Here is a 57,671-nt window from a genome sequence, read left to right as displayed (position 1 = left end):
CACCTTGATCGTCAAAAAGCTCTAGGGTGGTAATGTTGCCATCTTTGGTCGGTTTGCGGACTAGCCAGGCTTCGGCAATATGGTCTTCGCGCAGGTGCAGATTAAAGCCGGGGTCGAGAACATTAATCCAGGGCCCCATATCCCTGATCTTTTCTACTGGGCCGGTATGAATCTGGATGCAGCCCTTGTTGCCAACAAAAACCATGATGGAAATCTTTTCGGATGCCGCCTGCTCAAGAACCTCTCGCAGGGCTGTGGGCATCAGTTTTTCTGCATAAGTGGTTCCGATTAAACGGAAAGATTGATGACGTTCACACTCAAATTGACGCAGCATGGCATGGAACTGATGGACGTCTTTCATTCCGGCCCAGGCTTCTCTCAACCCCTTGATGTCGATCGTTGCATCCGGTTTTGCAGCGGCTTTTTTTTCATAGGGTGTTATCGAAAGATCCGTTGTCTGATCCTTTGCTCTGTATTTGGCAACAAGAGCTTTATAGGCTGTGTGGTCAGATTTTTCGGTTAGAAATACCTTGTGAATAGCGGTACCTGCGGCATCAAAGAATTGAAGGCTGTGCCGCAGTCCTTTGCCGTTTTCGGTTTTCACAGCAAAGCCAAAAGTCCAGTGGCTCATGAACAGGCGCAGATCAATGTCATGATTGAGAACAATGCCCATTGGTCCGCGAACTGAAATTTTGTCGAAGGATCCAACCTTTTCATGTACCACATGGTCATTCCGGGTGAGAATCTTGACTTCACCCAGACTGCCCAGCTCTTGGATCAGGTTACCCCAGTCTCCTTCCAGCTTCTGGGCATTCTTGCCACAGCCCGCCGAAATCAGTTGTGCTTCACTGCTGTCTAGATCGCGTGCAAGATCGCGGGCGTAACGTCGTTCGCTCCCTTCGCTCAGGGCAACCCAAGCTGCGGTTAAGCTATCGTAGTGAGGGGTGTTCTCTGTGGCAGAAATTTGAGACATAGTATTAAATCCTGATGATCGCTATCGAAATAAAAATTAGTGAATGGCAAAGCGGATCGGGAATTCGACCCAGGCCGCTGTTCTGAGATTCCCTTGTCGGGCAGGCGTGAACTGCCAGCCCCACATAGCTTTCTCTGCGGCTTTATCGAGCAGATTATGACCTGAGGATTGCCAGACGATGATCCGCCGGACCAAACCTTGTTCATCGACCCTGGCTCGGAGCACAACTTCACCTTCAATCCGTTTTCTCTGAGCCCGTTTGGGATATTCCGGTGGCGAGGGAGGCTGAGAGAAAGAAGGCTCTGTCAAAAGAGGCAGATCTTCATAGGTCGGAGAGGTGACACTTGAGGAGGAAATTGCCGAAGTGTCTGCCGTTCCCTGGTTTGACCCAGTGGTTTCATTTTTTACTGGCTCTGGTGTCGCCTCAAGAGAAGCGAGTTGAGCTTCTTTTTGTGGTTGCTTTTCTGTCTCAGTTGCAGTTGCGGTATCTGTTTTTTGTACAGGAGTTTCTGAGGGTTTTGCTGCTGTATTGTTTTCAACCGTTCTTGTCGGAGGAGTTGGCTTTTTGGCCGGAGGCTGAGGTATAAGTTCAGTGTGTGACACTACGATCGAATCTATGGGGGGATCAGCTTCCAGGCTGGGGGTAGTATCTGGCAACAAGCTGGTTGTTTTATTGTCTGTTTCTTTTGTTGCAGGCGTTGGTGCCACTTGGACTTCAACGGCTTTCGAGGGAGTTGGAGAAACTGCCTTTGCCTCAGAAGAAGTACGGTCCTCTGCGGCTGCAGAGGACTGTACAAAAGTGACAGATAATTGTTGTCTGGCCGTAGCGGTAGCCATTGCCGGGGGAAGCACGTCACCAGAATAAATCCAGGCACCGATATGGAGAGCTAGGGTGAACAGGATGCTCACCGTCCATCTGGTTTTTGGCTTCCCAAACATGGTTTCCCCCTAGAACCTCAGGCTTGCAGTTACTTTGACGTTACGTCCTGGTTCGTCCAGAACAGCAGCGCCGCGGCGATAGGTCTTGTCGAGCAGGTTATCAACGGCAAAGTTGAGTTTCAGACCAGGGACGTAATCGTCTGCATCCCATCCGGCAAAGACATCGAAGGTGGCATAACCATCAATTTCAGAACTGCCGCTTGGCACGCGTTCCTGATCCCGCACAAACAGCCCACGCCCGCCAACATCCAGATCGATAGACGAGATATGGTATCCAATGGTGACAGCGGCCTTGTCCGCCGGAATTCCGGACAAAGCAGCAGCCGTGTCGGTGTTTTTACCCCGGATACGTGCAGCACCAATAGATCCGAATACACCACTGGAATCGTAGCTGATTTCGGCTTCAAATCCTTTGATCTCTGCTTTGGGAACATTAAAACTGGTCGTTGTACCGGCAGAGACATTGACGTTTTGTTCAATGAAATCATCGACACTGTTATGGAAATAGGCAGCTTTCGCCCGTACAGCATCATTGGATGTAAAGAGGCCATCGTGTTTGACGTTGAAACCTACTTCCCAATTTTGGGCTGTTTCTGGTTTTAAATCGGGATTTGGAACAAAGAAGTTGTTCGGGGTCGGGCCACCACCGGGAAAATGCAAACCACTGTTGTAAATTTCTGAGAGCGAAGGAGCGCGGAAAGCTTCAGAGTAGCTGGCATAGGGCTGTAGGAAGGGCAGGACTTGATAACTGACCATAACGCGTGGTGATAGCGCTGTTTCGTTTACGCCCTTCTGGGTGTCAGCCTGCAGATCGTATGAGTCAAAACGCAATCCAGCAGTAACTTCGAGATCTTCAAATAACGTCAGGGTGTTATCGATATAGACACCATAGATATCCATGTCCGCATCGGGGTAGAACTGGGTTGTTGGGGCCCCGTTACGCCGTCCTGTCTGGTCGTCGTTGAAGTATTCTCCCCCAAGGGTTACGGCGAGTTTGGCGTTTTCATCAAGTTCGAAACGGCTTGTGTTGTAAGCTTCGATCCCGAGGGTCTCGAGGTTACGTTCATCATGCCGGCCATCAGAGAACCTGACTTCGTCGATGTCCGAGTTGTTGTAGTATCCCTTTACGGAAGCATCGAACCACTTGTTTTCGGGGTTCTCATAATCATAATCAAGAACAATCCCGGTCTCGCGGCTTTCCCGATTGACGATAGAAGAAACGCTGGTGCCGTCTGCGGTTGCAGGCAGGCTATGGTCGTCTGTGTAGACCCGATAGGTCAACCCGACACGATGTGATTCTCCGATATCAATTCCGGTTTTTATCAAGCCGGATATAAGATCATCATCTGTATAGGGGCGCTTTTCCCCGTCGCCGGCTTCGTAATCATCTGTTTTACGGCGGCTGAGGCTGGCAAGGAAATCAATGTTCTCGAGCGGGCGGGCAAAGGCGGTCAGGTTTCCGTGGACAGCGTTGTCAACAGTACCAAAGCCGGATGTTACCTGACCACCAAAGGTTTCGCCGTCTTCAAGGAAATCATCTGCACTTTTGGTCTCGAAGGCGACAACGCCTCCGAGTGCACCCGTGCCGTGTATTGTCGAGGCCGGGCCACGGAGAACTTCGACCTGCTTGAGAATTGCCGGGTCAATAAAGAGTCCCCCCTTGTGCCCGACATTGAAGTTATGCCTGGCGCCGTCAATGCGGGTGACGACCCTGTCATCACCCAATCCGCGGATTGAAGGGGTCATGACGGTGTTTCGACTCCCGCCCGTCAGTTCTACGCCGGGAATATCCTTCAACATATCGTTGACGGTTTCAGGCTGTCGACGTTCGATCTCTTCTTCTGTGACAATGGAAATGGAGGCAGGGGTCTCAATGGCGAGTTTTTCCTCGCGGGAGGCCGTCACAGAGATTGTATCAAACTTGAAGACGGGTGTTGCTTTTTCCGCTATTTCTTCTTCATCCCCGCTGGTTGTAACAGAGGGTTGGGGAGCGGGAACTTCCTGGGCCTGAAGGGCAGCAGGAGTAATGGAAAAAGCGACGCCAGCGAGTAATAGGTATCTAAAACCAGTGTATTTCATGTGCCTGTGCACCTTGTTCTTGTACCGAGCCAGTAAATGTAAAAATCACATTGCTGGCTGGCTGGCTTGGTACAAGAAAGTACAATGGCGAGCTGGCTTGCAGTTCAGCGCTTTTGAAAGATCCGCGAATCTTGCCTAACGCAGGAGATCGTTATTTGGTCAGAATCAGTTTGTCGTTTGAGGTTATGCGCAACCGGTAGTCAAACCCATGGTACTCAATCACAATTTCACGAGCATTTTGCATGAGAGTTTCTGCAGAAATACGCGGAGGAGAGGCTGAGATTGCCCTGTCCCCAGGATGTGAATTTGTGTTTGATGTCATGTTATTTACCGATATTGCAAATCATTCGCAATACGAGTAGTGGATGACTTGATCTCTGTCAAGTCACTATAAGAATGATTCGCAGTTAATCTGCGGAACATTGGATAACTGACCGGGGCGCAGATCTCAGGTGACAAAATGATAAATGTAAGCGGATGGCCTTATTGGCGCTTTCGACGTGTACCGCTGTCAGGGGACGGGTTTTTGTCGCGCGGATTTTCAGCAAACAGCTCGGCCAGCTTTTCCATCATTATCCCGCCGAGTTGTTCAGCATCGCTGATTGTTACCGCACGTTTGTAATAGCGGGTAACGTCATGGCCAATACCAATGGCAAGGAGTTCGACAGGTGAGCGTTTTTCAATCAGGTCAATTGCTTCGCGCAGATGATCTTCCAGATAGCTGCCCGAGTTGACCGAGAGAGTAGAGTCATCAACAGGCGCGCCGTCGGAGATCACCATGAGGATACGGCGATGTTCTGTCCGGGCCTGAAGGCGACTGTGGGCCCAGAGCAGGGCTTCCCCGTCAATGTTTTCTTTCAGGATGCCCTCTCGAAGCATCAAGCCAAGATTTTTCCTCGCCCGGCGCATGGGGGCATCAGCTTTTTTGTAGATGATATGCCGCAGATCGTTCAGCCGCCCGGGGTTTGCCGGTTTTCCCTGCTCAATCCATTGTTCGCGTGACTGGCCGCCCTTCCACATTTTTGTCGTAAAGCCAAGGATTTCAACTTTCACACCACAGCGCTCGAGAGTGCGAGCCAGGATGTCAGCGCTCATGGCGGCAATGGTAATCGGGCGTCCGCGCATAGAGCCGGAATTATCGATCAGCAGAGTAACTGCCGTGTCTTTGAATTCGGTGTCGCTTTCCTGTTTGAAGCTCAGGGAATGTAAAGGGTTCGTAACAACCCGGGTCAGGCGCGCCGTATCAAGCAGACCTTCTTCGAGGTTAAACTCCCAGTTCCGGGTTTGTTGAGCCATCAGGCGACGCTGCAGCCGGTTGGCCAGTTTGGAAATGACGCCCTGCAAGTGCGAAAGTTGTTTGTCGAGCAGTTCACGCAGGCGCGTTAGCTCTTCATCGTCGCAGAGGTCCTGGGCTTCGATGGTTTCATCAAAACGGGTGGTAAAGGTCTTGTAGCCTGATATCTGGGAATAGTTATGGTCCGGATTGAATTCTGCCGAACGGTCAGGAGAGCCAGCGGTTTCCTGACCCTGGCCTTCCATCTGTTGGCCCTCATTTTCTCCGCTGTCATCAGGAGAACCTTCAGAGTCACCCTGTTCACCGCTTTCAGCCTCCATCGGGGCTGATTTTTCTGATGTTTGCTGTTTGCTATCCTGATCATCAGAATTTTCATCCTGTTGATCCTGATCGTCTTCCCGGTCGCTTTCTGATTCTTCGTCTTCCTCAAGGGAAAAATCCAGCTGACCGAGCAGATCTTGCAAGGTCCGGGCAAATCCAGCCTGATCGGAAAGATGTTGTCCGAGTTTATCAAGTGTCTGGAAAATTTCCGGCGGCAGGTTCGGGCGCCAGATCTCGGCAATTTTTCCGGCAACTCCTGTTGCTGTCCGGTTGGTCAGAGCCTGGCGGGCAAAAACCGACATGGCGTCATGCAGGGGAATATCTTCGGAAGTGACAGCATTCCCATATCCCTGTTGCGTGAAGGTATCTTCCTGAAGAAAGGCAAGGTTTTGTGCAACACCTTCCATCCGGTTGATGCCGAGTGCCTCACATCGTGCCTGTTCAACAGCATCAAAGATGGCTGCAGCCTGGCTATCGGAAGGTTTATGTTTCTGGTGGGCCTTGGCATCGTGATAGCGCAGGTTCAGAGCGGTCGCATCCGCCCGTCCCCTGATACGCTGGACATCTTCTTTCGGCAGGTTCTTGGCAGGCGTTGGCAGACGCAGCTCATCCCCACTGATCCCGCGTCCGTTTGTGGAAAAAACAACCGAAAGTTCGCTGTTTTTTGCCATGGCCCGGACCGTGGAGGAGGTCGCGCGTTTGAACTGTTCCAGAGGTGTTTCAGCCTTGCTCATGCCAATTACTTACCAATTATTCTTCAAAGAGGCTCAAGCCGCCGGTTTTACCGCGCCATCGTTCAGCTCACGACCAAAACAACGCTGGAAATATTCAGCAACCAGTGGTCGTTCCATTTCATCGCACTTGTTGAGGAAGGTCAGGCGGAAGGCAAAGTCTATATTGTTGAATATCTTCGCATTTTCAGCCCAAGACAGCACCGTCCTCGGGCTCATCAATGTAGAAATATCGCCGTTGATAAAGCCGCTACGTGTCAAATCAGCAAGGGAAACCATGTTGGAGATCAGATCCTGATCTTCGGGCTTGTTGTATTCCGGGTGCTTGGCCAGGACGATGTTCATTTCGTCCTGATGCGGCAGATAATTGAGTGTGGAGACAATATTCCAGCGGTCCATCTGACCCTGGTTGAGTTGCTGGGTTCCGTGATAGAGGCCAGTGGTATCGCCCAGACCAACGGTATTGGCTGTCGAGAACAGGCGGAAAGCCGAGTGAGGGGTGATCACCCGGTTCTGATCAAGCAGGGTCAGGCGCCCTTCCAGTTCCAGAATCCGCTGGATCACAAACATGACATCTGGGCGACCAGCGTCATATTCGTCAAAAACAAGAGCAACCGGGCGCTGGAGAGCCCAGGGCATCAGTCCTTCGCGGAACTCGGTGACCTGTTTCCCTTCCTTGAGGACGATAGCGTCTTTACCGACCAAATCAATACGGCTGATGTGGCTGTCGAGATTGATACGGATACAGGGCCAGTTGAGGCGGGAAGCAACCTGTTCAATATGAGTCGACTTTCCGGTTCCGTGATAACCCTGGATCATAACGCGGCGGTTAAAGGCAAAGCCTGCAAGCAAAGCCAGGGTCGTGTCGTGATCGAACTGATAAGTGGGGTCCTGGGTTGGCACATACTCATTGGCAACACTGAAAGCAGGAACCTGCATATCCGTGTCGATACCAAAAACTTCCCGTGCTGAGACCGTTGTATCCGGGCCGTTCATATTCATTTCGCCATGGCCAATTACTTTAGAAGACATCGTCTCATCCATACTGCTGTGATCATCATGAGGGTTTCTTGGACGCTACACTATGACGTCAGGTCCGTTTCTTGAAGCGTTTCTTTCACAAAATGACTGTTTTTCAGAAAACCATACGCCTGGTTCACTTTTTTCAGTCGTTCTTCTGCGCCCTTTTTCCCCCCGTTTATGTCAGGGTGGAGCTGTTTTGCCAGTTCGAGGTAGCGTTTTTTGATCATGGCCCAGGGCAGCAGGCTGGTGAGGCCGAGTTCAAGAAGGGCTTTCCGTTCAGGTTCGGGGACCGGGCGAGCTGCACAGCTGTTTTCTGCAGCTTGCTCGCCATAAAATTTTTGCCAGGCTTTGCCTAGATCATCAAGTTTCTGGGCATAGCCCTGGAACTTCTTTCCATTCATTGGCCAACTGGGTTTGCCCCATACCGCATCAGCTTTGCGGATGTTATCAACATCGGCGATGTCCATGTCCTTGCAGTAGTCCCATCCCGCGTTATAGGCGCGGACATGATCCAGGCAAAACCAGTAATAGCTGTTTAGTTCCAGTCGGGATCTTGGCGCCCGGTAATCTCCGGATTCATGACAATCGGGCGCATCGCAACAGCGTTGTCTTTTCGCCGAGTCCCATGGGGTTGCGAAACGATAGTCATGAAAAGGTTTGTTCATTTGTAAATTATGGGGCTGATAGGGCGACCTTACAAGATATTGCACGGCTGTAAGCGCCGAAATTATCGACTTGTCGCGGGGATGCAATCATGATGTGAGATTATTGAAAGGATTAGCCAGGCGGAAGGTTTCGGGGGAACTGTATCGCGTATCCCCCTGTTGTCGAAAGAAGAGACAACTTTTGCGTCAATTTCTTTTCGTGAATTCTGTTCGGCGGGGGGCGTTGGAAATGTAAGCATTTTCTTAAGAATGTGCTGATACGCTCGCTGGAATTTTTCACTGATTTTTGATAATTTTCTTTAAAGATGTTCCTCTTACAAGCAGTTAGCTGGTAAAATTGAAGTCTTTATGTACAATAGGGGCAAATGATCAGGCAGAGGGAAATTCAGCGAGAAAGCTGAAGCAGGCCTGAGTTAACATTACCGGGGATAGTATAGGTAAGCACTATGGGGATGGCGGATACAATAGAAATGAAGCTGCGGGCCGGCTTGAAACCTGCGGAATTGACAGTTGTTGATGAGTCCCATCATCACGTTGGTCATGCAGGATATCGGGAAGGGGGTGAAAGCCATTTCTCGGTTGAGATCGTATCCGAAAAATTTGAAGGCCTGAACAGGGTGAGCCGTCAACGGCTGGTGTTCGATCTCCTCAAACAGGAGATGGAAACCACGATTCACGCCCTGCAGATCAAGGCCCGGTCTCCGAGCGAGGCGAATGCTGCATGACGCGGAAGAAAGATAATATATCTTTTTTGTCGCAAAGCAGACAGGGCTTGCGGGAAGAAATGGGTCAACTGGCCGGGAAAAGCGGTTTGACGCTCAAAAATGTCGTCGTTTCGGGGCGAAGAACCTCATTACGGCTTGAGCCGATGATGTGGGATGCTTTGCTTGAGATTGGTGTGCGCGAGGGTTTGACGCTTAACGAGATCTGTTCCCTGGTTGAAGGACGCCGTGTTCAGTCCAGCCTGACGGCGGCTATTCGGGTTTTTACACTTTCCTATTTCAGGACTGCTGCACAGGAAAAGCAGGGATGGGCACCTTTTTCCTTGTCCGAATTCCCTTTGAATGTGAAGCCCAAAACATCCCCCTGAGTGGCTATGCTGGTGAGGGCCTATACCGGGTTTTTGCCGACGTAAAAATCAGGCCATTCTTCGCGAACTACATCCCCTTCTGCACTGTAGGCGTGGCAGCTATCAATGATTCCCGGCCGTTTTTTCTCACCTGGAGAAGAAGGTTTTTCCCGGGGAGCGGCGTTCTCTTGAGCTTCTTTTTGTTTTAACAATGCCGGGTAAAGAGTCTGGAATGTGACGGTAGCCATGGCCCCGAGCATCTCAACCAGGTGGGTGCAGCCTTCGGTTCCCCCAACAGCCCGACGGATTGCAGCTCGCCAGCCGGGGCCAACGCTCAAGCCAATGATCTTGCGAAAGTTTGGTGTAATCGCCGGACAGATGGCGTAGGGGCTTTCGTCAATAATTGCCTCGATGTCTTTGACGACGAAATCCAGACCCACGGTCAGCCTGATCGACATGTCATGCAAGGCCTCTCCTGCCTGGATCTCTACGCGAAACTTGTTGGGAAAGGCATAGGGTTTGACGTCTGTAATCCGCCCTTCAATATCCCAGAGACCATCATCGCGTTCATATCCCTGAAAATCGTACAGGCGTTGATGTTGCTGTTTGCGGGCAACAGGGGGTGAGAGAGGCACAGCAGATCTCCTTGTCAGGTCTTGTGGGTTATTCGGGCAAGGGCGAGACGCGGATGGAAATAATCTGATGCCGTTTGCGTTCGAGAATTTCGAAGCGCATGTTATGAAAAACAAATGCCTGTCCCACTTGGGGAATTTGTCGGGCCTCATAGAGAATAAGTCCCGCAATTGTCGAGGCCTCATCGTCGGGGAGCCGCCATTCAAACTGACGGTTAAGGTCTCTGATGGTGACGGTGCCGTTAACGATGTACTGGTCATCGCCAACAGACTGCACGCCTTCAATCTCGACGTCATGTTCATCGGAAATGTCACCGACAATCTCTTCAAGAATGTCCTCTAGCGTAACAATTCCCTGCATTTCTCCATATTCATCGACAACGATAGCAAAATGGGCATGGCGGTCACGGAAAGCATGGAGCTGAGACAGCAGGCTGGTGGATGCCGGAATGAACCAAGGTTCATTTGTAATCGAGAGGATTGTTTCCTGATCCAGTTCTCCCTCATGCGAGCGAACAGCCCGCAAAAGAGCCTTGGCATGGAGCACACCGACAATATTGTCCTGGCGATCTTTCCAGAGAGGAATACGGGTGTAGGGGCTTGAAAGAACGTCTTCGATGATCTTGGAAGGATTGTCATTGGCGTCGCAGGCATTGATATGCTGGCGATGGGTCATGATTTCTTCGACAGTGACATCGTCAAGATCAAGGATAGAGCGGAGCATGGCCCGTTCATGGCGGATCTCTTCTCCCTGTCCTTCGTGCAGATCAATGGCACCACGTAACTCTTCTTCGGCGACCTCGCTAACATCTACATTGATGTCCTTGCCGGTGAAAAGTGACAGCGTCGCGTGAACGATGGCTTCGACAGACAGGGCAATGGGGCCAAAGAGATAGACAATCGGACGTAAAATCGGGGCAGAGGCAAGAGCAGCCTTGTCGGCATAGCGCAGGGCATAAGTCTTGGGAAGAACCTCGGCAAAAATCAGAACCATCGCGGTCATGACCAGGGTGGCATAGACCACACCGGTTTCGCCAAAAAGACCTATCAGCGTTGAGGTGGCGATTGATGATGCAAGAATGTTTACAAGATTATTCCCGAGCAGAATAGAGCCGATCAGGCGTTCTTTAGCGCTCCAGAGATTGTTGACAATGCGGGCATTTTTGTCACCGCCTTGTTCCAGTGTATGCATGCGCGGCTTCGATGAAGCTGTCATGGAGGTTTCTGCACCAGAGAAGAAGGCAGACAGGATCAATAATACAATAATGATGCCGATTGAGAGGATTAACTCTGTTTCCATGGCCCTTTCAGGGGTTGCGAACAGTCGGAGCTACTATCGGGTTACGCGTTCCTCGAGGAAGCGGGTAACCGCAATCATATCTACCGTGCTGTCCAGATAGGCCTGACCGATGCCTTTTGTCATGACAAAAGTCAGGTGTCCGTCACTAGCTTTTTTATCCCGACTCATATGCTCGAGCAGTCGGGAGCTTTCAAGGGGTTTCCCTTTTAATGCGTTGGAAGAAACATAGGAAGCTTCTGTAGGCAAGCCAATCTTATCAAAATGGGATCTTACTGTCAGGGCGTCCTCTGGAGAACAAAGCCCAAGCTGCGCAGAAAGGTCGTGTGCCATCACCATACCAATGGAGATGGCTTCGCCGTGGAGCAGGGAGCCATTGTACCCTGCTTCGGCTTCCAGGGCGTGCCCAAAAGTATGCCCGAGATTGAGCAGTCCGCGCGCCCCGGATTCTCTTTCATCCATAGCGACAATTGATGCTTTGGCCTGACAGCTGGTGATAACGGCCCGGTTTTGTGCCTGAATGTCTCCTGCTACGACCTTTTGGCCATTCTCTTCCAGCCAATTGAAAAAGCCAGGATCATTGATCAGCCCGTATTTGACGACCTCTGCATACCCGGCGAGCAGCTCTCGGTGGGGGAGAGTCTGCAGTGTACTTGTGTCCGCAATGACCAGTCTGGGCTGGTGAAAGCTACCAACCAGATTTTTGCCGCGAGGTGTATTTATCCCTGTCTTTCCACCCACAGAACTGTCGACCTGAGACAGGAGTGTAGTCGGGATCTGAATGAAATCAATACCCCGCATGACGACAGCAGCAGCAAACCCGGCAAGGTCTCCGATTACGCCCCCGCCAAAGGCGATCAGGGTCGATTTTCTGTCAATCTTGTTCTCGAGCAGGAAATCAATGACACGTTCCAGTTGGGCAAAACTTTTTGTCTGCTCTCCTGATTCGAGAATCAGAGACTTGCAGGTTATCGCCTCAGCAGAAAAAGCGGCTTCAAGTTCCGCGAGGTGGTGCTTGGCTACATTTTCATCGGTAATGATAAAAGTCCGGTTTTGCCTCAGGAAAGGGCGGATCAGCTGCCCGGCAGAGCCGATCAGTCTTTCGCCGACCAGAATGTCATAGCTGCGTTCCCCAAGATCAACAGTTAGCCGGGCAATGGTGTTTTTATCAGTCATATATCAGATTACTCGATTTAGGCGGCATTCAGTCAGCCTGAGCCAGGGAAGAGCAGTTTTTTTGCTCAGGTAAGAGGGCGCAGTAATCCTTAAGAGCAGCAAGGACCCGCTGCAGGGTAATCTCGGCAGATCCTTCAGCTGAATCCGTTGTGATTTCGGCTTCGGCATAAACCGGATAACGCTCATCAATCAGGCGGGCTAAAATTTCCTTGTGATTACCATTTTGCAAGAGCGGTCGATGATTCCGTCTTGAGGTCCGTTCGACCAGTACGTCCAGATCAGCGCGGAGCCAAAGGGAGATGCCTTGCTCTTTTATCGTTTCCCGGGTGATGGCATCCATAAAGGCGCCGCCACCGGTTGAGAGGATCTGAACTGGACCAGCCAAAAGGCGTTGAATGACTCTTCGCTCTCCATCCCGGAAGTACGCTTCCCCGTGCTCTTCAAAAATTTCAGCTATACTGCAGCCCGCAGCTTTTTCAATTTCGACGTCTGCGTCGACGAATGGAAGATCCAGTTCCTGTGCCAGTTTTTTACCGATGCAGGTTTTCCCTGCCCCCATCAAGCCAACGAGAACAACAGTTTTAGGGATGGAAAAGCTCCCGTTTGTGGACATAGTACTTAATTACCGAATGACATAATAAACCTTGGCCTAGCCTATCGAATTCATAGCGGTGAAACAAAAGGAAAAACACCGGATTGTACAGGAACAGAACTTTTCTCCGGTCTTTTGTCATGAGGGACGATGTCGCGAGGATCAATGACGCCATCATCAATAAATCTGGATCGGGGATTTTGTTTCGGAAATCGGAAAAATTGCACAGTGATTCGCCTGAAAATCAATAAGCATACAAGGCAGAGAGAATTGAACTCGGAACCTGGGGAGAGTGATAATGGCGAGAGGGCAACATGAAGGCCGGCGAGTGCTGGTAACAGCTGGCGCAGCAGGAATAGGCAAGGCAGCAGCGGAGGTTTTTTTGCGTGAGGGTGCCCGGGTTCATATCTGCGATATTGATCAGGCAGCGTTGAATGCTTTTGAGGGTGGTACCCGTTTGAGCAAGAGTTTGCTGGATGTAACAGATGAGGCAGCGGTGTCTGCATTGTTTGAAAAGGAAATCGCAGAGCTTGGCGGGCTCGATGTTCTTGTGAATAATGCGGGAATTGCCGGACCGGCTGGTGCACTCGAGACCCTGGATTATAGGGAATGGCAGCGCTGTGTTTCAGTGAATATAGATTCTCAGTTCCTGTTTTCCCGTGCTGCCATTCCGTTGATGAAGCAACAAGAAAGCGGCGCAATTATCAATCTTTCCTCGACCGCTGGTTTGTTCGGCTTTCCCATGCGCTCTCCCTATGCTGCTGCCAAGTGGGCTGTTATCGGCTTGACCAAGACAATGGCAATGGAGCTCGGCCCTTTCGGTATTCGTGTCAATGCCATTGCACCAGGGTCGGTGGCTGGACCACGGATGGATCGGGTGATTGACGCAACGGCAAAGGCACAGGGGGTCTTGCCAGAAGAGGTGCGACGAAACTTTGAAAGTCAGGTTTCTCTCCGAACCTTTGTCACAGCCAGCGATATTGCAAATATGATCAGCTTTGCCTGTTCCGAAGCAGGTGCCAGAATCAGCGGTCAGGTTCTGGCCGTGGATGGACATACAGAAAATCTGTCGAGCTAGTACGATATCCTGTTGTCAAAACAGCAAAATATCGTTTGACGGCCTTATTTTTCATCTTGGAGGCCAATAGGGATATCTGACTGTTTACAGATCAGGGGGGATGGCTCTAGACTGTCCCAATCTCGCCATACTCTCGTGTTAGGTCTGGAGAGTATAAACAGTTATCGTATCCACACAGATAGAGTGATTTTAACGCTCCATGAATAAAATTGGCCTGTTTTTGTTAATCCTTCTGCTCGGAGCTTTGCTCGCAGGAGGAATTTTTCTTTTGACCTGGGATATCCCAGCACCGTCAGCCCCGGTGGAAAAGGTCATTCCCAATGAACAGCTTGTAAAATAAGATGTGTAATAGCCCCACGAAGTCGTTGCTTCTAGGTTCTGTCCTGCTTTCCGGTCTTGGGGTGGGAACCGCTGCTTTTGCTCAAACCCAGCTTCTTGGCGAACAGCCGACGACGCTGGTGCCTTTAACGCAACCGACAGCGCCACAGCCAACTCTGGAAGAGTTAATCCCCAGCCAGGCAATTACCTCTGGCGGGGTGCAGATTGACAGCTTGGGCGGGCTTGACCTCGATACAATCGGGACGCTTGATCTTGGACAGGGTGGGTTTGGCTACGACATGTGGCGGCAAAGCTCGCTTCAGGATGTCTATGCACTTATTTCCAATATGCCAGCACAGTATTCCTCACGAACAGGACATTCCCTTGCGAGAAGATTACTGCTTTCAAGTGCCGGACGTCCTCTGGATGACAGGCCGCTGAAAAGCGAAGAAGGACTGCTTGCGCTCAGGCTGGAGAAACTGGCTGCAATGGGGGCGTATGCTGATCTGGACAATCTTCTGCAGAGAGTTCCTGCACGTTCCGATACTGAAGCCCAGGCTAAAATCCGTACAGACAGCCTGTTGATGGTCGGAAAACATGACGAAGCCTGTCAGGTGATTCAGGGAATGGCCGGGAGTGGTCAGGACAGTTACTGGACCCGGGCGATGGTGTTCTGTCATCTGTTGCGCGGGGCAACGGATCAGGCCTTGCTCGGGATTGACCTGCTGAGAGAAACAGGCACTGCTGAAGATCCATTGTTTCGTGAGCTTGCGTTGGCTGGTGCGGGTGTGGAAACCAAATTCAGCGGCAAAAGTGCAGGAATAGTGCAGTCGCTTCACTGGGCGATGTCGGAGTTGTCAAAATCTCTTCTCCCAGCCGAACTTGACGCTTTTCTCGATCCTGGTGTCCGCATCGCTCTTGCTTCTTCCCAACGCTATCCTGCTGATCGTCGCGTTGCTGCAGCGGAGGCTGCAACCTTGAACGGTGAGATGACGGCTGACCAGCTTGTCAATTTATACAGTGCCTATGAGTTTCCTGTCACTGAGTTGGATAGTGTTGTTTCGACCGAACTGACACGCGAAGGTACCCAGGCGCGTGCGCTCTTCCTTCAGGCTGCACAGTTGCAAACTGTTCCTGCTGCACGGGCCGAAATTATCAAGGCAGCCCTTGATCATGCGGAAAAAGATGGTTTGGGTTTGTTGATGTCACGGGTTATTTCTCATCTGGTTGAGGAAATTCCACCATCTGCGGATCTGGCATGGTTTGCCCTTCCGGCAGGAAAGACACTTTATGTCGCCGGAAATCGCACCAGGGGCGACGAGTGGTTGCTTCTGGCTCGTCAATATATGTTGAGTGAACCGACAGCTGCTGCAAGCCTGACCGGTCTTTGGCCTTATGCCCGGCTTTCGGGCCTGGAAGGCGGGGATCGCTATGGAACGCTGAAAGGCTGGGCATCTGCCCAGGGCGGGACGGGACCGGAGGTTCTGAACCAGCAACTGGTGCTTTTGCGCAGCTGTATGCAGGGACTGGGCGAGGACACACGGCTGAGTTGGAGCGAGTTGGCCTCACTGGAACTCTCTTCTCCGGGACTGGCACCTTCTGCTGCTTTGCTCTATGCCCTCAAAGACGCGCAGAATGGTAACCGCTTGGCGGAAGTCGTTTTGTTGAGTTTGATGATAATCGGCGAGGAAGGCCCCGGAGATACCCATAGTCTGGCGTTGGGGAGTGTTGTTGAGGCGCTTTATTCGGTCGGTCTACCCGATGATGCCCGGGCTCTGGCAATCGAAGCTGCAGCCCTGAGTGGTATCTAGCACGGTGACAGCAGGGACTGTCGTGTAATGGGCGCTTCTGCCGCGACTGATGCTTTTCTGGAAATGATGGCTGCGGAGCGCGGTGCCAGTCTCAACACGCTGCAGGCCTATGGCCGGGATCTGGAACGCTTTGGTGATTTCCTGCACAGAAAGGGTGATGCAGCAGACTCTTGTCAGCCCGATCTGATTCGGGACTATCTTGAAGATCTGCTTCTGGAAGGCCTGTCCGCCAGGACCCAGGCCAGGCACCTATCCTGTCTTAAACAGTATTTCCTGTTTTTGATGGGGGAAGGCCTTCGTGAGGATAACCCTGTTGCGGGAATCGATGCCCCCAAGACAGGGAAGGCTCTTCCCAAGATCCTTTCGATTGCAGATGTGGACGCCCTTCTGGTCAAGGCACGGGCCGGGCAAGGAAAAGAAGCGCAACGTTTGCTTGTGCTGGTCGAGTTGCTCTATGCAACAGGGATGCGGGTTAGTGAACTGGTTTCGCTGAAAGTTTCCCAGACCCAACGCGATCCCCGTATTCTGACGGTTCGGGGAAAGGGTAATAAGGAGCGGCTGGTTCCACTCAGTCCTGCTGCCCGGGAGGCTTTGGAAGAATATCTGTTACTCCGGCATACCTTTCTTTCAACAAAAGAGGCGCAACCTGGAAATGATCCGGGGTGGCTTTTCCCTTCTCGTGGAGCCAGCGGGTATTTGACCCGTCACCGTGTGGGGCAGCTATTGAAAGATTTGGCGGTGAGTAGTGGCGTGGATCCTGCCAAAATATCTCCGCATGTTTTGCGCCATGCTTTTGCAACGCACCTACTGGATAATGGCGCAGACCTGCGATCGGTCCAGAAGATGCTTGGTCATTCCGATATCTCGACAACCCAGATCTATACCCACGTATTACAAGAGCGTTTACAGCGTCTTGTTCAGGATCATCACCCGCTGTCATCCAAGCTGAGCAAGCCTTCCTGAACCTTTTCCATTCAGGTCGCTTCTGGAATGGCCGGGGTCTTGTCTGGAATATGTGAAACAGCGTCACGATACCTTGAACGGATCTTGCGGGAGAGGATAGTTGACAGATCGACGGACTCGGGACAAAGTTTATGCTGCATAGCACAATAAAGGGAATTTCCTCCTGCTGTCCTTGTTATTGCGGTCAGAGCATCAGGATATTCCTGTAAATAAAATGGCGTTCGACCATAATTCAGGCCTGGATCTGGCGCCAGAAAAACAAAAAACAAGGAGCGTCCCATGAGTTTTACCATTCCTGAAGAAGCAACACCGCGCCTCAATCGTAGTGAACTGGCTGTTCCTGGCAGCAACCCGGCTCTTTTTGAGAAAGCCGCGGCGTCCAATGCAGATGTGGTTTTTCTGGATCTTGAGGACGCGGTTGCGCCCGATGACAAAGAACAGGCCCGCAAGAATGTGATCGAGGCCATTAATGACATTGACTGGGGCCGTAAAACTCTTTCTGTCCGGATTAACGGCTTGGACACTCACTATATGTATCGTGATGTCGTGGATGTACTTGAGCAGGCAGGTGAGCGCCTCGACCTGATTATGATACCAAAAGTAGGCACGGCTTCGGATATCTATGCCATTGATATGCTTTGCACCCAGATCGAAGCGGCAAAGGGGCGCAAAAAGCGGATCGGTTTTGAAATGATTATCGAGACCGCACTGGGGATGCAGAATATCCACGAAATCGCAGCTGCTTCCAAACGAAACGAGAGCCTGCATTTTGGTGTGGCAGACTACGCCGCCTATACCAAGGCCCGGACCACCGGTATCGGCGGACCGAACCCGATGTATGGCGTGTTGACCGATGTTGATGGAGACAATCCGCGAGACTTCCATTGGGGTGATATGTGGCACTATGCTGTTGCCCGGATGGTCGTTGCAGCTCGTGCAAATGGATTACGCCCGATTGACGGGCCTTTTGGTGATTTCTCCGACCCCGAAGGTTTCAAGGCTCAGGCCTATCGTTCGGCTATTCTGGGTTGTGAAGGGAAATGGGCGATCCATCCAAGCCAGATTGATATGGCAAACGAGGTAAACGGGCCTTCCGAAGCGGAAATTACCCGGGCCAAACGTATTCTGGCGGCGATGGAGCAGGCCCAGCGCGAAGGTAAAGGGGCCGTTTCACTTGATGGTCGTCTGATTGATATTGCCTCGATCCGCCAGGCGACTGTTATGGTCGACAAGGCAGCAGCTATCGCCGCTGCAGCGGGATAAGTGGCGGTCAGATATTGTTGAAAATGAAGGCAGTGGCTTTTGCAAGAGCCACTGCCTTTTCTATTTCGACCCAAACTGCAGTCTGACGTGAATCTGGCCTTTCACAGGTAGAGCTGTCACACTATATATATTGACTGAATTTCACTTTGTGATAGACAACGCTTCATGCAGAACTTTCTAGACTTTGAAAAACCTATCGCCGAACTCGCAGGTAAAATCGAAGGCCTCAGGCATCTCGATGACCAGAGTAGCGATGTTAATATTGCGGATGAAGTTTCCAAGCTGGAGGCAAAGGCTGACAAGCTGCTGCGCCAGACTTATGCGAAACTGAGTTCCTGGCAGAAAACACAGGTTGCCCGGCATCCGGATCGTCCCCATTGCAAAGACTATATCAGCCAGTTGATAGAAGATTTTACGCCTTTGGCGGGTGATCGGAATTTTGCTGAAGATTATGCAATTATTGGTGGACTGGGACGTTTTCGCGGTCATTCCGTTGTTGTGATCGGCCAGGAAAAAGGTGCAGACATGCACAGTCGGGTCAAACACAACTTTGGTATGGCCCGACCAGAAGGCTATCGTAAGGCCCAGCGTTTGATGGACATGGCAGATCGTTTTAATCTGCCGGTTATCACGCTTGTTGATACCGCGGGTGCCTATCCTGGTGTCGGTGCTGAGGAACGTGGCCAGTCAGAAGCCATTGCCCGGAGTATCGAGAAGTGCCTCGGTATCAAGGTGCCGTTGATTTCTGCCGTGATTGGTGAAGGTGGGTCAGGGGGCGCTATCGCACTGGCAACAGCCAACTCTGTGTTGATGCTGGAACATTCGATCTATTCGGTGATTTCTCCGGAAGGCTGTGCATCTATTCTCTGGCGCTCTGGCGATCAGGCCAAGGAAGCAGCCGAGGCTCTGAAGCTTACAGCGCAGGATCTCGAAAAGCTGGAAGTCATTGACGAAATTATTCCCGAGCCGCTCGGGGGGGCACATCGTGCCAAGCACACCTGTATCAAGGCCCTGGGTGATAGCATCGAGCGTCACCTCAAGGAACTGTTGAAGCTGAATGGCGCCGAGCTGCGCCAGAAGCGTCGTGAGAAATTCCTTGAGATGGGGCAGAAAGGCCTGTAGGGCGTTTCTACCGGATGAAGCTATTTAACAAAGGGCAGCAGGACGCTGCCCTTTGTCTTTGGTGGCTCAGAGGTCTGGTTAAACCCGGGCGATCTCAACGAAAGTGTCATTATAGCAGGCACCCTCCATAATATCTGCTTTGAGCTCGGAGGTGATCAGCGCATTGACCGTCTGGCCTGTTGAGCTTGTGGTGAGCCAGGTTCCTTTGGGAGAATAGAAAACACCGGGTTTGACCTTGTCGCTGACCTTTGCCACCAGAATGACTTCTCCCAGATCGTTTGAAATCCGGACAGTGTCACCACTACTGATTTTATGTTCCAGGGCATCAAGGGAGTGTATTTCAAGCTCTTCTGGACCGGACGATTCTGGATGGCCTCCAAAGGTGCTGTTGGTCCGCTTGCTGGATGAAGGTGTGATCAGGTTATAAGGATGGCGGGTCGGGACGGCTTCGTAACGTGGCAGCCCGTAACCGAATTTGTGCTCAAGCTCAGCAGAGAAAAATTCTATCTTTCCCGAGGTCGTTGCTGGAAACACATTCTTGCACATGACCAGCTCCTGATCGTTTGCCGAGGTCATCGGTAAGGAGCGATCAAGGGAAATATTACTGGGGTGTATGCCCTGCATTCGGGGGTCTTCAGGATCATAGGCCTCATCCATGAGGCTGAGATCATCTGTCTTGAACAAAGCATCATCAAAACCAAACCTTGCCGCGAGCCTTCGGAAAATTTCCGTGTTTGGCAAAGCTTCCCCGACGGGGGGGATAACGGCCTCGGCTCTCTGCAAATGGGTTTGTCCGTAGGCCGCGTAGATATCAGGGCATTCAAAATGGCTGGCGGCGGGCAGGATGATGTCGGCATAGGCCATACTGTCGTTCATTTCCAGATCACAGCCGACGATAAAGAGATCGTCGCGTTCCAGTGCCCGACGCATGCGGTTCTGATCCGGGTGGGTACAAACCGGATTGTGGTTATAGATAAACACTGCCTTGATTGGCGGGGCAAGACTGTCGTCTAGGATGTGTTTTGCGACATCAACGATGTTCAGCATCCTTGTTCCTTCGGGGGCAAGATCTGGCCGACGAAGTTTGTTTCCTGTGCCGGGAAAAGAAAGGCCCTGCTTGGCAATGACCCCGGCCCCCGGCCGACCGATGTTGCCGCTGAGCACCTGCAGTGCCATGGCAGCACGGATTGAAGAGCCGCCACTATGGCCGCGCTCTGCCCCGTTGCCAAAGGACAGTGCTACATTTTTTGCTTTGGTATAGTAGCCGAGGAATAGCTCGATCTCTTCCAGAGGTATCGCGCAGATTCTTGCCGCGTCTTCCAGCGAGTATTGCCGGGCAGATTTCAGGTACTGTTCAGCACCCGTGGTCCATTGCTGGATAAAATCGAGTGCGAGCGCATTTCTGCGTTCCAGTTCGGCAGCAAGCGCCAGGAAAAGTACGACATCGGTACCGGGTTTGATCTGCATATAGAGATCTGCCTGGTCGGCAATCTTTACTTTTTTGGGGTCAATAACGATAAGCCTGGCCCCATTGCGTCGGGCAGACTTGATCACCCGGGCGAGATGCAGATTCGAAACGGTCACATTGTTGCTGGCAACAATCACGAGGTCGGACTTGGCGGCCTGTTCTGGTTCCATCCCGGGGGCATTGCCAAAAAGGCTGGTATAGGCCATGCCCCGAACTGCCCCGCAAAGAGGGCCGCGATCAAGTTGGGTTGCCCCGAGCTTATGGAAAAATCGAAAATCCATGGAGCCACCGGCCAGCTGTCCGTGGGGGCCGGCATAGTTGAAGGGTAAAACCGATTCCGGGCCATGGTGGTCAATTGCCTGTTTCAGGCCTGAGTGAACCCGGTCAAGCGCTTCCGCCCAGCTGATCTGCTGGTACTGGAAAGAGCCACGGGGTCCCGTACGCAATAAAGGAGTGCGCAGGCGACGAGGTCCGTGGATAAAATCAGGGTAATAGCTTGAAACTTTCTTGCAGATTGCCCCTGCCGTGTAGGGATTGGCATGTGACCCGCGCACTTCCTTGATTGTGACACCATCAGTAACCACTGACAGGCTACAGGTGTCAGGGCAATCAAGAGGGCAAACACTGGGTTTGGTCTGAAGGTTCTGGTGGATGGACATCGAGAGCTCCTGCGCGGGCAATTTTTTTGCAACATTCTTGTTTTGAATGATCGAATTGTGATGTTTCACAACAAGTATAGCATAGAGCCAATTGGACCTGCTCCTAGGTCCGGTTACGGATATCGGATGGAGCCATTTGTTGTGAGTTCAGGGGTATCCAAAACGGCAAAGAGGGTTTGCGCCAAAGCCTGGGTCAAGTCAGGCCGTTGACCGCGATACTTTTCAACCAGAGAAACCGTCCGGGTTGCCACTGGTTTGCCAAAGGGGATTGCCAGAAGGTTACTTTCTGATCCAATTCCACTCTCGGGGATAATTGCTGCTCCAAGCCCCTTGGCCACCATTCGCTGGATCGCCTCGAGAGAATCAAGTTCCATAACTTCTCTCAGACTGGCCCCGCGACTGCGCAGGTTTTGTTCAATCACCTTTCCGACCCCGGTCAGATGATTGAAGCGGACAAAGGGGAGGTGATTGAGCAGATCAATATCACCATCTTCCCCTTGAGAAACCTTTTGGTTTTCTTCTGTGTTGCAGGCCACAACAACGAGTCTCTCCCGTCGAAGGACAGTGGCTTTCAGGGTTTCATCCAGTCGCTGGGCCTGGGTGATGATAATGCAGTCCAGCTTGCCGTTGAGCAATTCTCGGGTCAACTCAGTGCTCAGGCCACTTTCCAGACGGATCTGCAGCCGGGGATGATGCTGTCCCAACTGTGCGAGGGCTTCAGGCAAAAAAGAAGCTGTTGCACTGGGAATGGCACCGAGCCTGAGTAGACCGGAAAGGTCTTCTTCTCGAGAGCCTGCCTCTGACAAACTTTCATAAAGCGCCAGAATTTCCCGTGCTTTTGGCAGAAGGCGTTTCCCTGCCGGGCTGAGGTCCGGGGGGCGGCGACTGCGATCAAAAAGTTGAGATTGCAGTTCTTCTTCAAAGGCTTTCATCTGCATACTGATTGCAGAATGTGTGAGTCCCAGGCGTTCGGCAGCGGCTTGAAAGCTGCCCGCTTCTGCAATTGCCAGCAAAGTCCGCAGGTGCCGAATGCCCATGATTATCTCAACTACATCAAAAAAATTGAAGCAATATGTAATATTAATTCGTTTGATTTGAAGAAAGCAAGTGAAGGATACTGGAATACAGAAAAAGAAGATTAAGCGGGCATTTTACAAAGGGTAAGACGACCGCTCCAGACCTGTAGGAGTTTCTCTTATGCTTGCTGATTCTGACTCGATATCTAAGCCTTTGCTCTCGGCTAAAGCGACGAAAGCCTTTCAGGAGAAAGTTGCAGTTACTCCGGACAGCAATAAGAACGTCAGGGCAAGTCAGAAGGCCGCGGTTTCAGCTGCCAGTGGTCTGGAAAAACTTCGCCACCGGGCACGATCGCTGGCAGAAGAGGTTCTAGCCCCGCGTGCGGCATCCATAGATACGACCGAGATCTATCCCTGGGAAAACTGTTTTGCCCTCCGGGATAATGGTTTCATGGGAGTGACCATCCCAGAAGTTTATGGCGGTGGTGGTTATGGATATAAAGAAGCCGTTGTGGTGATCGAGGAGATAGCCAAGGCTTGTGGTGTGAGTGGTCGCATTGTTGTCGAAGCCAATATGGGCGCTGTCGGCGCTGTCATGGCTTATGGCAGCGAGAAGCAGAAGAGATTGGCTGCGGAGCTGGTGTTGTCAGGCGACAAGCCGGCGATCTGCATTACAGAGCCCGAGAGTGGCTCAGCAGCGACTGAGATGACAACCCGGGCTGACAGGGTCGGAAACAGCTATGTTATCAATGGCAAAAAACACTGGATAACCGGGGGCGGGGTGTCCCGCCTGCATCTGATCTTTGCCCGGGTTTATGAAAATGATGAACCCCAGGGGATCGCAGGGTTTCTGGTGGTACGTGGTGAACCGGGTGCTGAAGGTCTCTCTGTTGGTCGCCGCGAGCCGACAATGGGCTTGCGCGGAATTCCCGAAACTGAAATCCATTTTAAGGATCTGGTTGTTCCAGCAGAGATGATGTTGCAGCCGCCTTCAGGGTTGCACAAAGGTTTTGCCGACTTGATGATGGCCTATAATGGACAGCGGGTTGGTGCGGCAGCGGTTGCACTGGGTCTGGCAGCAGGCGCCTATGAGCAGGCGTTGACTTTTTCACAGCAGCGCGAGCAGTTTGGGCGTCCGATTTGTGAGTTCCAGGGGTTGCAATGGATGCTGGCGGATATGTCGGTTCAGATTTCTGCTGCGCGGGCTTTGATCAATGAAGCCGTGGCGGGTGATGGTTTCCCGGATAAGGTCAAGGCGGCCCAAGCCAAGCTGTTTACCTCTGAAATGGCCGTAAATGTTACCAATAATGCATTGCAGATGCATGGTGCGGCTGGGTATTCCCGACGTAACCCGGTGGAACGTATGGTCCGTGACGCCCGGATGTTTACCATCGGGGGAGGAACGGCACAGGTTCTCAGAAATGTGATTGCTTCGGAGCTGCTCGGGCGCAAATTTCCCCAGACAAGAGACGGTTATCTATCCTATTCTACTGACTGATTGTAACCTGTTTTTTTAAAGTCATGTGGTGCCGTGATATTTTCATCTCGCCACTGATCCTGCTCTCTGGTACTGCAATTTCTGAGCGCAGTATTTTGTGCCGTTTGCTTTGTCTTTTATTCGTTTTGGAAGTTGCATCATGAACCTTACTTCTGCTGATATTCTTGCCCGTCGTCTCTATGACGCGGGCTGCCGTCATGCTTTTGGTATTCCTGGCGGGGAAGTCCTGAGTGTCATGCATGCGCTGGATCACGCAGGGGTCAAGGTCGTCCTGACCAAGCATGAAAACGGGGCGGGCTTTATGGCTGAAGGCTGCTATCACCGTACGGGGGCTCCGGGCGTGTTGTTTGCGACACTGGGCCCGGGTATGGCCAATGCCTTTAACGTTATCGCCAATGCCTATCAGGATCGGGTGCCACTGGTCTTTCTGACGGGACGGGTCGATGACATTGATATTGCCGGATACACACATCAGGTTTTTGATCATGTGAAGGCGCTTGAACCCGTTGTGAAAGGAAGCTTTACCCTGATCGATGGAGCGGTGGACCGGGTTGTTGACAAGGCCCTGTCCCTCGCGCTGTCGGGGCGTCCGGGACCGGTCCATATTGATGTGCCGATCTCTCTGGCAGCAAAGGCGCAGGATACAGTCGGGAAAATCTGGCAGCCTGCCTATCTGCCTTCCGCTCCTGCGGAAAGTTCAGGCTTGGTTGAAATCCGGGATCGGCTCGCCACAGCCGAACGCCCACTTGCGGTGCTGGGGCTGGAGATTCTCAGCGAAGGCTGTGCCGCTGAAGTTCGTACCTTCTTGTTAAAACATGGAATTCCCTCAGTCGCGACCTATAAAGCCAAAGGTGTGGTTCCGGATGACCATCCTCTCAGTCTTGGCGGTGCGGGCTTGTCACCCAAAGCAGACAAAGAGGTTCTTCCTCTTCTGTCCCAGAGCGATTGCCTGCTGCTGATCGGATATGATCCAATCGAAATGCGACATGGCTGGCAGGACGTCTGGCAACCGGGAGAACAGTTTGTTGCTGAATTTACCCTCGAGCCAAACCTGCACGGGATGCATCGGGCCAACCATACTTTTGTTGGCTCACTGGCCCCGGCTTTGGCGGTACTTGATCAGGGTCTGTCCCGCAGCGGAGAGTGCTGGCCTGCTGGTGAGTTTGCACGGGCAAAAGAAGCCCTTGCCAAGGCTTTCCCATCCACGGAAGATTGGGGACCTGCGGCGATTGTTGATGAGGTGCGCAAGGCCCTGCCAGCGCACGGTATTGCGTCTGTTGATTCGGGTGCGCACCGTATTTTGCAAAGCCAGCAATGGGTTTGCCGGGAACCCCATACCCTGATCCAGTCCAGTGGACTTTGTACCATGGGCTGTGCTCTGCCTCTGGCTATGGGAGCCAAGGTAGCTTCGCCTGAGTTACCTGTCGTGGCCTTTACCGGTGATGCAGGACTGGAAATGATCCTGGGAGAGCTTTCGACACTCCGTGATCTGAAGTTGCCTGTGGTTGTCGTGGTGTTTGTTGACGCATCGCTTGCCCTGATCGAGCTCAAACAACGGGGGAGTGGACGAGGTAATCTTGCCGTTGATTTTGGCGGGACAGATTTTGCTGCCTTGGCTCGTGCGATGGGGGGACAAGGCATCGATGTGCGTAACCGGACCGAGATGGCAAGTGCACTGGACGGTGCTTTTGCGGGTGATCAATTCACCTTGATTGCAGCGCATATCGAAAGAGAAGCATACGATGGCAGGTTCTAGGGGCTGACCTCGTGCGGTTGAAATAACGCTGTTGTGCTGTATTGGTCCTTTGCAAGGCAAGGTGTACCGCTCAGGCTGTGAAGTGTTATTTCCCCGGCTTTTACATGCAAAATGTAAGAAGAGACCGTCTGGCTGTAGCTGTGATTACAGATACCGCTTTTCTCTCCTGCCAAAGTTGTTCCGTCATGGGAAGCCAGCATAGATTTTATGTCTTCAAGGTTTGTGGCCCCTGACAGGTGCTGTCCAGCCCATATGTAACGGCCAAGGCTGTTGCTGGAATTATTTTCAAGGCCGTTTTGAGGTCCGTGGAGATGCTGGTGATTTGTCCTGATGATAGGTGTGTGTCCGGAAAGGGTTCTGAGCTGGTCGTGACGTATCTCGGCAACGGCCAATCCGTTTGCATCGGCCAAAACAAGGTTGCCCCACCAGCTCGGGTGCTTTGCGATGTGGCGTTCCATTGCGGTTAAGGCCGAGGGGATGTCGCGCCCCTCATTGAGGGCGATTTCAACCAGAATGTCATAGTTACTGTTTTCCGGGCCTGTGTTCTGGACGTGTGCATCAGTAACCAGAAGGCCAAAGTGGTTTGCACCGATGGACAGGCCGGAATGAACATCCTTGACGCCTGGATCTTCCGAGAAGGTCTCGAGACCGGCAGCGCCCCAGAGATGCTGAGTATGAAGGATCTTGTCGTCATAGTGACTTCGACTGAAATCCTTGTTCTTGAACAGAAGATATTCAGTTGTCGAAAATCTGACCGCGCCGATTGTACACAAGATCACTCTCCGTCAGTTGTGCCGGTAAAGGCCCGGCTCCCGGTTCCTCTAAAACAAGAGCCCGTTTTTTGCGTATGAGATTATTGGAATACATCGAATTGTCATAAAAAGAAAAGGACGGCAAATGCCGTCCTGTCCCTAATCCTCAAAAAATTAAGCTGCGTTCGCTAAGTTTTCTAGCTCAATTTTCCATGGCAGTGTTTGTACTTTGAACCGGAACCGCAAGGGCAGAGTGAGTTCCTGCTGACTTTCCCCCAGGTTGAAGGATCTGCAGGGTCAACTTCTTTGGCCGTCTGGGGCTGGGTCTTGGAAATACTGTCCGGTGCTGGCCGGGATTCGTGCATTTCCTGCGCCTTGCGCGGGACCTCAGCCTGATTTGGCTGCTGCAGTTCGAAACGATGAATAAGCATCGTCAGTTCATCTCTGACGGCATCGAGCATGGCTTCAAACATCTCGAATGCTTCACGTTTGTATTCATCTAGGGGATTGCGCTGACCATAAGCCCGCAAGCCAACGGCCTGCTTGAGATGGTCAAGCGAGAGAAGGTGGTCTTTCCACTGTTTATCGAGAACCATCAACAGGATCTGCTTTTCCAGAGACCTCATGACTTCCGGACCATAGTTGGCTGTTTTTGCAGCCATCTTCTGATCACTGGCCTGTAAAATCCGCTGCAGGATTTCCTGATCGGCAATGCCGTCTTCTGCTGCCCAGTCTTTTATAGGCAGGTTCATGGCAACAAGACGCATGCATTCCTCGTGCAAGCTCTTGATTTCCCACTGTTCGGCATAGGCGTTGGCCGGAATACAGCGGGTAACAAGGTCTTCAAGAACCTCGTGGCGCATGGCACTGACAGTGTCTTTTACATCTGCAGCAGACATCACTTCCTTGCGCTGTTCGTAGATAACCTTGCGCTGGTCGTTCATCACATCGTCGAACTTGAGCAGGTTTTTACGTATTTCGAAGTTCCGGGCTTCAACTTTCTTCTGGGCTTTTTCCAGCGCTTTGTTCACCCAGGGATGGATAATCGCTTCACCGTCTTCCAGTCCGAGCTTCTGCAGCATGGAGTCCATACGATCAGAACCGAAAATGCGCATCAGGTCATCTTGAAGGCTCAGGAAAAATTTGGAAGCACCAGGATCTGACTGGCGACCTGAGCGTCCGCGGAGCTGGTTATCAATCCGGCGACTTTCATGGCGTTCGCTCCCGATCATGAAAAGACCGCCAGCTTCTTTGACCAGTTTTTTATTCTCGGCAACTTCGGCAATGATTGCTTCAATCTTTGCCTGGCGTTTGGCTTCGTCTTCAATGCCGGCAGTTTCCTGCTCGATACGCATTTCCTCGTTACCGCCAAGTTTGATATCGGTTCCACGCCCGGCCATGTTGGTCGCAATTGTTACCGCACCGGGAGAACCCGCCTGGGCGATGATCATCGCTTCCTGCTCGTGGTATCTGGCGTTCAGAACCTTGTGCGGGATTTTTTCTTTTTTCAGCAACTCGGCAAGATACTCGGATTTTTCAATCGAGACTGTTCCAACCAGTGTCGGCTGCTTTCTTGCGTAGCATTCTTTGATCTGTTGGATGATCGCATTATCCCGCTCGCGTTCTGTCCGGTAGACCTCGTCGTCGTGGTCGATACGGATACAGGGCAGGTTGGTTGTCATGGAAATGACATCAAGGTTATAGATCGAGGAAAATTCCTCGGCTTCTGTCATTGCCGTTCCCGTCATCCCGGCTAGTTTTGGATAAAGGCGGAAATAGTTCTGGAAAGTAATGGACGCGAGCGTCTGGTTTTCCTGCTGTACGTGTGCACCTTCCTTGGCTTCAAGAGCCTGATGCAGGCCTTCGGAGAAACGGCGGCCTTCCATCATACGACCGGTGAATTCGTCAATGATGACAACCTTGTTGTCCTTGACGATGTAATCCTTGTCGCGCTGGAACAGTTTGTGGGCACGTAAAGCCTGGTTGATATGGTGCAGGGAACTGACGTTCTCGATTTCGTAGAGCGCGCCTTTCATGACGCCAGCTTCATTCAGCTTTTCTTCAACGAATTCGACACCCTCATCTGTGAGCGTGACCGAGCGGGATTTTTCATCCACTTCATAATGCTCTTCGCTGAGCAGCGGGATGAACTTGTCAATTGTGAGATAGCTTTCGGACGAATCTTCTGCAGGTCCAGAAATAATCAGCGGGGTTCTGGCTTCATCAATCAGGATCGAGTCAACCTCGTCGACAATCGCATAGTTGAAGTTGCGCTGAACCATCTGTTCTATCTGGAACTTCATGTTATCGCGCAGATAATCAAAACCCAGTTCATTGTTGGTCGCATAGGTAATGTCACAGGCATAAGCCGCCCTGCGCTGGTCTTCGTCCAGCCCTGGATGAACACAGCCCACAGTCATACCAAGATAGCGATAGATCTCGCCCATCCACTCTGCGTCACGTTTGGCCAGATAATCGTTCACGGTAACAACGTGAACACCCTTGCCCTCAATGGCATTGAGATAGACCGGCAGAGTCGCAACAAGGGTTTTACCTTCCCCTGTTGCCATCTCGCTGATCATCCCCCTGTGAAGGACAATGCCGCCCATCATCTGTACGTCAAAATGCCGCAGGCCCAGAGTACGTCGGGAAGCTTCCCGGACAGTTGCAAAGGCTTCTGGCAGAACGCTATCCAGGCTTTCTCCCTGCTGCAGTCTGTCGCGCAGTTTGCCCGTCTGGGCTTTCAGGTCATCGTCAGAGAGAGCTTCGAGAGTGGGCTCGAATTCATTGATGGACTGAACAATTGTGTTAAGGCCTTTTAGATAACGGTCGTTGGCGGTGCCAAACAGCCGCTTCACAAGCGCGCCGAGCATAGAGAACCCCTTGCGAGATAACGCAGTTCGAGAATTGGATAGTAAAAGTCAGAATGAGACATAGGCTTCACGTTGCTTGATGTCAATGTGAAGCTGGTTTTACTCATCGCCTTCTCCCTCTAAAGGCGACCGGGGTTAAAAGGTGACCAGGGTGAAGACGCTTGGGGTTGAAGCACAGGGGCAAGGCGGTTGAAGGATCTTGAAGTGGAAATCTGGTTGAGATAGTTGCTTTTGGTTGCAGGTACTTTGGTGTAGTAAGAGAAAACTTAATCGTTCATGCCTCATTCGGAGCTGTTGCTTTGCCTCGTCGTCACAAGCTGTTTATGGCCACGGCCATGGTTTCTTTCATGTCAGTTCTGCACCCCGCCTTTGCCGAGCTTGAAAAAAAAGAACAATGGCAAATAGATCAGCAAAAATCCGGAGAGAATTTGTTGAAATTTCTTTTTGGAGATGATGAGGACGCGGAAGAAAAAGAGGAGGACCCAGCGGCCCTGCCAGCTGATACTTCCACCGAAATCCCTGTTGAAGACAAGAGCGAACAGCTGCCTGTACCAGAGAATAATTCTACTCCTGTGACTTCCCAGCCTGTGCCTAAGGCTGCTCCGGGCACCCTAGGGAAACCAACGCTTGCCCCGTCAACAATCGTGCCTTCAGCGCCGATTGTGCAAGAAAAACTGGAATCCCCGAATGCAGCGACCGGAAAGGCCCGTGAAGGGTTGGTACCGCCGCCGGGATTTAACAAATCCACCGGGCCAGATGTGAAACCTGAGACAAGTGGTGCAGTTGAAACACAAAATTCACCCCAGCCAAAAGCCCAGCCAAAACCTCCGGTGACACAACAAAAAAACGATATTGAAGCCGAACTGGCACGTCTGTCAGAAGAAAGCCCTGTTGTTGCTGTTGTCGAGGGGGATGAGATCTATTGGGAGGATATTATCCAGGATGCGCGCAAGCTGCCGGAGCAATATCAAGGACAACTGGAAGCGATGTTGCCCATTCTGATCGACCGTGCCATCGATCTGAAGCTTCTCTCACAAGCTGGGCGGGATGCGGATGTGGATGAGGAGGATCTGGTACAGCGCCGCTTAAAGCAGGCAGAGGACCGGATTATCCGCGATGCTTTTCTTGATCGTAAACTCGAAGAACTTATCACCGAGGACATGCTGAAACAGCGCTATTCAGAATTGTTGCTGGAGAATGTCACCAATGCTGAAATCAGGGCGAGCCATATCCTGGTGGAAACCCGGAATGAGGCGCTTGCCTTGATTATTGCGCTGGATAACGGAGCAGATTTTCCTCTTCTGGCGAAAAAATTCTCCCAGGGGCCGTCCGCTGAAAAAGGGGGGGACCTTGGCTGGTTCCGCCAAAAGGACATGGATCCGGAATTCGCGACCGCTGCTTTTGGACTGAGTACGGGCGAGTTTACCCGCTCCCCTGTTGCCACCGAATTTGGCTGGCATGTTATCCGGCTCGAGGAAAAGCGGGAAGTTCAGCAACCGGCGTTTGAAGATATGAAGGAAGAGATTCGCGGAGAAGTCAGCCGGGACCTGATCAAGAAGATGGTGCGGGATCTTCGAAAGGATGCAGATATTTCTGTTTTCCCTTCGCAGTAGATAAATTAGTGTAATTTGCCTTTATCTGGTCACAGTGCTGATATTAGCTGCTGACCGAAATTTGGGACTGGCCCACAGGCTGGCCAGCACCTGTATCAATCACAAGGAGTTCTTTCTAAGATGTCTGCGAAACAGATATTGTTCCCAATCATTGGTGGCGTAGCATTGCTCGGTGCGGCTTATGCCGGTTATTCATACGGCGCTCACGGCGACAGCTGGTCCTCAATGTTCTCAGGAACTCCTGCGGAAACTGTCTCGGCAGATGATCCCTTGATGGCGCGGGTTGGCGAGATGGAAATCCGTCGTTCTGAAGTTCTGAAGTTTGCCGAAAGCATTCCAAATATTCCACAGGCACAGATCGAGATGATTCTGCCTGAGCTTCTGGATCAGGTGATTGATCTGAAGCTGATTACAAAAGAAGCAGAGGCTTCCAATCTTGCCCGAGATCCAGAGGTTCTGAAACGCCTCTCCGAAGTCAAGGAACGGGTTCTGGTCCAGACCTATCTGGATCGTGCCCTCAAGGCCGAGGTTTCTGATGAAGCCGTCGAACAGGCCTATCAGGATTATCTTGTGGCCAACCCGCCAGTAAAGGAAGTTTCCGCCAGGCATATTCTGGTTGAAGACGAGGAAACAGCAAAAGGCCTGATCAAGGAACTGGACGAAGGTGCTGATTTTGCCGAGCTTGCAACGCAAAAATCCACTGGACCAAGCGGTCCGACCGGTGGAGATCTGGGCTTCTTCCGTAAAGAACAGATGGTTGGCCCTTTTGCTGAAGCCGCGTTTACGATGAAACCGGGCGAGCACAGTTCAACACCGGTTCAGACCCAGTTTGGCTGGCATGTGATCAAAGTTGAGGCCGAGCGTGATTCTGAACAACCGACAGCTGAACAGCTCGACGGACAACTGCGTTCGGAACTTTCGCAAAAAGCTTACGAGACTATTGTCTCCAACCTCAAAAGTGGGGTAGAGATCGAGATTATCGGAGCTGAAGCTGAAGAGAGCGCACCGGTTGATGCCGAAGAAGCGCCCGTTAATGAGGAAGCCCCGGCAGACGCCGAAGCTCCTGTAAGCGAATAAAGAGAGAGCCCGGGTTGTTCCCGGGCTTTTTTTTGCCAAACCTTTTGTTCAATGTGAGGATGGTTTCATGGGACTTAAATTATCACCGCTCGCACCCGCAGCTTTTCCGGTTATGCCTGTTGTCGATGGGGTTCGTCTTGCCACGCGTGCCTGTGGCATCAAGTATCCTGGTCGGACAGATGTCCTGATGATGGTCTTTGACGAAGGTACCACGATTGGTGGTGTCCTTACCCGTTCTCTCACTTGTTCAGCAGCAATCGACTGTTGCAAAAAGCACTTGCGATCCGGGCAGGCCAGAGCCGTGATCGTAAATTCTGGCAATTCAAATGCCTTTACCGGGCGTGTTGGCGAGGAGTCCGTGGCCCGGACTGTTGAGGCAACGGCAGCGGAGTTGGGATGCCGTCCCGAGGAAATTTTTGTCGCCTCTACGGGGGTAATCGGAGAACCTTTACCCGACCAGCGCATTACTTCTGCCCTTGGTGCCCTCAAGGCTGATCTGGATGGAGATGCCTGGGAAGCGGCTGCTCGGGCCATTATGACGACGGATACCTTTGCCAAGGGCGCGGTGCGTTCAGCCAAGATTGATGGAAAGACTGTTACCATTAACGGTATAGCCAAAGGGTCCGGAATGATTGCGCCTGATATGGCGACGATGTTGAGTTTTGTTGCAACGGATGCTGCTATTCCTGCGGCTGTGTTGCAGACTCTTATCTCACGGGGAGCCGATCAGTCGTTTAACGCTATAACAGTGGATAGTGATACCTCTACCAGCGACACCTTGCTGTTTTGCGCAACGGGTAAAGTTGATAACGAGCTTTATCTGAATGCAGATGCACCAGAACTGGCTGATTTTGTTTCTGCCCTGAATGATCTGTTACAGGATCTGGCTCATCAGATTGTACGGGATGGGGAGGGGGCAACCAAATTTGTAACTGTTGCTGTCACCGGTGCCGAGAGTGATCTGGCCGCCCGTCGGATTGGGTTGACCATTGCAAACTCTCCTTTGGTGAAAACGGCGATTGCTGGTGAAGACGCAAACTGGGGACGTGTTGTTGCGGCGGTTGGTAAATCAGGCGAGCGGGCCGACCGGGACAAGCTTTCCATTGCTATGGGCGGTGTGACCATTGCCCGGGATGGCCAGAGAGTTGAAGGGTTTGACGAGACACCTGTTGCCGCGCATATGAAGGGGCAGGAGATCGATATTACGGTTGATGTTGGAGTTGGGCAGGGGCGTGCGACGGTCTGGACCTGTGATCTGACCCACGGTTATATCGATATCAATGCAGACTATCGTAGCTAGGGATGGTCAGATGACCATTCAACAGGATGAAATGGGGTGCTGGGCTGCCGAAGCCCGGCAGGCCAGTGCCAAGCCGATTGTTCTGGTGGCTGCGGCGGCTTTGATTGATGCTGATGGACGGGTTTTGCTTGCTCAACGTCCGGAAGGAAAATCCATGGCGGGGCTGTGGGAATTTCCCGGGGGCAAGGTTGATCCAGGTGAAACGCCGGAACAGGCGCTGGTGCGCGAGCTAAAAGAGGAACTGGGTATTGATACAAGATCCAGTTGTCTTGCTCCGATTGCCTTTGCTTCTCATAGCTATGATGATTTTCATCTTCTTATGCCCCTGTTTGTCTGCCGTATCTGGCAGGGGCAGGTGGTGCCGCAGGAAGGGCAACAGGTGACCTGGGTACGCCCGGTTCGTCTCCGGGATTATCCGATGCCTGCTGCTGATGAACCCCTTGTAGCATTGTTACGTGATTTACTGTAAAATCCACGAAGAATGACTTACAGGCTAGATGACTCCAAACTTATGGGGGTGCTTATACAAGGGGGTGCTTTCCGATATGATGATCTGGAAAGCGGAGAATAGATGTCTACACTGGTGAACAAAAACGTGTCTCTTGAAGGACGCCGGACTTCTGTTCGGATGGAGCCGGAAATGTGGGAGGCGCTGTTCGAAATCTGTGTGCGTGAAAATCGTCCTTTGGGTGAGATCTGTACGCTGGTCGATGAAGCAAGAGACGGTGCGTCGTTCACGACAGCGATCCGGGTTTTTATCCTGATATATTTCAAGAATGCCTCGACCTATCCCGGTGATTCGCTTGGTGACTTCTTTACCCTGACCAGCGAGACAGTCTGAAACAGCTTTAGCTTTTCTCACCGGGTGTGAGGAAATCAGCGAGACTGGCTGTTGCACTTCCGGGGCGTAATGGTTTTTGTTGCGAGTCGTGAGGTGCCCAGCCCGCCAGATAGATAATATCAAAGGTGACCATGATCCGCCCCTCATCATCCAGAAATTTATCCTGATATATTTCGGCAGCTCTCAGGAGAGTTTCTCTGCGGGTGAAATTTTTACGGCGGTTGTGGACAGCATTGGTCTCGCCCATTCCGCGCAGTTCTTTCATCAGATCAAAAGCTGAAGCATAACTGACTTCTATACGATCAAAATCCGCAACAGGCAGGGCGAAACCTGCCCGCTGTAACAGGGCGCCTGCATCCCGGACATCGATAAGAGGAGAAACGCGTGGGCTCACCCCTCCCTCAACTTCCATTTCTGCTTCCATCAGGGCACTGCGCAATTCCTTCAGACTTTCCCCGCCGATCATGGCCGCGAGAAAAAGCCCGTCGGGCTTAAGGCATCTGTTAATCTGGACAAAAGTCCCAGGCAGGTCATTCACCCAATGCAGGCAGAGATTGCTGATCACAAGATCAAAACTGTTTGCCTCTACGGGGAGGAGTTCCTCATGGATCAGGTTTGTTTCGCCCGCAGTTTCTTTGTTCGCACTGTATTCCAGAGCAGAAAAATCTTTGATGTCTCCGCGAGAACCAAGAGTCCGTACCAGCAGTTCATGCTGTGAACCAAGATCGAGAGCTTTGGGGAATGTGCGAGTGATATCCAGAAGCCGGTCACCGAGGCGATCAGCGACTTCCTGCAGGAGAAAGTCATGATTATCCAGGTTTCCAGATGCCCGATTACGATGGAGGTCAACGGATTTTCGATCAAAAATATAGATATCAGCCGTCACAGGGTGGTCCCATTTTATGTGATTCACAAGCAGAACAGCTGTGGCGCCGGTTCTTTAGCTGGTTATAACAGATTGCCTTTCGATGACCATCCCCTGTTATCAGATCCCTGACCATTCACCGAACAGGGAAGTATCCTGTCGTCATCAACGTCTCTTTTCCCAGCATGATGGGCCTGTGCGAGGAACAGAAAGGAAGGAGGCTTTCAGAAAAAGGAAAGTTCCGCTAGCGTCTAGGGGATAATTGGGCTTAGGGCGATTTGAATGCTCGCGGGAATTTGGCACAACCTTGTTGACTATCTGCTGCCACCAGTCTGTGGCAGCTGTGGAGAAGCTGTGCAGGGTAATCAGGGGGTCTGTGCTGATTGCTGGGGGCAGTTGACGTTCCTGGGCGATCCTTGTTGCCAGTGTTGTGGCTATCCTTTTGAACTGTCGCCTGGCAAGGATGCCTTATGTGGAGATTGTCAGGGTCGTCCCAAGGCCTTTGACTGTTGCCGTGCCGCACTTTCCTATGATGCGTACAGCAAAGATATGATTATCGGCTACAAACATGCGGACAGGACGCATCTGACAGCGGTTTTTGCGCAATGGATGTCCGGCGCGGGGCGAGAACTCTGGAGCAGTGTTGATGTTCTGGTTCCGGTGCCGTTGCATCCCCGGCGTCTTTTGGCCCGCCGATATAATCAGTCGGCTTTGCTGGCCAAAGCTCTTGCCCGGCAGCATGGCAAGGCCTTTGCCCCTGATTTGTTGTTGCGCCGGAAAAATACCGTCTCACAGGGACAGCTGTCGAGTAACGGGCGCTGGAGAAACGTTGCCGGGGCTTTCGATGCAAATCCAGCTCGAAAGGTTGGTCTTGAAGGGCAAAATATTCTTCTGATTGATGATGTCTACACAACAGGTGCGACACTGGATGCCTGTAGCAAAGTCCTTCGGAAAGCGGGGGCCGGTTCTGTTCGGGCGCTTGTCCTTGCCCGTGTTTTGCGAGAAGGCTGAAATATCACAGCTATAAAAAAACCGTGATTAGCTCTGTACTTTTGCGGAGCAGGCTCTACATATTCTCAAGGAAAGAGGTTCCGTTCGACAAGGGAACCAGGTGATATTGAAAGAGGACTGCCCTGATGGCTGAGGTTGTGATCTATACAAGCATGTTGTGCCCCTATTGTGTACGGGCCAAGAAGCTGCTTCAAAGCAAGGGCATCAGCTTTGAAGAAATTGATGTCATGATGGAACCCCGGCGCAAGCCGGAAATGGTAGAGAGAGCCGGTGGACGCACTTCTGTTCCTCAGATCTTTATCAACGAAGAGCACATCGGCGGCTGTGATGATCTTATGGCACTTGAAGCTACGGGCGGTCTTGATGCCAAACTGGAAACGCGGAAAGCATCATGAGTCATTTTCGAGCAGCCTGTGTTCAGTTGACAGCGGATCGTGAGGATGAGGTTTCTCTGGTGCAGGCAAGCGCGTTGATTCGCGAGGCACATGCCCAGGGTGCTGAATATGTCCAGACACCTGAATGCACCACGATGATGGAACCAGACAAAAAACGTCTGCTCGCCAAGGCTCTGCCAGAAGAAAAACATCCTTCCGTCAAGGCTTTTTCGGCGCTGGCGAAGGAATTGGGTATCTGGTTGCATATTGGTTCCCTGATCGTTGGAACAGAAGAAAAGCGTGCGGCAAACCGGGCGTATTTATTTGACCCGACAGGGGCAATAAAAGCGCGATATGAAAAAATTCATATGTTTGATGTGGATATCCCCGATGGGCAGACCTATCGGGAATCTGCAACCTTCAGGCCTGGAGAAAAGGCAGGAATGGCTGATTTGCCCTGGGGAAAACTGGGCATGGCAATCTGTTATGATTTGCGCTTTCCCTATCTGTTTCGGGCGCAGGCCAAGGCGGGGGCTTCTATCCTGACAGCGCCGGCTGCCTTTACCAAATTTACCGGGGCTGCTCACTGGCATACGCTTTTAAAGGCACGCGCAATCGAGAACGGCTGTTTTGTGATCGCAGCAGCACAGTGTGGTGTTCATGCCGAGGGACGCGAGACCTATGGTCACTCGCTGATCATTGCTCCTTGGGGAGAAGTTCTGGCGGATGCGGGAAGTGCTCCGGGGGTGATCGTCGCCGATATTGATCTTGCGCGGGTTGCCCAAGCGCGTACCATGGTTCCCTCGATCGAGCATGACCGAGAGTTTTCTATCTGACCATTTGGCAGATGTATTGGATGCATTTTGAAAAAGCCGGGAGCGACGGGGGAAATCTCCAGAGCTTTGCGGCTTTTTTTTATGCTCCGGGTTTTACAGCACAGATTCTCTGGACAACTGCCGGGGTGGGACTGCCGAGGATTTCTTCTTCATATGCCTTGATCGTCAGGCTGTCCCGGAAGCTTTCGAGGAGCTCTTGTGAGCGCAAAAGAAAGTCGGGATTGTTCGGACGTCCGAATTTTTCATTACCGAGCATGAAGGTTTCATAGATGAGGACGCCCCCGGGCTCAAGTAGACCTGCAAGAAGGGGGAGCAGGGGGCGGTGCAGGTAATTGGTGACGATTACACCACCAAATTTTCTTCCGGAGAGGGGAAAAGGCGAGCCGTCTTCCAGATCGGACTGGATGACTTCGACTCCGGGGAAATCCCTGATATCTGCGAGGTTTTCTGTGTTCTTGTCCAGAGCCGTGATATAATGTCCGTTCATTAAGAAGAGACGGGCATGTCGACCAGAGCCACAAGCCAGATCAAGTACGGTTGAGTCTTTCTTGATACAGGGTGCAAAGCGGAGCACCCAGGGGGAGGGATCAGTCATAGATTGTCGCCAGTAGCCGTGCTCGTGGAAGTTATGAAGCGGGGTATCCTGCGGGGCAGGATAAGGCAACTTTGCCAAGATAGAAATAAACAACCGGATGGGGGGACGTCGCTCGCCTGATCCGAGATAGCTTGACCATTGAGAAGCACTGCGGCAATAACCATCTATGGAGTGTGTGTGTTGGTGTGTTTAAAGCGGGACGGACATGATTCTTTTTGATCTGAAATGTGAGAACAATCACGTTTTTGAAGCCTGGTTTAAGGATAGCGCGGCCTTTCGCAGCCAGTCGGATCTCGGCGTTATCTCTTGCCCAAACTGTGCTTCCACGGCCGTTTCAAAGGCCTTGATGGCGCCGAATGTCAGCCTGGCGAAGAGTGAGAAAAAGACAAAATCCTATGATGATCTTGCCAAAGTCCAAAAATTTTTGGCTCAGGCCCAGAAGGTCGTCGAGGACAATTTTGACTATGTGGGCAAGGACTTTGCCAAAGAAGCCCGGAAAATTCACTATGGGGAATCAGATAAAACGAACATCTATGGCGAAGCCAGTGAGGTGGATGCCAAGGAATTAAAGGAAGAAGGTGTGGCCTTTGCACAGATTCCCTGGAAACCCAAAGCCGACGCCTGAGATTCAGATGTTTCCAACCTGTTGCACCCCGCCGGTACGAGACGAAGATCGGCTTTATAGCGGTTTTTCAGCAACCAGCATGTAATTGACATCAAGATCTTTTGCGTCCTGGAACCATTTGTCCTGAAGCGGGTTATAAACCACACCCATAATGTCCTGGGTTGCAAGGCCGTTTCGCCGCAATAGGTCTACAAACTCGGATGGTCGCAGGAATTTGTTCCATTCGTGGGTGCCCCGGGGAACCCAGCGCAAGAGGTATTCTGCACCAACAATTGCAAGCAGATAAGATTTGGTTGTCCGGTTCAGGGTCGAACCGAACATGACCCCGCCAGGCTTGACCAGCGTGGCGCAGGAGTTGGAGTAGGCTTCGACATCAGCGACATGCTCAATAACTTCCATATTGATGACGGCATCAAATTGGGCGCCGGTCTCCACCAGATCCTCGGCTGTCATATGGCGATAGTCCATGACAAGTCCGGTCTCTTCGGCATGAAGCCGGGCAATTTCTATATTCCGGTGGGAGGCATCAATGCTGGTTACCTTTGCTCCTAAACGCGTGAGCGGTTCCGAGAGCAACCCCCCTCCGCAGCCGATGTCGAGGATGGTGAGGCCTTCCAGCGGAAAACGCCGGGTAATATCTCTATTGTGCCGTTTGGCGAGATGATCGCGGATGTAACAGATGCGTACCGGGTTCAACTGGTGAAGTGGCTTGAACTTGCCCAAGGGATCCCACCACTCCTCGGCCATGGCGGCAAATTTGGAGATTTCCTGCGGATCTACCGTAATGCCTGCGGCATCATCCTGCAGTGGTGACTCCTGAGTGGTTTCGATCTTTTTTGCCATGGTCATGCTTTTGCTCGGGACTTCGTTCTGTCGTGTGGGTTTCTTGGTACATTATGCAGTCGTGACAGGTAGGTGACTAAAGTTAAAATCTACAGCATTCTTGCTGTAAATGTCGTGGTTTTTCCTTTGCCTACTCTTGCCTCGTCGCGCCGTGCAGAGTATGGATATGTCCACCCGAGAGAGCAACCGTCTGCAGAGGGTTTTTCTCGCACGGGAAACTGATTTTAGTATTTCCATACAGGATGGGTCCTGATGTCCCGAGTCGTAATGAAATTCGGTGGAACCTCGGTCGCGGATCTTGATCGAATCCGTAACGCAGCTCAACGCGTGAAGAAAGAGGTTGATGCCGGCAACGAAGTCGCCGTTGTTGTATCTGCCATGGCAGGTGTTACCAACCAGCTGGTTGACTATGTCCAGAAAGCGGGATCGCTTTATGATCTGCGTGAATATGATTCTGTTGTCGCTTCGGGGGAGCAGGTAACCTCCGGTCTATTGGCGATTGTCTTGCAGGAGATGGGGATTAACGCTCGTTCCTGGTTGGGATGGCAGGCACGTATCATCACAAACGGTGCGCATGGTAGTGCCCGGATCGAACGCATTGAAGTTGATGAAATTATTCGTCGCTTTGGTGAAGGTCAGGTCGCGGTCTTTGCCGGTTTCCAGGGGGTTGGTCCAGATGGCCGGATTTCCACGCTGGGGCGCGGGGGGTCCGATACTTCTGCTGTTGCCATCGCCGCGGCCCTGAAGGCTGATCGCTGCGATATCTATACCGATGTGGATGGAATTTATACGACAGATCCCAGAATTGTCGCCAAAGCACGTAAGATGGACAAGATCACTTACGAGGAGATGCTTGAGCTGGCTTCTCAGGGGGCGAAGGTTTTACAGACCCGGTCTGTCGAAATGGCCATGAAACACGGCGTTCGGGTACAGGTTCTTTCCAGCTTCGAAGATAAGCCGGGAACTCTAGTTGTTGATGAGGATGAGATTGTGGAACAGGCAATTGTAAGCGGTATCGCCTATAACCGTGATGAAGCTAAGGTCACTCTGCGTAAAGTAACGGACACTCCCGGTGTTGCGGCCAGTATCTTTGGCCCCCTTACCGAGGCCGCGATCAATGTTGATATGATCGTGCAGAATATTTCAGCTGATAAAAAAACCACGGATATGACTTTCACTGTCTCCAAGGCAGAACTGAAGCGCGCGATCCAGGTTTTGGAAAACAATGCTGGTCTGAAATACGAAAGTCTTGATTCTGACCCGTCCGTTGCCAAGATTTCAGTTATCGGTGTTGGTATGCGTTCACATGCAGGTGTTGCGCAGAAAATGTTTTCGGCCCTGGCTGAGAAGGGGATTAACATCGAGGTTATCTCGACATCAGAGATCAAGATCTCGGTCCTTGTCGCTGAAGAATATACAGAACTGGCAGTTCGCAGCCTGCATACAGCCTATGGACTGGATGCTGAAGACTGATACCGCGAACCTCAGAGCTCTACCATAAGACTTGACCGGAATATTTCCGGACTGGCCGGGGAAGGGATCTGAGGTTGCCTAATCACTAAGAAGCACCGAAAGCGTCGTATTGTCAGGTCAGAAACAGGGCATCAAGGAAAGCGGGTCTTATGAGTGGTAAAGACGTAAAAACTTCAGCGTGGAGCGGTTCACGTCGTCTGCTGAAGCTTTTACGTGATCAGATGAAGGGCAAGTCAACTGATCAGGACCGTCTGCGTCAGACAGTCGAGCTTATTGCCCGGGATATGGATGCTGAAGTCTGTTCGATTTATGTCATGCGACCAGGTGACTTTCTCGAGCTTGCCGCGACCGAAGGCCTGAAACCGGAGGCCGTCTATAAAACCCGCCTCCATAAAGGTGAAGGGATTGTCGGGCAAGTTGCCGCATTGGCTTTGCCCATGGCGGTTTCTGACGCTCCCCGACATCCTAACTTTGCCTACCGACCAGAAACCGGCGAGGAACCCTATCAGTCCATGCTCGGGGTGCCGATCCTGCGCAGTGGCCGGGTTCTGGGGGTTATTGCGGTCCAGAATGTCACCCACCGTCATTACCACGAGGAAGAAGTCGAAGCCCTGGAAACCATTGCCATGGTTCTGGCGGAACTGATATCCGGAGGCGCGCTTACGGTTTCGGCAATTGAAACCCAGGGCAGCCTGGAGGAACGGGAAAAACCTGATCGCCTGAAAGGCCTGTGTCTGAACGAGGGACTGGGCATTGGTCAGGCGGTATTCCATAATCGTGGCATCGTGATCAGCCGTATTATTGCGGATGATCCTGAAGACGAAGTTCGCCGGCTTGAAGTGACAGTTGCCGAGATGCGTTCATCTATTGATGAGATGCTGACAAGAACCGAAATTGCAGCGCTGGGCGAGCAGCGCGAGGTCTTGGAAACATACCGGATGTTTGCAGAAGATCGCGGATGGGTTGGTAAAATCACTGAAGCGATCCGGGTTGGCGGCATGACCGCCGAGGCCGCGGTTCAGAAAATCCAGAACGAGACCCGTTCGCGTATGGGCAAGATCAGCGATCCCTATCTGAGGGAACGGTTGGCAGATCTGGATGATCTTGCGAATCGCCTGTTGCACCATCTTCTTGGTCTGGGTGACGAAAAGCCCGAACTGCCAGATGAATTTATCCTGTTGGCCAGGACGCTGGGGCCTGCGGAACTACTTGATTACGACTGGGATCGCCTCAAGGGCGTTATTCTTGAAGAAGGATCCCCGACAGCCCACGTTGCATTGGTTGCTCAGGCGCTGGAACTGCCGATTCTTGGCCGATGCCGGGACGTTCTTTCGCGCATACGCGAAGGGGATACCCTTGTCCTGGATGCAACAAATGATCAGGTTTTTGTCCGCCCCAAAGAAGACGTTCTGAAGACACTGCGTCTGAATGTGAAAGACAAGAAAGTCCGCTGGGAAGAGATTACCGCAGCGCGGGATGTTGCTTCTGTCAGTCTGGACGGTCACCGGATTTCCCTGAACGTCAATGTCGGTTTGCTCATCGACCTGCCTCATATGCATGCTGCAGGGGCTGATGGTGTCGGCCTTTACCGCACAGAAGTTCCTTTTATGGTGCGGCAGTCGTTTCCCGGTGTGGCAGATCAGGCGGATTTATACCGCAAGGTTATCGACCGATCAGAGGGAAAACCGGTTGTTTTCCGGACACTGGATGTCGGGGGAGACAAGGTTCTTCCCTATTGGTCCACGGTTGCCGAGGAGAACCCTGCCATGGGATGGCGGGCGATTCGCATAGGGCTGGATCGGCCAGCGTTGTTAAGGCAACAGCTGCGGGCATTGATCCGTGCCTGCGAAGGCCGTGACCTTAATGTCATGTTTCCGATGATTGCAGAAACAGCAGAGTTTCTTGCGGCCAAAGCCCTTCTTGATCGTGAACTCGAGCGCGAAACCTCTATTGGTGGTATTTTGCCTAAAAAAATCCGGGTTGGTGCGATGCTTGAGGTGCCAGCCCTTGTCTGGCAGCTGCCGTCGCTCTGTCGCGAAGTGGATTTTCTGTCTGTTGGCAGTAACGACCTGTTGCAGTTTGTCTTTGCGACGGATCGGGGAAATACGCGACTTGCGCGGCGTTATGATGCACTTAATCCTGGTGTTCTTAAGTTGTTGCGGACTATTGCAGACAGCACGGCAGCGGCGGGTGTCGATCTTTCCCTTTGTGGTGATATGGCAGCTCAGCCGTTGGAGGCCATGGCCCTGATTGGCTGTGGTTTCAGGTCCCTTTCCATGCCGGCGCTTCAGGTGTCAGCTGTCAAGAAAATGGTCTGTTCGCTTGACGTGGCACAGGTGACCGACTTTATGTCCGGTTTGCTTGATGAAGCAGATCACAGTCTGCGGGAAAAACTGGAAGAATACGCGAAAAAATCCGGCGTTGTGATATAAAGCGGAACTGTTTGTCGTTTCCCACTGAATTTGCTACAACTTTCCGATAGCACTCCATGGGTGGGTTCGCTTTGTGTTGACCATGGCCAGTTGCTGTACGGAGGGGGATTGTGGAAGCAATGGAAGATCTACGGGAAAATGCTCCGGAAACAGATGGTTCCGGACTTGGTCAGTCGCGAGTGACGGTCGCAGAAATTCTGCGAACCGGACGGGAGAAGCGCGGCCAGGATTTGCGAGGCGTCGCTAACGTCCTCCGTATCCGATATGTCTTTCTTGAAGCGATTGAACGCGGTGATTTTGCCAGCTTGCCGGGGGATACCTATGCCTATGGTTTTGTCCGAACCTATGCAGGCTATTTGAACCTGAATGAAGACGAGATTGTTCGCCAGTTCAAACAGGAAGTGGAACACTATGGGAACCGTCAGAAGCTGGTTTTCCCAACCCCTGTTCCCGAGAGTAAAATCCCTGGTTTTGCCCTGATCCTTACCTCTGCAGTCTTACTTGCTGCAGCCTATGGTGGTTGGGTTGCGCTTTCCCGTTATGAAGCGGGTTTGCCGGAATGGGTGCCCTTTGTTTCCAGTCCATCAGACAGTCCGCTCGTTGAAGGAGACATCGAAACCGGGGCAGAGGTCACGACCAGTTCTGCGAATACTCCAGCCACGGCTGAGCCAGAGCCTGTTTCGAACGCAGACGGTGCAGAAGCAACGATTTCTCCTGAAAGTCCGGAGATTGCGGTGGTGCCATCCGGAGCAGACGAATCTGCGACACGACAGGATGAAGAAGAGAGCCCGGAGAGTCTGCCTGATGATACGACAGGGAGTGCAGCTGATGTTGCCCCTGCCACGGAGGTTGAGCCGATAATCCCGCCTGCCGTGTCACCTGAAAATAATGCGGGTGCGACAATCTCTGGCAGTTCAGCATCCTCGGCAACTGCTGCTGAAGAGGCGGCAACACCTGCGGGAGCTGTGCCCAGTGAAAACGCGGTTGGCGCGGTGACAACAACCCCGGCGGTTAGCCCGCCTTCGCCACCTGAGCCACAGGTTTTTGGGGATGAAGGTGTTCTTTCTCCGATCGCGATCCGGGCCGAACGTGACACCTGGATGCATATTGTCGATGGCAAGGGGGAAGTCGTCTTTAGTCAGGTTCTCAGAGCCGGAGATGAATACAAAGTTCCTCAACGGGATGGCCTTGTGATGGCAACAGGTAATGCCGGAGGTATTATTTTTAGCCTCAATGGCAAAGACCTTCCTTTATTGGGTGCCCCGGGTGCAGTGCGTCGGGATGTCCCGCTTTCCGTCGATGGACTGCAGAAAGTTCTCCGCGGCGAGTAACGCGCAACTTTTCCGGATATACTTATGAATTTTGAATGGTGCCGAATTTTCGGCACCATTCTTGTTTAGGGTCTTGTTTAGGATCTTGTTTCTGGCGATATCTTTTTATCGATCCGGGACCGCCATGAATGGTGTGGTTCGTTTCCGGGATGTTAATTCTTTGTACGCGACTTGAATTTTCATCAGGGAAAGCGCATGTTTCACCTGCTTTGCAAGGCATGAAAAGAGAGTGTGATGAGTATACGGCCCTGGCGTGACATTGAACGCCGCAAATCCAGACAGGTGATGGTAGGCAAGGTGCCTGTGGGGGGAGACGCGCCTATTTCGGTGCAGTCGATGACCAATACCTTGACGACCGATGTGAAAGCAACGGTTGCCCAGATACATGCGATGGAAGAAGCCGGAGCGGATATCGTGCGGGTTTCCTGCCCGGATGAAGAGTCTTCGCGGGCGCTTAAGGAAATTGTTCGCGAAGTTTCTGTGCCGATTGTTGCGGACATTCATTTTCATTACAAGAGAGCAATTGAAGCTGCAGAATCAGGCGCGGCCTGTCTACGCATCAACCCGGGAAACATTGGCAAGCGCGAAAAGGTCCTCGAGGTCGTCAAGGCGGCGCGGGACCATGGTTGCTCGATGCGTATTGGTGTCAATGCCGGGTCGTTGGAAAAACACCTGCTGGAACGCTTTGGGGAACCTTGCCCAGAGGCCATGGTTGAATCAGCACTGGGGCATATCCGGATTCTGGAAGATCTCGATTTCCGTGATTTTAAAATTTCCTGCAAGGCCTCGGATGTCTTTATGGCGGTCGCTGCCTATATGCAGTTGGCAGAGGTATGTGACTATCCGCTGCATATCGGTGTGACCGAAGCAGGTGGATTGCGCACGGGAACCGTTAAATCGTCAATCGGTCTTGGAAACCTGCTCTGGGCCGGAATCGGGGACACCTTGCGTGTATCTCTTTCGGCAGACCCGGTTGAGGAAATCAAGGTTGGTTTTGATATCCTGAAATCTCTGGGGCTACGCCATCGGGGGGTGAATGTGATTTCCTGTCCATCCTGTGCCCGGCAGCAGTTTGACGTGATTAATACGGTTGCGACACTCGAAGAACGTTTGAGCCATATCACCACACCAATGACGGTTTCCGTGATTGGCTGTGTGGTCAATGGTCCTGGTGAAGCGACCATGACTGATATCGGCCTGACTGGTGGTGGCAACAACACCCATCAGATCTATGTTGGTGGCTTGCAGGATCACCGCCTCAAGGACAAGAGTATTGTGGATCATCTTGTTGGCATGATTGAAAAAAAGGCTGAAGAGATCGAAGCTGCAATCGCCCGGGGTGAGATGCCGGTTCAGATGGGGCATTAGACTGCTCAGGCGTTGTTCCGGGTGATGTCTAAGGCCGCTGTACTTTATCGGTGCTTTTCCCTATAACCATCCCGATTGAATTATTCCTATAAACTTCAGGCTATTTCAGGAGAACCCAAGCCATGTCTTCTCTGCAACCAGTTCGTGGTACGCATGACCTTCTGCCAGCAGAAATGCGTCGGCATCGCGAGGTACTGGAAACTGCACGGGCTGTCGCAGACCGTTTTGGGTTTGATGAAATTGCCACCCCGATTTTCGAGAAAACAGAGGTCTTTAAAAGAACTCTGGGTGATACCTCGGATGTTGTGACCAAGGAAATGTACACCTTCGAAATGAAGGAAGGTGAAGAGATTACCCTGCGTCCGGAAAACACAGCTGGTGTTGCGCGCGCTTTCATGTCGAATGGCCTGAGCCAGCAATTGCCGGTCAAATTCCTTTATTGTGGCCCGATGTTCCGTCACGAGCGTCCACAGAAAGGCCGTCAGAGACAGTTTCACCAGGCTGGTGTCGAACTGCTTGGTGTGGATAAGCCACAAGGCGATATCGAGGTTATTTCTCTGGGAGTTCAGTTCCTTAAGGAGCTTGGTGTCTATGAAAATACCGTGCTGGAACTAAATACTTTGGGCGACAGTGAAAGCCGGGCTGCCTATCGTTCGGCCTTGATAGAGTATTTTTCGGCCTATCGTGATCAGCTTTCGGAAGACAGCCTCAATCGGTTGGAAAAAAACCCTTTGCGGATCCTCGATTCAAAGGATGAGGGCGACCGGAAACTGGTTGCCGATGCGCCAGTGTTTTCTGACTATCTGAATGACCATAGCCGGGCGTTTTTTACCGAGGTCCGGGCCGGTCTGGACGCGTTGGATATCCCCTATACGATCAATCCAAGGCTGGTTCGTGGTCTGGATTATTACTGTCACACCGCCTTTGAATTTACGACTACCGCGTTGGGGGCGCAGGGGACTGTGCTGGCGGGTGGCCGCTATGACGACCTGATCAAGACAATGGGTGGGCCGGCAACTCCTGGCGTTGGCTGGGCATCCGGTGTGGAACGGCTGTCTATGTTGATGACGCGGGAAATTGCCGAACCGCGGCCTGTGGCGATTATTCCTATGGGAGAAGAAGCAGAAAAACGGGCTCTGGTACTGGCCAATAATCTGCGTCTTGCCGGGTTCCGGATTGAGCATGGGTACAGTGGTAATCTGAAAAAACGTCTGATCCGGGCGAATAAACTGAATGCCTGTGCTGCGATTATCATGGGTGACGATGAATTGGCTGAGAACTCTGCAACCCTTCGAGATCTTGTCTCTGGAGAGCAGTCGCTGGTCAAGCTGGACGAGATGGTTGAGAAACTGTCGATTTATCGCTGATCAACAGGATCACGGTTCTGTACAGCCAGGGGAAAAGGGGCCTAGAATGGCCCCTGTTCTTTTTTTCAGCGATCGCAGATGATTTCAATTCCACCCTTCATTCCTGAACATCCCCTGATCGAGCAATCAGCACCTCTGGAAGGTCTGACGGTTATTGGTGTGAACGCGCGAACTGCAGGTCGCCGTCTGAGGGATCGGCTTTTTGTCGAGGAACCCGATTATGAAAGTGTGCTTAAAGAGCTGAAGGCCGACGGCAGGAACGGTGTTGTTCTGATTGCGACCTGTGAAAGGTTCGATTTTTTATTGAGCAAAGGGGCAGACGCCGATCAGGATTATTATACAGCGCTGATCGCAGGTGAGGCCGGACTTGAACAAGAGTTTCTACGCAAGCAATGTTATTGCCATCGTGGACTTGATGCGCTTCGTCATATCTTTGCTGTTGCTGCGTCCCTTGATAGCCTGGTTGTTGGTGAACCCCAGATTCTCGGTCAGGTCAAGGATTGTGTCAGACGGGCGCAGACACTTGAACTTCTGGACCCGCTTCTTGATGGTATTATTCAAGCCAGTCTTGCAGCGGCAAAACGGGTACGTTCCGAAACGACAATTGCCCAGCAGCCAATCAGTCTTGCCTCTTCCGCCTTGCAGGTTGCGCGAGGTGTCCATGGGGATCTGGGCCGCTGCAGCTTGTTGTTAACCGGCAGTGGCGAAGTGGGGGAACTGCTTTGCAGTGAGTTTCTTTCAGCGGGTATAAAAAAGCTGCTTATTGCTCATCCAAGAGCGGGGAGAAGCGAAACCGCGGTTTTCCGGCTCGGGGGAGAAGCCAGAGCATGGGGGGAACTTGAAGAGGCGCTGGAGCAGAGTGATATAATCATTTCTGCAGTCGGTGGCGGAGATTCGCTCTTCACCCGGGATCTGGTTGAAAGGGCGCTGAAGAAACGCAAAAGAAAACCTCTTTTCCTGATCGATACAACGCCCTCGAGCGAGGTTGAGAAGGAAGTGAATAACCTTGATGGTGCTTTTTCCTATGATCTGCTTGATTTGGAAAATGTCGCCCGTCAGGGCAAGGCGCACCGTGAGGCTGCTATGATGGCGGCGTGGAAAGTTCTTGGCCAGGAAATGCAATTCTTTCTGCGCAAGAAAGCAGAACGGCAGGCCGTGCCGGGTATTTCACTGGTCAGACAACATTTTGAAAGTCTTCGAACACAGGTTCTGGCTGAGTGCGGTGATGATGCCGAGATTGCAACACGCTTGTTGATTAATCGTTTGTTGCATAATCCGCTGGCCGTTCTAAAAGAGACTGCCTCAGAGAATCCTGACGCGCAGAAAATACTGGACCAGGCGTTGTGCCGTCTGTTCCGCCTTGAGAGCCCCGGTGGAGAATCTGCCGGGCATGATGATGCAAAAGAGGACTGAACGTGAAGTTCGATGACAAACTAGACGCAGTAGTTGCGCGGTATGATGAATTGAATGCTGTCGTATCGACGCATTCTGATCCGGGTTCAAGCAATTATACCAAGATGCTGCGCGAGCTTTCTGATCTTGGGGATGTGGTCGAGGCGGTTCAGGAATTACGGCGTCTTCAGGCTGATATGCTAGATCTCAAGGAAATGTTGAACGAACCTGATGCCGATGCGGAAATGAAGGCGATGGCTCAGGAGGAATACCATGATCTGAAGGAGCAGCTTCCCGAGCTGGAAAAGAAAGTCCAGATAATGCTCTTGCCCAAAGATATGGACGATGAGCGTAACGCGATTCTTGAAGTCCGGGCGGGAACCGGTGGCGATGAAGCCGGTCTTTTTGCCGCCGAGCTTTTTCGTATGTATCAGCGCTATGCAGAAGCTGTTGGCTGGCGCTTCGAGGCCTTGGATTATTCAGAGAACGGGATTGGCGGTGTCAAGGAAGCCACGGCCCTTATTTCCGGCGCGGGAGTGTTTTCCAATCTCAAGTTTGAATCCGGTGTCCATCGGGTGCAGCGTGTTCCCGTAACAGAATCCGGAGGACGTATTCATACCTCTGCTGCTACCGTTGCGGTGATGCCGGAAGCCCAGGAGGTTGACGTACATATCAATCCGGCTGATCTGCGGATCGATACCTACCGGTCACAGGGTGCGGGTGGACAGCACGTGAACACGACAGATTCTGCTGTTCGGATCACGCACATTCCCAGTGGCGTTGTTGTCCAGTGCCAGGACGGTCGTTCCCAGCACAAGAACAAGGAGCAGGCGATGAAGATGTTGCTGACCCAGCTCTATGACCACCAACGTCGTACCCAGGAAGCCGAACATGCTGCTAACAGGAAATCGCAGGTTGGAAGCGGAGACCGCTCTGAGCGGATCAGAACTTACAACTTCCCACAGGGGCGGGTGACTGATCACAGGATCAATCTGACGCTTTATAAGCTGGACCGGATTATTGCTGGCGAGGCATTGGGCGAGGTTCTTTCTGCCCTGATTTCTGAAGATCAGGCGGCAAGGTTGGCCGAAATCGCATAGCTGCAAAAGTTATCAAGCTCATGGCAACAATGACAGTCGCTTCATGTTTACAGAATGCCTTGACCCGCTTGCAGGCTGCCGGGATCGAGGGCGCACGGCTGGATGTCAGAATACTGTTGGCCACGGCCCTTGGAAAAGAGCCTTCGTTTATATTGGGGTATCCTGAACATCCCGTGAACGAGGCTGATTGTGCCCGCTTTGATGCCATGATTTCTCGGCGGGTCTCTCGGGAACCGGTCTCCCGGATTCTCGGGCGACGAGAATTCTGGAGCCTCTCTTTTCGCATCTCCGCTGATACACTGGATCCGCGCCCGGATAGTGAAACTCTGATCTCTACTGTACTGGAGCGGGTGTCCCAGGCAGGAAAACCTGTGAGAATACTTGATCTGGGAACCGGAACGGGCTGTTTGCTTCTGACCCTGTTACATGAATTACCTGAAGCTATCGGAGTTGGTGTGGATCTTTCACCTGGGGCGGTTGAAATTGCATCTTTGAATGCGACGGATCTAGGCTTGTCTGATCGAGCCAGCTTCCGTGTCGGGGACTGGTGTAATGGGCTCGGCGGGGATTGGGATGTGATCATCTCGAATCCTCCCTATATCGGCGAAGGGGAAAAGGCTGATTTGGAACCTGAGGTCTTGAATTATGATCCCCCTATGGCCCTGTTCGCTGGTGAGGATGGAATGCTGGATTACCGGGCGCTTATTCCCCAGGCTGTCGAGCGTTTGTCTCCTGGGGGCTTTCTGGTGATCGAGGCCGGAATCGGGCAAGCCGATCAGATCAACCAGATCATGTCTGATTACGGATTGATCTGTGAAGCAGCGGGAAGAGATCTTGGTGGTATCGCACGGGCCTGTATCGCGCGAAAAGCTACAGCCTGATCTTTGGGGCACTGGATAGCCTGACTTGAAAAGAAAAGCACAAAAAAGATTTTTAGGGGTTGGAAAGCCGGGAATATAGCTTTACGGTGTTTTTTATGGAAGGGGCGCGGGGAGCCCCGGGGGTAATCGCCGACAATTTGACTTAAACGTCGTCAGGGCTTGTTTAAACCGTGACGTTTTCGGCTACCCGTGATTTAGCATTTACATTTAGCTAGCGAATGATGAGACAGCAGAACTCCAACAATTCTAATAATTCGAATCGCCGCCCTCGTGGTCGGTCTAACAATAACAATGGCCGTAAGCCGCAGCAGTCGCGCAATGGCGTGTTTGACAGCAACGGCCCCGGCGGACGCATTCGTGGAAACGCCACGCAGATTGAAGAAAAGTATCTTCAGTTGGCGCGGGATGCGACGGTTGGTGGCGATCGGGTTGCGGCTGAATCATATTTTCAGTATGCCGAGCATTATCATCGCATCATGAATGATTCCACAGATCCGAATACGGGACAGCGGAATCCGCAGGCAGAGCAAAACCGCAACAATCGTGCGCGGGATGACGGCGATTTTGAGAACAGTGACAGCACCGAGACCGGACAAGAAGTTAAAGCTTCTACTGGATCTGAGGCTGACTCTGTTTCGGGATCAGATAACAACAGAAGGCCGCAGCAACACAACCGTGTTCGCTCACGTCGTCAGCGTTATAATGAACAAGATGGATCTTCGGGATATGAACGCTCCGATAATAACGAGCGTAACCGCCAGCCTGATAATCGTCAGCCAGAAAGTCGTCAGTCTGATAATCGTCAGCCAGAGAATCGCCAGGTGGACGCCCGGCCTGCTGCTGAGGCTGTAAAACCAGAGCCAGTTGCCCCTACAGTTCCTGTTCAGGACAAACAGCCGGCAGTTGCTGTGGAATTGCCGCTGGCATCAGGTGGAGAAGAAGCTCCTGCTGCAAAGCCAAAACAACGTCGTCCCCGCGCAACACCGGCAAGTAAGGTTGCCGTTGTCGGTGAGGAAGAGGCTCCTAAGCCGCGTGGGCGCGGCCGCCCCCGAAAGACTGCTGTCGAAGCTAAAGACGCAGGGAAAGATAATGTGAAGGAAGATGCCTAGGCGCTAAGCTTGGACGGATAGTGAGATAAAACGTCTCACCCGGAATCGCTAGAGAAACGGATGCCAGTAACTATAAAAGGGTTACTGGCATTTTTCTTTCCAGAGTACCTGCTTTGATAACTCTGGCATACACTCCCATATTTCTGTGCCCGAAACCGGACTGAAGGCTTTTGGGAATATTCAGGTCTGTCTCTGCCGTTTCCAGATTCACATTGGTTGCCGAGCAGCGCCCGATTGCGGAGTGTATTTCCAGCTCTACCTTTCCAATCGCAATTCTTTTCCCTATCCAGTTGTTTTCTTCCCAGGCATTTATCCCTTCGAGATAGAGGTTCCCTCTAAAGCGCATGGGGTCAATCGGGGAGCGGACAACCCGTTCAAGGTCTTTGACACTGGCAAGATTGATCAAAGAGATATGCGGGTCAGGAATATCGGTAAAAGCAGCGCCCTGTGTTTCAACAATTTTTGGCGTTCCTCTGGAATCAGATCCCAGAAAGCTGGCCAAAAATTGCTCCAACAACATCCGGCCTGTCATATCGGTAAGCTTGCCCTGGGATATTTTTTTACCTGCCCGCTGGAGAATGAGCATGTCAGTCTCTTCATCATAACTGGAGAGCAATTGTGCCAACTTGGGGTTTTGGGCCAGCATCAGGAAGTGGCTTTTTCGCATCCAGTTCGGACCTTCGGGAAAATCCGTTGTGCCATGGGCAATGGCAAAACGGCGATCATTCGGGAATAGCTGACCTTCCTTGACCGCGACCTTTTCCAGAGAATCCGGACTGAGTCCCTTTACAGGATAGCGATAGATGGAATGTAGTTCTCTGGTCATGGTAATCCCCGGATGTTTTCTTCCATTCTGCGTAGTTAGAGTGTTTTAACAAGGATTTAAGTTGAGCCTTGGCAAAACCCCTGTCCCAGACGGGGTTGAAAAGGGGGAGGTCATGGTTTGCATTGAGAAATTACAGTGAGAAATAAAAAAAATCTAAAATGAGAATGATTTTCAGTTGCATCAATTTTCTGCATCGACTAAGGTCCTTCTTGTAGTTCCTACCGGGGAAGACATGAAGATGCATCAGGCCAATACGGCTTTTGATGATCTCTGTTCCTTCTGGGTATGTACTCATCTCTCCTGACGTAACTTTGGGATTTCCCAACCCTGCCTTCGGGCAGGGTTTTCTTTTTTCAGCAGCCTGAACCGTCGCTGTCTGATGAAAAGAGATGTTTGTGGTCAAGACTCCTCCCGGAAACATCCCCGGAAACATCCTCGAAAATACCCCGGAAATTCTTGTTGGAAATCTTGTAAGCAGCGGATTGTTTTCCCATATAAATTTTGACGGGTGATGAATATCAACGTCAGGGTTCCATCAGGCTGCTATTGTGGGTGATGGATTGGTTTGGCATCAACGACCGTGCGCTGTTTTACAGGTATGGCGGAGAGGGCTTAGAGAAATGAATTTGAATAACTATACCGAACGTACCCAGGGTTTTATTCAGGCTGCTCAGGGATTGGCGCAACGTCAAAACCATCAGCGCCTGACGCCAGAACACCTGCTCAAGGTCTTGCTTGATGATAATGAAGGGCTGGCCGCAAATCTGATTGCAGCCTCCGGCGGGCAGGCCGGGCGTGCGCTTGACGGGGTCGAGCTTGAACTCGGCAAACTCCCGAAGGTTAGCGGGGCTGATGTTGGACAGATTTATCTGGCCCCAGAGACAGCCCGGGTTTTTGAACAGGCAGAAACCATCGCCAAGAAAGCTGGGGACAGCTTTGTGACGGTTGAGCGGTTATTGATGGCGCTTGCTCTGTCCAGTGAGACAGCTTCCAGCAAAATCTTGAAAGATGCAGGTGTTACCGCCCAGGGGCTTAACACGGCAATTAATGATTTGCGTAAAGGAAGAACGGCACAGACAGCGACAGCTGAAAATAACTATGATGCCTTGAAAAAATACGCTACGGACCTGACAGCCTTGGCCAGTAGCGGAAAGCTCGACCCGGTTATCGGGCGGGATGAGGAAATCAGAAGGACGATTCAGGTTCTCTCGCGACGTACCAAAAACAATCCGGTGCTGATCGGAGAACCGGGGGTGGGAAAAACCGCCATCGTTGAAGGACTCGCGCTGCGAATCATCAATGGGGATGTGCCCGAGAGCCTGCGGAACAAGAAGCTGATGTCCCTCGATCTGGGGGCAATGGTCGCCGGTGCAAAATACCGGGGCGAGTTTGAGGAGCGCCTGAAAGCTGTTTTGCAGGAAGTCACGGAAGCAAGCGGCGAGATCATTGTCTTTATTGATGAATTGCACACCCTTGTCGGGGCGGGGAAGACCGATGGGGCAATGGATGCTTCCAACATGCTCAAACCTGCTCTGGCCCGTGGCGATCTGCATTGTGTGGGAGCGACCACTCTTGATGAGTATCGCAAATACATTGAGAAGGATGCGGCTTTGGCCCGTCGTTTCCAGTCCGTGGTTATCGCGGAACCAAATGTGGAAGATACCGTTTCGATTCTTCGTGGCTTGAAAGAAAAATACGAACTGCATCACGGTGTCAGGATTACGGATTCTGCCCTTGTGGCGGCAGCATCGCTTTCCAATCGCTACATCACGGACCGCTTCCTACCGGACAAGGCGATTGATCTGGTAGATGAGGCGGCAAGCCGCCTGCGGATGGAGGTGGATTCAAAGCCTGAAGAACTCGATGAAATGGACCGCAAGCTTATACAGCTGAAAATCGAGCAATCGGCCTTGCAGAAAGAAAATGACAAGGGTGCCCGGGATCGCCTTGAAAAACTGCAAACAGAGATTGGAGATCTGCAGGAGAAAAGTAATAGTCTGACCAGCCGTTGGCGGGCTGAGAAAGACAAGCTGGCGGGGGCGCAGAAAATCAAGGAAGAGCTTGAACAGGCCCGAATCCAGCTGGAAAGGGCGGAACGTGATGGGCACCTGGAAAAGGCTGGTGAGCTTAAATACGGGCGTTTGCCAACCCTGGAGCGGGCTCTGGCTGAAGCAGAAGAGGCTGGCGAAAGCCATATGCTGAACGAAGAAGTGCGCGATGAGATGATTGCTGCGGTTGTTTCGCGCTGGACGGGAATCCCCGTAGACAAAATGCTGGAAGGTGAACGCGAGAAACTGTTGCAGATGGAAACTTTGCTCAATCAGCGGGTTGTCGGGCAAAAAGATGCCATTGTGGCAATTTCCAATGCTGTGCGCCGTTCACGCGCAGGGTTACAGGATCCGAATCGCCCGATTGGGTCTTTCCTTTTCCTCGGACCAACCGGAGTTGGGAAAACGGAGTTGACCAAGGCTCTGGCATCATTCCTCTTTGATGATGATACGGCCATGGTCCGGCTTGATATGTCTGAATATATGGAAAAGCACGCTGTCTCTCGTATGATCGGGGCCCCTCCGGGATATGTCGGGTATGAAGAGGGTGGGGCTTTAACCGAAGCAGTCCGGCGGCGTCCCTACCAGGTTGTCCTGTTCGATGAAGTCGAAAAAGCACATCCTGACGTGTTTAATGTGTTGCTTCAGGTTCTTGATGATGGCCGGCTCACGGATGGCCAGGGGCGCACTGTAGATTTCAGCAATACCCTGATCATCATGACATCGAATCTGGGCTCGGAAATCCTGGCGAATCAGCCTGAAGGGGAAGATAGTGTCGCTGTGCGCGATCAGGTGATGACAGTGGTGCGGTCTGCCTTCCGTCCGGAATTCCTTAACCGTCTGGATGAGGTGTTGCTGTTCCACCGTTTGGAACGCCGTCATATGAGCGGGATTGTCGAGATCCAGCTGGATCGTTTGCGCAAGCTTCTCGACCAGCGGGATATCCGGATCGAGCTGGACGAGGGAGCGATCGCCTGGTTTGCCGACAAGGGATATGATCCGGTTTACGGTGCGCGCCCGCTGAAACGGGTGATACAGAAAGAACTGCAGAATCCGCTGGCATCTCTCATTCTTGAGGGGGAGGTTGTCGACGGGGACCTGCTGAAAGTCTCCACAGACGATGCCGGACTGACACTCGATGGGAAGAGTCTGGTATCAACAGCAAGTTTCTGAGCGGAGACCTGTTGAAAAGTTCCGGATACTAATAAAAAAGGACCGCTGGTTTAGGCGGTCCTTTTTTCATTTTCCGTTATGAGGCATGGTTTCCCGAGCAAGGTGTGCCGTATCAGGGGGTGATACTGGCAATAGCTGCAGGCTCCGAAAGTTTCTTGATCATCTTGTCGATGTCTTTCTTTGCGGCCTCAAAATTCTTCAGATCCGCTTTGGCCAGTTTTTCACCTGCGGGCAGCTTTACGCCCAGAGGGTTGACCTGTTTGTTGTTCAGCAGCACTTCATAGTGCAGGTGTGGACCTGTTGAACGACCTGTGGTGCCAACATACCCGATGACCTGCCCCTGGCGCACTCGTTTGGATTTGCTGATCCCTTTGGCAAACCCGTTCATGTGCGCATAGGCTGTCTCATATCCGCTGTGATGGCGGATCTTGACGTAGTTGCCATAGCTGCTGTAGGGCGAGGCTCTGAGAATGACGCCATCCCCTGCTGCATATATAGGTGTGCCCCGGGGAGCCGCAAAATCGACGCCTTTATGCATCTTGGTGTAGCCAAGTACAGGGTGTTTACGCTTGCCGAAACCGGATGACAGACGGGCGCCATCAATCGGTGTACGCATCAGGGCTTTTTTGGCTGTTTGGCCCTTGCTGTTGAAATAATCGGTGAAGCCGCTTGCGGGGGTGAAGTGATAAAGCTTCATATCCGTCCCGGAAAGGTTCAGGCTTCCATAGATCATCTCTCCGGTTTTTGCCAGATTGCCATCTTCATCGTAGTAGGCTTCATAGACCACTTCAAAACGATCACCGGTCTGAATTTCGCGCTGGAAGTCGACATCGTAACTATAGGCTCTGATGAGCGAGATCAGAATGTCGTTCGGAACGTTCGATTCTGTTGCCGCCAGATAAAGACTGCTGTCAATAATGCCTGTGCTATAATCGGTCTTCATGGTCAAAGGGCGTTCGATTTCTTCAGCAATATAGTTATTGCTTTCACCCTCGGTACTGCTGACCTTGACGATGCGCTCGACACTGGGCTGAAACTGCATGGCCATCAGCGGTCCGACATCCCGGCTTTCTTCTTCCTCTGCAATACTTTCCAACGGCGGGGCAAAGGTAAGAGCGATATCAAGGCCCGGGCGAATCTTGCGCGGGGAATAGACACTTGAAAGCGCGTTGATCGCACCGTGCGCTTCTGTCCTTGTTGCACCTGCAGCAACCAACAGACTCATAAGAGTATCCCCGGGAGATACTGTTACGAGTCTCTCGATATCTGTCGCGATATGATCTTCTGATAAAATCTCGGTGGGTACGGCACCAACAGCTTCGTACTCACTGGTCATTAAATCGGTTTTAAGTGTTGCGATTACTTCTGGTGAGGCCTTCAGCATGTCGGTCGCGAGATCTTCCGCAACCGGTTCGCTACCGGATAACCAATAAAGAAGCCCCCCCAGGGCAAGAATCGATACACTGCAGCTCGCGGCTGCTTTGACCACAAATGTGGCTGTGCGGAATCTGCTCGTCACACGTCTTGCTCCGGAATCCATTACAGCCCCCCTACTATATAAGGGGGCCATTTTTGTTGTATTTATAGGAACCTCAATAACTCTGCCCCGCAAAGGTGCTGTATTTATCGATTCCTGTCAATATTGTTCTCGAGAAGAAATCCCCCAAGAATCCCCCATTTCTGCGGGATCAGCGGCATGTCTGAAGCTGAATAATGGCAAGATGATGGAAAAAAGTAAAAAAAATGCAAAAAGGTCTTTGACAGTGTTGGGTGGGGGGCCTATAACACCGCTCACCGACGGGGCGCTGCTCTGGCGGGACATC

At 52.0% G+C, this 57,671-nt stretch carries 49 protein-coding genes (1 of these 49 running past the window's edge); 28 read left to right on the top strand and 21 right to left on the bottom strand.

Going from position 1 to position 57,671, the window contains the following annotated elements; all coding sequences use genetic code 11:
* The 7 genes from O4H49_RS15475 to O4H49_RS15445 form a co-directional block, all read right to left on the bottom strand.
* Nucleotides 1-973, bottom strand: partial view of a hemin-degrading factor gene (locus O4H49_RS15475; protein ID WP_269424344.1) — the 5' portion only. It extends 116 nt beyond the left edge of the window; 973 of the gene's 1,089 nt are visible here — the first part of the coding sequence; its start codon is at nt 971-973; its stop codon lies off the left edge, out of view.
* A gap of 36 nt (nt 974-1,009) precedes the next feature.
* A complete protein-coding gene (locus tag O4H49_RS15470) occupies nt 1,010-1,912 on the bottom strand; it encodes an energy transducer TonB (protein WP_269424343.1) in 903 nt (300 codons plus the stop codon).
* 9 nt (nt 1,913-1,921) lie between these two features.
* Nucleotides 1,922-3,991, bottom strand: coding sequence for a TonB-dependent hemoglobin/transferrin/lactoferrin family receptor (locus O4H49_RS15465; protein WP_269424342.1), 2,070 nt, complete (start codon nt 3,989-3,991; stop codon nt 1,922-1,924).
* A gap of 151 nt (nt 3,992-4,142) precedes the next feature.
* Nucleotides 4,143-4,313 (bottom strand): hemin uptake protein HemP, encoded by a 171-nt coding sequence (hemP, locus tag O4H49_RS15460; RefSeq protein ID WP_269424341.1) that lies wholly within the window; start codon nt 4,311-4,313, stop codon nt 4,143-4,145.
* 161 nt (nt 4,314-4,474) lie between these two features.
* Nucleotides 4,475-6,340, bottom strand: coding sequence for a cobaltochelatase subunit CobT (gene cobT / locus O4H49_RS15455; RefSeq protein WP_269424340.1), 1,866 nt, complete (start codon nt 6,338-6,340; stop codon nt 4,475-4,477).
* A 33-nt stretch (nt 6,341-6,373) separates the two neighbouring features.
* Nucleotides 6,374-7,369 carry a cobaltochelatase subunit CobS gene (gene cobS, locus O4H49_RS15450; protein ID WP_269424339.1) on the bottom strand — a complete coding sequence of 332 codons (996 nt, stop codon included), beginning with the start codon at nt 7,367-7,369 and terminating at the stop codon, nt 6,374-6,376.
* Nucleotides 7,370-7,419: 50 nt separating this feature from the next.
* Nucleotides 7,420-8,025, bottom strand: coding sequence for a J domain-containing protein (locus O4H49_RS15445; RefSeq protein WP_269424338.1), 606 nt, complete (start codon nt 8,023-8,025; stop codon nt 7,420-7,422).
* 452 nt (nt 8,026-8,477) lie between these two features.
* Between O4H49_RS15445 and O4H49_RS15440 the strand changes: the two genes are divergently transcribed.
* Entirely contained in the window at nt 8,478-8,750 is a 273-nt protein-coding gene (locus O4H49_RS15440) for a BolA family protein (protein WP_331283768.1), read from the top strand.
* Nucleotides 8,747-9,115 (top strand): ribbon-helix-helix domain-containing protein, encoded by a 369-nt coding sequence (locus O4H49_RS15435; protein WP_269424336.1) that lies wholly within the window; start codon nt 8,747-8,749, stop codon nt 9,113-9,115. Before O4H49_RS15440 ends, O4H49_RS15435 begins: the two co-directional genes overlap by 4 nt.
* Before the next feature lie 20 nt (nt 9,116-9,135).
* Here the strand turns inward: O4H49_RS15435 and O4H49_RS15430 are convergent, their stop codons facing one another.
* The 4 genes from O4H49_RS15430 to O4H49_RS15415 are packed head-to-tail and all read right to left on the bottom strand — an operon-like array spanning nt 9,136 to nt 12,812.
* Nucleotides 9,136-9,729: a DUF2889 domain-containing protein gene (locus O4H49_RS15430; protein WP_269424335.1), complete on the bottom strand. Its 594-nt coding sequence runs from the start codon at nt 9,727-9,729 to the stop codon at nt 9,136-9,138.
* 28 nt (nt 9,730-9,757) lie between these two features.
* On the bottom strand, nt 9,758-11,026 hold the full coding sequence (locus O4H49_RS15425; protein WP_269424334.1) for an HlyC/CorC family transporter: 1,269 nt from the start codon (nt 11,024-11,026) through the stop codon (nt 9,758-9,760).
* A gap of 33 nt (nt 11,027-11,059) precedes the next feature.
* On the bottom strand, nt 11,060-12,199 hold the full coding sequence (aroB, locus tag O4H49_RS15420; protein WP_269424333.1) for a 3-dehydroquinate synthase: 1,140 nt from the start codon (nt 12,197-12,199) through the stop codon (nt 11,060-11,062).
* A gap of 28 nt (nt 12,200-12,227) precedes the next feature.
* On the bottom strand, nt 12,228-12,812 hold the full coding sequence (locus O4H49_RS15415) for a shikimate kinase (protein WP_269424332.1): 585 nt from the start codon (nt 12,810-12,812) through the stop codon (nt 12,228-12,230).
* Between the two features lie 277 nt (nt 12,813-13,089).
* On the opposite strand from O4H49_RS15415, the gene O4H49_RS15410 reads away from it, so the two are divergent.
* From O4H49_RS15410 to O4H49_RS15390, 5 genes are all read left to right on the top strand, one after another.
* Entirely contained in the window at nt 13,090-13,869 is a 780-nt protein-coding gene (locus O4H49_RS15410) for an SDR family oxidoreductase (protein WP_269424331.1), read from the top strand.
* A 341-nt stretch (nt 13,870-14,210) separates the two neighbouring features.
* Nucleotides 14,211-15,998 (top strand): hypothetical protein, encoded by a 1,788-nt coding sequence (locus O4H49_RS15405; protein ID WP_269424330.1) that lies wholly within the window; start codon nt 14,211-14,213, stop codon nt 15,996-15,998.
* A gap of 27 nt (nt 15,999-16,025) precedes the next feature.
* The gene (locus O4H49_RS15400) at nt 16,026-16,961 is read left to right on the top strand and encodes a site-specific tyrosine recombinase XerD (protein ID WP_269424329.1); all 936 of its coding nucleotides are present in this window, start codon (nt 16,026-16,028) and stop codon (nt 16,959-16,961) included.
* Between the two features lie 279 nt (nt 16,962-17,240).
* Complete coding sequence (locus O4H49_RS15395; protein WP_269424328.1) at nt 17,241-18,224, top strand: HpcH/HpaI aldolase/citrate lyase family protein; 984 nt, start codon at nt 17,241-17,243, stop codon at nt 18,222-18,224.
* Nucleotides 18,225-18,389: 165 nt separating this feature from the next.
* A complete protein-coding gene (locus tag O4H49_RS15390) occupies nt 18,390-19,346 on the top strand; it encodes an acetyl-CoA carboxylase carboxyltransferase subunit alpha (protein ID WP_269424327.1) in 957 nt (318 codons plus the stop codon).
* A 78-nt stretch (nt 19,347-19,424) separates the two neighbouring features.
* Here O4H49_RS15390 and O4H49_RS15385 read toward each other — a convergent pair whose 3' ends face one another.
* Together O4H49_RS15385 and O4H49_RS15380 are read right to left on the bottom strand one after the other, a co-directional pair.
* The gene (locus O4H49_RS15385) at nt 19,425-21,473 is read right to left on the bottom strand and encodes a molybdopterin-containing oxidoreductase family protein (RefSeq protein WP_269424326.1); all 2,049 of its coding nucleotides are present in this window, start codon (nt 21,471-21,473) and stop codon (nt 19,425-19,427) included.
* A 113-nt stretch (nt 21,474-21,586) separates the two neighbouring features.
* Nucleotides 21,587-22,510 (bottom strand): LysR family transcriptional regulator, encoded by a 924-nt coding sequence (locus O4H49_RS15380; protein WP_269424325.1) that lies wholly within the window; start codon nt 22,508-22,510, stop codon nt 21,587-21,589.
* A gap of 160 nt (nt 22,511-22,670) precedes the next feature.
* Between O4H49_RS15380 and acdA the strand changes: the two genes are divergently transcribed.
* The gene (gene acdA / locus O4H49_RS15375) at nt 22,671-23,987 is read left to right on the top strand and encodes a 3-sulfinopropanoyl-CoA desulfinase (RefSeq protein ID WP_269424324.1); all 1,317 of its coding nucleotides are present in this window, start codon (nt 22,671-22,673) and stop codon (nt 23,985-23,987) included.
* 139 nt (nt 23,988-24,126) lie between these two features.
* Nucleotides 24,127-25,743: a thiamine pyrophosphate-binding protein gene (locus O4H49_RS15370; protein ID WP_269424323.1), complete on the top strand. Its 1,617-nt coding sequence runs from the start codon at nt 24,127-24,129 to the stop codon at nt 25,741-25,743.
* Here O4H49_RS15370 and O4H49_RS15365 read toward each other — a convergent pair.
* Nucleotides 25,740-26,516, bottom strand: a complete 777-nt coding sequence (locus tag O4H49_RS15365) for a carcinine hydrolase/isopenicillin-N N-acyltransferase family protein (protein WP_269424322.1) — start codon at nt 26,514-26,516, stop codon at nt 25,740-25,742. The genes O4H49_RS15370 and O4H49_RS15365 overlap by 4 nt on opposite strands.
* A gap of 176 nt (nt 26,517-26,692) precedes the next feature.
* The gene (gene secA, locus O4H49_RS15360; protein WP_269424321.1) at nt 26,693-29,368 is read right to left on the bottom strand and encodes a preprotein translocase subunit SecA; all 2,676 of its coding nucleotides are present in this window, start codon (nt 29,366-29,368) and stop codon (nt 26,693-26,695) included.
* Nucleotides 29,369-29,667: 299 nt separating this feature from the next.
* Between secA and O4H49_RS15355 the strand changes: the two genes are divergently transcribed.
* The 5 genes from O4H49_RS15355 (at nt 29,668) to O4H49_RS15335 (ending at nt 34,199) form a co-directional block, all read left to right on the top strand.
* The gene (locus O4H49_RS15355; protein ID WP_269424320.1) at nt 29,668-30,981 is read left to right on the top strand and encodes a peptidylprolyl isomerase; all 1,314 of its coding nucleotides are present in this window, start codon (nt 29,668-29,670) and stop codon (nt 30,979-30,981) included.
* Nucleotides 30,982-31,101: 120 nt separating this feature from the next.
* Nucleotides 31,102-32,058 (top strand): peptidylprolyl isomerase, encoded by a 957-nt coding sequence (locus O4H49_RS15350; protein ID WP_269424319.1) that lies wholly within the window; start codon nt 31,102-31,104, stop codon nt 32,056-32,058.
* 67 nt (nt 32,059-32,125) lie between these two features.
* Complete coding sequence (argJ, locus tag O4H49_RS15345; RefSeq protein ID WP_269424318.1) at nt 32,126-33,358, top strand: bifunctional glutamate N-acetyltransferase/amino-acid acetyltransferase ArgJ; 1,233 nt, start codon at nt 32,126-32,128, stop codon at nt 33,356-33,358.
* Between the two features lie 31 nt (nt 33,359-33,389).
* Entirely contained in the window at nt 33,390-33,827 is a 438-nt protein-coding gene (gene mutT / locus O4H49_RS15340) for an 8-oxo-dGTP diphosphatase MutT (RefSeq protein WP_269424469.1), read from the top strand.
* A gap of 102 nt (nt 33,828-33,929) precedes the next feature.
* Nucleotides 33,930-34,199, top strand: a complete 270-nt coding sequence (locus tag O4H49_RS15335) for a ribbon-helix-helix domain-containing protein (RefSeq protein ID WP_269424317.1) — start codon at nt 33,930-33,932, stop codon at nt 34,197-34,199.
* A gap of 7 nt (nt 34,200-34,206) precedes the next feature.
* Here O4H49_RS15335 and O4H49_RS15330 read toward each other — a convergent pair whose 3' ends face one another.
* Nucleotides 34,207-35,085: a methyltransferase domain-containing protein gene (locus tag O4H49_RS15330; protein WP_269424316.1), complete on the bottom strand. Its 879-nt coding sequence runs from the start codon at nt 35,083-35,085 to the stop codon at nt 34,207-34,209.
* Between the two features lie 261 nt (nt 35,086-35,346).
* Here O4H49_RS15330 and O4H49_RS15325 point away from each other — a divergent pair, with 261 nt between their 5' ends.
* From O4H49_RS15325 to O4H49_RS15315, 3 genes are all read left to right on the top strand, one after another.
* Nucleotides 35,347-36,075: a ComF family protein gene (locus O4H49_RS15325; RefSeq protein ID WP_269424315.1), complete on the top strand. Its 729-nt coding sequence runs from the start codon at nt 35,347-35,349 to the stop codon at nt 36,073-36,075.
* A gap of 125 nt (nt 36,076-36,200) precedes the next feature.
* Nucleotides 36,201-36,470, top strand: coding sequence for a glutaredoxin 3 (grxC, locus tag O4H49_RS15320; RefSeq protein WP_269424314.1), 270 nt, complete (start codon nt 36,201-36,203; stop codon nt 36,468-36,470).
* Nucleotides 36,467-37,285, top strand: a complete 819-nt coding sequence (locus O4H49_RS15315; RefSeq protein WP_269424313.1) for a carbon-nitrogen hydrolase family protein — start codon at nt 36,467-36,469, stop codon at nt 37,283-37,285. The genes grxC and O4H49_RS15315 overlap by 4 nt, the downstream gene beginning before the upstream one ends.
* Before the next feature lie 79 nt (nt 37,286-37,364).
* Here O4H49_RS15315 and O4H49_RS15310 read toward each other — a convergent pair whose 3' ends face one another.
* Nucleotides 37,365-37,880 (bottom strand): class I SAM-dependent methyltransferase, encoded by a 516-nt coding sequence (locus tag O4H49_RS15310; RefSeq protein ID WP_269424312.1) that lies wholly within the window; start codon nt 37,878-37,880, stop codon nt 37,365-37,367.
* A gap of 205 nt (nt 37,881-38,085) precedes the next feature.
* On the opposite strand from O4H49_RS15310, the gene O4H49_RS15305 reads away from it, so the two are divergent.
* A complete protein-coding gene (locus tag O4H49_RS15305) occupies nt 38,086-38,505 on the top strand; it encodes a DUF1178 family protein (RefSeq protein ID WP_269424311.1) in 420 nt (139 codons plus the stop codon).
* Nucleotides 38,506-38,559: 54 nt separating this feature from the next.
* On the opposite strand, the gene ubiG is transcribed toward O4H49_RS15305, so the two are convergent.
* On the bottom strand, nt 38,560-39,354 hold the full coding sequence (gene ubiG, locus O4H49_RS15300; protein ID WP_269424310.1) for a bifunctional 2-polyprenyl-6-hydroxyphenol methylase/3-demethylubiquinol 3-O-methyltransferase UbiG: 795 nt from the start codon (nt 39,352-39,354) through the stop codon (nt 38,560-38,562).
* 246 nt (nt 39,355-39,600) lie between these two features.
* Here ubiG and O4H49_RS15295 point away from each other — a divergent pair, with 246 nt between their 5' ends.
* The 9 genes from O4H49_RS15295 to O4H49_RS15255 all read left to right on the top strand — a co-directional run bounded on the left by O4H49_RS15295 (nt 39,601) and on the right by O4H49_RS15255 (nt 51,801).
* Complete coding sequence (locus tag O4H49_RS15295) at nt 39,601-40,821, top strand: aspartate kinase (RefSeq protein WP_269424309.1); 1,221 nt, start codon at nt 39,601-39,603, stop codon at nt 40,819-40,821.
* Nucleotides 40,822-40,970: 149 nt separating this feature from the next.
* The gene (ptsP, locus tag O4H49_RS15290) at nt 40,971-43,253 is read left to right on the top strand and encodes a phosphoenolpyruvate--protein phosphotransferase (RefSeq protein ID WP_269424308.1); all 2,283 of its coding nucleotides are present in this window, start codon (nt 40,971-40,973) and stop codon (nt 43,251-43,253) included.
* A gap of 119 nt (nt 43,254-43,372) precedes the next feature.
* Nucleotides 43,373-44,584: a helix-turn-helix domain-containing protein gene (locus O4H49_RS15285; RefSeq protein WP_269424468.1), complete on the top strand. Its 1,212-nt coding sequence runs from the start codon at nt 43,373-43,375 to the stop codon at nt 44,582-44,584.
* A 234-nt stretch (nt 44,585-44,818) separates the two neighbouring features.
* On the top strand, nt 44,819-45,952 hold the full coding sequence (ispG, locus tag O4H49_RS15280) for a flavodoxin-dependent (E)-4-hydroxy-3-methylbut-2-enyl-diphosphate synthase (RefSeq protein WP_269424307.1): 1,134 nt from the start codon (nt 44,819-44,821) through the stop codon (nt 45,950-45,952).
* Between the two features lie 122 nt (nt 45,953-46,074).
* Nucleotides 46,075-47,319: a histidine--tRNA ligase gene (gene hisS / locus O4H49_RS15275; RefSeq protein ID WP_269424306.1), complete on the top strand. Its 1,245-nt coding sequence runs from the start codon at nt 46,075-46,077 to the stop codon at nt 47,317-47,319.
* A 78-nt stretch (nt 47,320-47,397) separates the two neighbouring features.
* Nucleotides 47,398-48,732 carry a glutamyl-tRNA reductase gene (hemA, locus tag O4H49_RS15270; protein WP_269424305.1) on the top strand — a complete coding sequence of 445 codons (1,335 nt, stop codon included), beginning with the start codon at nt 47,398-47,400 and terminating at the stop codon, nt 48,730-48,732.
* A gap of 2 nt (nt 48,733-48,734) precedes the next feature.
* A complete protein-coding gene (gene prfA, locus O4H49_RS15265) occupies nt 48,735-49,811 on the top strand; it encodes a peptide chain release factor 1 (protein WP_269424304.1) in 1,077 nt (358 codons plus the stop codon).
* 20 nt (nt 49,812-49,831) lie between these two features.
* Nucleotides 49,832-50,692, top strand: coding sequence for a peptide chain release factor N(5)-glutamine methyltransferase (gene prmC, locus O4H49_RS15260; protein WP_269424303.1), 861 nt, complete (start codon nt 49,832-49,834; stop codon nt 50,690-50,692).
* 323 nt (nt 50,693-51,015) lie between these two features.
* The gene (locus O4H49_RS15255) at nt 51,016-51,801 is read left to right on the top strand and encodes a DUF4167 domain-containing protein (RefSeq protein ID WP_419715232.1); all 786 of its coding nucleotides are present in this window, start codon (nt 51,016-51,018) and stop codon (nt 51,799-51,801) included.
* 70 nt (nt 51,802-51,871) lie between these two features.
* On the opposite strand, the gene O4H49_RS15250 is transcribed toward O4H49_RS15255, so the two are convergent.
* Complete coding sequence (locus O4H49_RS15250) at nt 51,872-52,627, bottom strand: MOSC domain-containing protein (RefSeq protein WP_269424302.1); 756 nt, start codon at nt 52,625-52,627, stop codon at nt 51,872-51,874.
* Nucleotides 52,628-52,757: 130 nt separating this feature from the next.
* Nucleotides 52,758-53,030, bottom strand: a complete 273-nt coding sequence (locus O4H49_RS15245) for a hypothetical protein (RefSeq protein ID WP_269424301.1) — start codon at nt 53,028-53,030, stop codon at nt 52,758-52,760.
* Between the two features lie 217 nt (nt 53,031-53,247).
* On the opposite strand from O4H49_RS15245, the gene clpB reads away from it, so the two are divergent.
* Nucleotides 53,248-55,848, top strand: coding sequence for an ATP-dependent chaperone ClpB (clpB, locus tag O4H49_RS15240; RefSeq protein WP_269424300.1), 2,601 nt, complete (start codon nt 53,248-53,250; stop codon nt 55,846-55,848).
* Between the two features lie 112 nt (nt 55,849-55,960).
* Here the strand turns inward: clpB and O4H49_RS15235 are convergent, their stop codons facing one another.
* The gene (locus tag O4H49_RS15235; protein ID WP_269424298.1) at nt 55,961-57,367 is read right to left on the bottom strand and encodes a M23 family metallopeptidase; all 1,407 of its coding nucleotides are present in this window, start codon (nt 57,365-57,367) and stop codon (nt 55,961-55,963) included.
* Nucleotides 57,368-57,671: the final 304 nt, after the last annotated feature.

Source organism: Kiloniella laminariae (assembly GCF_027214005.1).
GTDB lineage: Bacteria > Pseudomonadota > Alphaproteobacteria > Kiloniellales > Kiloniellaceae > Kiloniella > Kiloniella laminariae_A.
The sequence above is the reverse complement of the archived record's forward strand: the minus strand, read 5'-3'. Positions and strand labels throughout refer to the sequence as shown.

Bases quoted from the DNA above. Each gene is read 5' to 3' on its own strand.
- acdA (WP_269424324.1), top strand. From the start codon at position 22,671: ATGCTTGCTGATTCTGACTCGATATCTAAGCCTTTGCTCTCGGCTAAA.
- O4H49_RS15425 (WP_269424334.1), bottom strand. From the start codon at position 11,026: ATGGAAACAGAGTTAATCCTCTCAATCGGCATCATTATTGTATTATTG.
- hemP (WP_269424341.1), bottom strand. From the start codon at position 4,313: ATGACATCAAACACAAATTCACATCCTGGGGACAGGGCAATCTCAGCC.
- O4H49_RS15335 (WP_269424317.1), top strand. From the start codon at position 33,930: ATGTCTACACTGGTGAACAAAAACGTGTCTCTTGAAGGACGCCGGACT.
- mutT (WP_269424469.1), top strand. From the start codon at position 33,390: ATGGGGTGCTGGGCTGCCGAAGCCCGGCAGGCCAGTGCCAAGCCGATT.
- ubiG (WP_269424310.1), bottom strand. From the start codon at position 39,354: ATGACCATGGCAAAAAAGATCGAAACCACTCAGGAGTCACCACTGCAG.
- O4H49_RS15325 (WP_269424315.1), top strand. From the start codon at position 35,347: ATGCTCGCGGGAATTTGGCACAACCTTGTTGACTATCTGCTGCCACCA.
- O4H49_RS15405 (WP_269424330.1), top strand. From the start codon at position 14,211: ATGTGTAATAGCCCCACGAAGTCGTTGCTTCTAGGTTCTGTCCTGCTT.
- grxC (WP_269424314.1), top strand. From the start codon at position 36,201: ATGGCTGAGGTTGTGATCTATACAAGCATGTTGTGCCCCTATTGTGTA.
- O4H49_RS15390 (WP_269424327.1), top strand. From the start codon at position 18,390: ATGCAGAACTTTCTAGACTTTGAAAAACCTATCGCCGAACTCGCAGGT.
- O4H49_RS15400 (WP_269424329.1), top strand. From the start codon at position 16,026: ATGGGCGCTTCTGCCGCGACTGATGCTTTTCTGGAAATGATGGCTGCG.
- O4H49_RS15350 (WP_269424319.1), top strand. From the start codon at position 31,102: ATGTCTGCGAAACAGATATTGTTCCCAATCATTGGTGGCGTAGCATTG.
- O4H49_RS15310 (WP_269424312.1), bottom strand. From the start codon at position 37,880: ATGACTGATCCCTCCCCCTGGGTGCTCCGCTTTGCACCCTGTATCAAG.
- ispG (WP_269424307.1), top strand. From the start codon at position 44,819: ATGAGTATACGGCCCTGGCGTGACATTGAACGCCGCAAATCCAGACAG.
- O4H49_RS15435 (WP_269424336.1), top strand. From the start codon at position 8,747: ATGACGCGGAAGAAAGATAATATATCTTTTTTGTCGCAAAGCAGACAG.
- argJ (WP_269424318.1), top strand. From the start codon at position 32,126: ATGGGACTTAAATTATCACCGCTCGCACCCGCAGCTTTTCCGGTTATG.
- O4H49_RS15250 (WP_269424302.1), bottom strand. From the start codon at position 52,627: ATGACCAGAGAACTACATTCCATCTATCGCTATCCTGTAAAGGGACTC.
- O4H49_RS15380 (WP_269424325.1), bottom strand. From the start codon at position 22,510: ATGGGCATTCGGCACCTGCGGACTTTGCTGGCAATTGCAGAAGCGGGC.
- O4H49_RS15315 (WP_269424313.1), top strand. From the start codon at position 36,467: ATGAGTCATTTTCGAGCAGCCTGTGTTCAGTTGACAGCGGATCGTGAG.
- hisS (WP_269424306.1), top strand. From the start codon at position 46,075: ATGTCTTCTCTGCAACCAGTTCGTGGTACGCATGACCTTCTGCCAGCA.
- O4H49_RS15465 (WP_269424342.1), bottom strand. From the start codon at position 3,991: ATGAAATACACTGGTTTTAGATACCTATTACTCGCTGGCGTCGCTTTT.
- cobT (WP_269424340.1), bottom strand. From the start codon at position 6,340: ATGAGCAAGGCTGAAACACCTCTGGAACAGTTCAAACGCGCGACCTCC.
- aroB (WP_269424333.1), bottom strand. From the start codon at position 12,199: ATGACTGATAAAAACACCATTGCCCGGCTAACTGTTGATCTTGGGGAA.
- O4H49_RS15370 (WP_269424323.1), top strand. From the start codon at position 24,127: ATGAACCTTACTTCTGCTGATATTCTTGCCCGTCGTCTCTATGACGCG.
- ptsP (WP_269424308.1), top strand. From the start codon at position 40,971: ATGAGTGGTAAAGACGTAAAAACTTCAGCGTGGAGCGGTTCACGTCGT.
- cobS (WP_269424339.1), bottom strand. From the start codon at position 7,369: ATGTCTTCTAAAGTAATTGGCCATGGCGAAATGAATATGAACGGCCCG.
- O4H49_RS15395 (WP_269424328.1), top strand. From the start codon at position 17,241: ATGAGTTTTACCATTCCTGAAGAAGCAACACCGCGCCTCAATCGTAGT.
- O4H49_RS15415 (WP_269424332.1), bottom strand. From the start codon at position 12,812: ATGTCCACAAACGGGAGCTTTTCCATCCCTAAAACTGTTGTTCTCGTT.
- O4H49_RS15285 (WP_269424468.1), top strand. From the start codon at position 43,373: ATGGAAGATCTACGGGAAAATGCTCCGGAAACAGATGGTTCCGGACTT.
- O4H49_RS15445 (WP_269424338.1), bottom strand. From the start codon at position 8,025: ATGAACAAACCTTTTCATGACTATCGTTTCGCAACCCCATGGGACTCG.
- O4H49_RS15440 (WP_331283768.1), top strand. From the start codon at position 8,478: ATGGCGGATACAATAGAAATGAAGCTGCGGGCCGGCTTGAAACCTGCG.
- hemA (WP_269424305.1), top strand. From the start codon at position 47,398: ATGATTTCAATTCCACCCTTCATTCCTGAACATCCCCTGATCGAGCAA.
- secA (WP_269424321.1), bottom strand. From the start codon at position 29,368: ATGCTCGGCGCGCTTGTGAAGCGGCTGTTTGGCACCGCCAACGACCGT.
- prmC (WP_269424303.1), top strand. From the start codon at position 49,832: ATGGCAACAATGACAGTCGCTTCATGTTTACAGAATGCCTTGACCCGC.
- clpB (WP_269424300.1), top strand. From the start codon at position 53,248: ATGAATTTGAATAACTATACCGAACGTACCCAGGGTTTTATTCAGGCT.
- O4H49_RS15295 (WP_269424309.1), top strand. From the start codon at position 39,601: ATGTCCCGAGTCGTAATGAAATTCGGTGGAACCTCGGTCGCGGATCTT.
- O4H49_RS15410 (WP_269424331.1), top strand. From the start codon at position 13,090: ATGGCGAGAGGGCAACATGAAGGCCGGCGAGTGCTGGTAACAGCTGGC.
- O4H49_RS15385 (WP_269424326.1), bottom strand. From the start codon at position 21,473: ATGTCCATCCACCAGAACCTTCAGACCAAACCCAGTGTTTGCCCTCTT.
- O4H49_RS15305 (WP_269424311.1), top strand. From the start codon at position 38,086: ATGATTCTTTTTGATCTGAAATGTGAGAACAATCACGTTTTTGAAGCC.
- O4H49_RS15470 (WP_269424343.1), bottom strand. From the start codon at position 1,912: ATGTTTGGGAAGCCAAAAACCAGATGGACGGTGAGCATCCTGTTCACC.